We start from the raw sequence: 53,044 nt of genomic DNA, 5'->3' as shown, positions 1-53,044 counted from the left end.
CATTAGTTCTGACAACCAAATCCCCCTGCACGGTTTTTATCGTTGCCGATCTGTTTTCGACTAACTGACTTTTATTCCCCTGCGCATCTTTCTGTATCCACAGATTATCGTTGGCTTGCAGTAAGGCTTTATCACCGGTATTGCGCACGGTGTCACCAAATACCCGCATATTCCGACCGGCGGTTACACGGCCTTTATTCTCCAGGGTGGTGTTTGCCAGAGTAATATCCCGGCCCGCTTGCACGTTAATATTCGGCGCAATATACGTTTCTTTGCCCATAATATTTAAGTCGGTTTTAGCGTGGGTATTTCCTAATTCAATTTTGCCGTTGGCGTTTAAGGTGATATCACGCTGGTCGCTAACCACATCTTTCAGATTAACCCCAACGCCATCTTCAGTGGCGACCAGCCGGATTTTATTGGCATACATGCCGCCCAGTGCTTTGGTATCAATAGCTAATTGCGGTTTAGCACCTTCTCCGGCAATGGATTTAACTGTGCCGTCTTTTAAACTGATGCGGTTGGTGCCCTGCGTCAGAGAGAGATTATTGGCCTGAATTTTTCCATTTAACTCCGTGGCCCGGCTGATAATATCGACATAATCTGTCGCTTTACCCTCCAGCCCTTTGCCGCTAATGGTGATCTGGCCTTGTTTAACCTCCAGGGCTTCCAGCGCACCCTGTTTGTCAAACTGAGGTTTCCCGGTGGTCAGGGTTGCGCTGGCGGTATTGATAAAACCACAGCCATCACAGGTGATGCCATTGGGGTTGGCAATCATCACATTGGCTTTATTGCCCACAATTTCCAACTGACCTTGCAGCTCAGAGCGTCCGTTGCCGGTGACTTCATTAATAATCAGTTCTGCCGCTTTGCCTGTCAGGTTAGGGTTGGCGTTCAGTTGCCCGGCCAGTTGTGATGTAGCTGCCTGCGTGGCGTTATTGAGAACGGCACCCTGAGTGGCAACGTTAAACTCTTGATAGGTGTTATGGGATATTCCCGTGCTATTCGGTGTGGCGATATTCACCACCGGCACATTACCCTGATTTTGTACCTGTGTGCGGTGATTATCCGGCGTTATTCCGGCGGCGATAGCCGGATGCAGCGGCTGGAGGGCCGTCAGGTAAATTAAAAGATAACTCGTGGCCCTGACCAACGGGTTGCTGCGCTTATCCATCGTACTCTCTCTTTTCTTAAGTTAATCGGGCTTCGGTGATAAAACGGTAATCTTTCCATAGAAAATATTGATAATTTGATAGTGACATAATAAAACTATTCTAATGTGTAATTATTTGTTTGTCTGGATTGATAGTACGAAATGTGATCAATGTCTGGTTATTTAATCCTAACAATGGGGAATGAGGTATATTAAATGCCGGTAAGTGGTAATAAGGATGGGGATAATTTTATACACCAATAACAACCCTTTAAGTTTATTAATGGTGTTACGTCCCTAACCTGACAGGTGTGTAGCATTCTGCTTATGTCTTTGGGGATGTTTTTAAATGGGTTGGTCAACAACCCAAAAGTGCTAACTGAGTACCGACGAGATCCAGATCGCAGCCTGCTGAAATCCGCATTATCTGTAGTATCTTTATATTGATTTGATATTTACCTGTGTCAGTTTTCAAACGTGATCTGATTGTTTAGTGGTGTGTTTAAATAGAAAGTTTTTAACTTTTTAAAAAGAGATTTATTTTACATTTGGGATATTTTTTTATGATTATTTTCTTGGGGTTTTAAACTGTTATTAAAAGCCATTTTTTAATCTTTGGTGGCTATTAAATTTAATCACCATGGTATATGGTGTTTTACGTTAAATAAACGTTAATCATACTCGATTTTTATCTTTACTGACGCTGTTTTACCAGCAATCCTGAGTGGTTTTCACCTGATGGTATAAAGATACTCTTTTATTTTTTCTCGGATAATATCCTTTTTCTCTCTGATTTCTTTTCAACTCTCATAAACAGTTGGCTTTCATATAAAATTGCCAATTTCCCCTCAAATTGATATTTATCCACCAGCATTTTTAATCTTCCAATAAATAACTCACCGTGGGCAGCTAAAGCACGTTGCACTTGAGTCGATGAACGACTCATCCCGATAAATGCTTCGCCGGGAATAGGCATACTCCAGCGGGTATTGAGTGTAATATGGAGGGCATTTTCATGCAGGAATGCAGTATTCAATTCCTGTGCATAATCAAAATCCCGATAGTGACGGCTATAGTTAGGGCTTAATTCTTCCAGCAGATTTTCATACTCATTCAGAAATTCACTATGCCGGTAATCTCGGTTATTTTGCAGGATCGCTATGATGCCATTATCTGCCAGATTGTTTCTGACCAAATTTAATACCGTTGCCCGATCCATCCATTGAAAAGATTGTGCTGCCATGATCAGGTCAGGATTACCCACATTGGCGAGATGCTGTTCAGCACTGCCATGTAACCAACTGACTCATGGCAATTTCTGTTTACCGGTGTCGATCATATCCTGCGAAATATCAATGGCAGTGTAGTGGTGTTGCTGACCAAGTAGATTTGCCAGCCCTTCGAGAGCAATGCCGGTTCCAGCACCAATATCGATAACAGACAGTGCCCTGTCTTTAGGCAGCCAGTGGCAAATTTCACGGAAAAGTGCCTGCGGGTAACGAGGGCGGTAGCGATCATAACCTTTAGCCAAACCATCAAATTTTTCTTTATGCTGTGTCATATTATCCTCTGCTCTTTCTCTTTGGGTGATGGGTTTTCGGGCAATTGATTCAAAATGTAATTGAGTCGTCCACCTGCGCGGACAACCGCCAACATTTGTTCGGATGGTGGATAAAAATCCGCCCGAAAGCGGGAGCTACAACCATGGGTATATCTACTGCTAATAAAGTGCTCACACTGTGTTTAAGATGAATATTGGAAGTCGGAAGGCCGATATGTATCGCCTTAAATCCCAGAGAGAAAGTATATTTAATATCTTCCAGTATCTCCCGATTCCAGCCGATAATATTTACTTCATTCTTGCGTTCCAGCATCTCTTCTAATGCCAGAACTTCATCCCCTTTCATGGCTGGGATCCCGGCTTCTATCCACTCCACACCGGCGTCTACCAACGAATTAAAAATACTCACTTTTGTTTCTTTTGAAAATACAACGCCAAGAGCCTGCTCACCATCACGTAACGTTGTGTCTGCCAGATTAACGATATTGCACTTATTATGTGAATCTACCATATGTGATTAATTCCCTGTCTGAATGGGTGGTACAAAATGTGATCGATATCAATTTTTTAATCCTGATAATGGTGAATGAGATATATTAAATGCTTAAATGCACCTTTACTAATAAGCTTTGATAGCTCTGATGTGTGTTTTTGAGCTTTAATTGATTTGTTTTTAAGTAAAATATCCATATTAAAAGTATGAGATCTCGCCTTGCCAGACATGCGTTATCAATTTCTGCATAAATTATTCTAACGTTCATTTATTTTTTCTCCGTAAGTAGTAGGATTTGATTCTGGCAGAATCGTGGTGACTGTCGCTGGTTGGGATCTGCCTGTTGGTATTGTTAATTCTCAGTTTTAATCCTGGCATTAATCATGTTGGTTGAGCCAGAAACAAGGTTTAAATCTCTTGAGAAAGACGTTTCGGCGTTTTTTGGCACTTTTTTGTTTGGTTTTCTTGCGGTTGCTGATTATATTTCTTGTGTGGACAAATAATTTATAAAGTAATTAATTTATTGTTTTCCTTAGATTAGATGCTGGATCTGCCATAGTTAGAATTAATTTATGAGAATGTTCTGAAGGTGGGTATGTTGATATGGTAAAAAAAGCGATAAAGCCGCTGTGTATTTCGGTTATTTGCAGTACATTAATGGTAGCTGGCTATGCTTTAGCCAATCAGCAGAGTAGGCTGATGGAAAGTGATATGCAGACTGAAAAGGTATCTGAGACAGCAATACCTAAACAAGTACAGATTCAAACTTATGCGGTTGCACAAGAAGAGAATCGCAGAGTGCTTCAAAGCTGGTTACCGAAGCAAGTTAAGCCTATTTTCTTTGACCGATTGGTCAGTCTGTATTCATCTAATCAGATGCAACCTTTATGGCAGGACAAAACCGCTGTTCAGCGTTTTGAACAACAACTTTTAGAACTGGCATTGGCTGGATTTCAGCCGCAATTTGGTCAATGGCTGATCGAACTTAATGATCCTCAATTGAGCGATATGGGGCGTGATCTCATTTTATCTGATGCTATGCTAGGTTATTTGCAATTTGTCTCCGATGTCAGTCATCAGGGCGAAAACTGGCTCTATCGCACGACACCATATAAAGTTGTTTTACCTTCATCTGTGATCATAGACCGGTGGCAGCAAGCGATTACAGATCGCAATATGGCCGCTTATGTTGCAGCATGGGTGCCACAGCATCCTCAATATGAAAATATGCATAAGGAGATGATGAAGCTATTGGCTGATAGTCAACCGTGGCCACAGGTTTCTGACGAAAGTGCATTAAAACCGGGGCAGAGTCGCCCGGATATCACGGCCTTAAGAGAAATACTTATCCGTACCGGCATGCTGAATGATGTGACAACTAAATCGGGTAATATCTATGACTCTGAATTGGTTGCCGCGGTAAAAAATTTCCAGCAATGGCAGGGGCTGGCACCCGATGGCGTGATTGGTAAACGCACCAGAGATTGGCTGAATACGTCACCTCAAACCAGAGCTGGATTAATGGCGCTTAATATTCAGCGTTTGCGGATTGTCCCAGGGCATGTTTCTACCGGCATTATGGTCAATATTCCTGATTATTCGTTGCATTATTATCTTAATGATCAGGAAGTGCTGAACTCGAAGGTGATCGTTGGTCGTCCGAGCCGTAAAACGCCAATGATGAGTAATGTGCTGAATAATGTCGTGATTAATCCCCCCTGGAGTGTGCCAACTAGTCTGGCGAGAAAAGATATTGCGCCGCGGGCGGTTAATGATCCCGGATATTTCCAGCGTCGGGGGTATGTTATTTTTTCAAACTGGCGTGCTGATGCCAGTGTGATTGATCCTTACACTATTGATTGGAATGTGATTACGCCGGCTAATTTTCCTTATCGGGTATGGCAGGCTCCGGGGCCGGCTAACTCATTAGGCCACTATAAATTCAATATGCCAAATTCTGATGCCATCTATTTGCACGATACGCCGAACCATAGTCTGTTTAACAAAGATATCAGGGCGATCAGTTCTGGTTGTGTCAGGGTTAACAAAGCGTCAGAATTGGCAAGTATGTTATTGGGAGATGCTGGTTGGTCACAAAGCAAGGTGGATAATACGCTGAAACAGGGCAATACGGTTTATGTTAATATCCCACAGCGTGTTCCTGTTTATTTGTATTATTTGACTGCTTGGGTAGATGAGCAGGGTGTACCTCAGTATCGCACTGATATTTATGACTATGATAATAGTGCGAGACAAGGTTCCCAGTTTTTGTCAAAGTTGTTGTCTTTACAAAGCTAGATGCAACTAATTTTCATTATTAGCTGTCATAGTGACCAGCGACTTATTTTTTCATAATCTGGGTAGATGTTTCTTCATGGATATAATCGATCATAATCGCCGCAAGTGGCTTGGTGTGGGGGCTGCCGCTTTGGGTTTGAGTTTATTGCCGGGGCACGTTTTTGCGACTCTGGCCACTCCCCGCCCACGAATTTTACGTTTTGACAACTTACATACGGGCGAAACTATCAAAGCCGAATTCTTCGATGGTCATCGTTATAACAAAGATGAACTGGCTCGTCTGAATCATCTGTTTCGGGATTATCGTCAAAATAAAGTTAAAACGATCGATCCTCAATTATTTGATCAGATCTATTTGCTGCAAATGATGATGAGCATTAATAAGCCTGTACAACTCATTTCTGGTTACCGCTCACTGGTGACCAACAATCAGTTGCGCAAGAAAAGTAAAGGCGTGGCTAAACAGAGTTACCATATTCGCGGGCGAGCGATGGATTTCCATATTGAAGGTATTGATCTTAGATATATCTGTAAAGCCGCTCTGAAAATGAAAGCGGGCGGTGTGGGGTACTATCCACACAGTAATTTCGTTCATATTGATACAGGTCCCGTCAGGACGTGGTAATCTGGTGAGTAACTATTTTGTTTTGACTATGGAGTAAATGAAATAATGAAATACCAAATTATTCCTGTGACTGCTTTTATGCAAAATTGTACCCTTATTTGGAATGAAGAGAGTAAGGAAGCGGCAATTGTTGATCCAGGTGGTGAAGCGGCAAGGCTGATCGCTGAGATTGAAGGCCGTGGCCTGAAATTGACCCAGATTTTATTGACTCATGGTCATTTTGACCATGTTGGTGCAACGGCAGAAGTCGCTGAACATTTTAATGTGCCGGTTTACGGACCACAGCAGGAAGATGCTTTTTGGATCGAAGGCTTGCAGGCTCAGAGCCGGATGTTTGGCATTGAGGAATGTGCATCATTTGAACCTGACCGCTGGCTGAATGAAGGTGATGAGTTACATGTTGGCGGGGTCGATTTGTCTGTATTGCACTGTCCGGGTCATACACCAGGGCATGTTGTATTTGTTAATCATACAGATAAACTGATCTATATGGGGGACGTACTGTTTAAAGGGGGGGTTGGGCGCAGTGACTTTCCTCGTGGTAATCACCAGCAGTTAATTAATTCAATTAAAGATAAACTTCTGCCACTTGGTGATGATTATACATTTATTCCAGGGCACGGGCCAATGTCTACACTGGGTTATGAACGGCAGACTAATCCATTTTTACAGGATGAAGTTCCAAGTTGGTGATGTGGAATTGAATAAAAGCCGCTGAGATTGAGCGGCTTTTCATAGTAAGGTGAATGTTGATTCAGAGTACCGCAACAATGGCTTCACACAGTGGGGCCATATTTTCCAGCGTCAAGCCAGCGACGTTAATACGACCGGAACTGACAGCGTATATACCAAATTCTGTACGCAGGCGCTCAACTTGTTCTTTTGTCAGGCCACTGAATGAAAACATACCATTTTGGTTGATAATGAAGCTGAAATCTTGTTTTGCCCCTTTTTCTTGTAAGGTGTTCACAAGCAGTTGACGCATACGCTGAATACGTTCGCGCATGGTGGTCAGCTCTTGTTCCCAGGCGGCTTTTAGTTCTTCATTTGACAAAATAGTGGCGACAACAGATGCACCATGAGACGGTGGGTTGGAATAGTTAGCACGGATAATGGCTTTAGCCTGGCTGAACGCTTTTTCTGCTGTATCGCTGTCACCCGCAACGATAGTACAGGCGCCCACACGTTCATTGTACAAGCCAAAGTTTTTGGAATAAGAGCTGGCGACAATCAGTTCATTATGATTTTTCGCAAAAATGCGCAGGCCTTCCGCGTCTTCGTTCAGACCTTTGGCAAATCCTTGGTAAGCGAAATCAAAAATGGGCAGCCAGCCTTTTTCCGCAGACATTTCGGCCAGTTTGGCCCACTGGGCTGGGGTGGGATCGATACCCGTCGGGTTGTGGCAGCAGCCGTGGAACAGAACAACATCACCCGCCTGAGCGTCAGACAGGCTTGCCAGCATGTCTTCGAAATTCAGGGCGTGTTTTTCAGCGTCATAGTATTTATATTCACGAACTTCCAGGCCAGCGGCAGAAAAAACGTTTTTATGATTTGGCCAGGTTGGATTGCTAATCCAGACTTGTTTCGCGTTAGTCTGTTTGGCAATAAAATCCGCAGCAATACGTAAAGCACCTGTACCACCTGGGCTTTGCGCTGTACGGGCGCGTTTGTCTGTTACCACTGGGTGATCTTTACCAAACAGCAATTCTTGCGTCACAATGCCAAATTCAGCGAGGCCGCTAATCGGCAGGTAATTCTTTGTTGCTTCGTTTTCCAGCAGATATTGTTCCGCTTTCTTGACACTGGTGAGGACAGGGGTTTTTCCTGTTTCATCTTTATAGACACCGATGCCAAGGTTGATTTTATTTGTACGAGGATCAGAACGGAAAGTATCGGCTAAGCCAAGAATAGGGTCGGCAGGCGCTGCTGTGATTTTCTCAAACATGTTTGTGATTCCAAAGCTCAGGGTTAAGCCTAAAAAGGTAGTCAGGTTAACGCCGCAGAAACAGTTTGCCAACTATTTGTAGCAAAAAGAATATAATCTTGTGAAGCAGTTTGCGGAGTGAGAAAAAGTTTAGCTAATAGTGAGAAAAGAGAGAATAAAAAAGCAGCGCCGGAGCGCTGCTTTCGTTTAAAGATGATTAACTTATTCAGCTAAACATAGTTATCAATGGTAATTAGAACTGGTAAACCATACCTACGCCAACAACGTTGTCAGTGCTGATACCTGCTGCTTTGGTGAATTCATTGTCATCCAGCAGGTTGATTTTGTAATCAATATAGGTAGTCATGTTTTTGTTGAAGCTGTAGAAAGTACCAACAGAGATATATTTAACTAGATCGTGGCTGCCAGATTCTTTCTCTTCCCCTTTAATGTTACTGAGCAGGCTTTTACCTTTAGACTGTACGTATGCCAGAGATGGACGCAGGCCGAACTCGAACTGGTACTGAGCCGTTAATTCGATGTTTTGGGTTTTGTTGGCGATATTTTCCCAGTTTACACCATCAACTTTTCCACCGAAGCGAGTCATATTACGGGTTTCACCGTACATTGCTGCCAGGTAGATGTTGTTGGCATCGTATTTAGCACCGATGTTCCAAGCTTCAGCACGGTCGCCTAGAGCAGTAGAACCAACAGGTTTGTCTTTTTCACCGTCTTTTTCAACAACGCTGAAAGTCGTTTTTTGTGCAGAAGTACGGGCAGAGTTAGAGTATGCACCACCGACGCTGATACCGTAACCTACGTCATAAGTTGTAGCGAAGCCATAACCATCACCGTTGTCTTTACGTTTGTCACGGCTATTAGCGGTATTGTTGCTGTTCTCACCCTGATATTGCAGGGCAAAGCTCAGACCATCAACCAGACCGAAGAAATCGTTATTACGGTAAGTTAACAGACCAGTAGAACGGCCAGTCATGAAGTTGTCAGTCTGAGCCATGGAGTCACCACCGAATACTGGCAACACGTCGGTCCAGGAGTTGACGTCATAAACAACACCGTAGTTACGGCCGTAGTTCAGTGAACCGTAGTCGGAAAGTTTCAGGCCAGCGAAAGCCAGACGAGTTTTGGTTTCTTCGTCAACAGCTTCTGCACGGTTACCTTTGATGTTGTATTCCCAACGACCAAAACCGGTCAGTTGGTCATTGACTTGAGTTTCACCTTTGAAACCCAGACGGGCGAAAGTGTTATCACCATCTTCGCCGCTTTCGTTGTTAGCGAAGTGGTGACGCGCTTCAACTTTACCATACAGGTCCAGTTTGCTACCGTCTTTGTTATAAACTTCAGCTGCATTTGCTGCGCCAGCAGCCAACAGAGCTGGGATTACCACTGCAAGAACATTGTACTTCATCATTATTATTACCCTCATTGGTGTTATATCGGACACCTGCCACTGCCAAAAATAATTCTTTAAAAATCTACGGAACTATTTGTGAGAGTTTAGTGTCGTCTGTTTCTCTGTCAAGTGTTTCATTGGTTGTTATTTTTATCCACTCACAAAGTGCTATAAAAAAGAAAATTTAGTAAGAATTTGCAACAAAGTGTTTCAAAATGTAAATGAGAGATTGTTTTTTGAACTCTGGTCTGTCCAGTTGGTCAAAAAAGTGGAAATGAATCGCTGTCAGTGAAGAGGATAAATTATCTGTTGAGCTTAGTAAAAATAGTAAAATACAGTGTTCGTTTTATCATCAGATTTTTTATAGGTAACTTGTTGATGTTATTGTCTGTATGCCATGTACTATTTTTCAACAGATGACTGATGATTATTCTTCTTGAAAAAAAGAATAGCGCTCATTTAAGTGAGCGCTATCACATATTGATTGGATTCTTTGTATTTATTTCAGCTGAATTTAGAACTGATATACCAGACCTACACCAACCGCGTTATTGGTGTTAACGTCGAAATATCGGGTAAATATGTTGTCCTTTACCAAATTGATTTTGTAATCAACATAGGCAGACAAATTTTTGTTGAAGTTATAATAAGAACCAATGGAGATATATTTTACCCAGTCCTGTTTGGTGAAAAAGGTTGTCCCTTTGGATTGAACATATGCCAGAGATGGGCGCAGGCCAGAATCGAACTGATATTGAGCAGTTAATTCGAGATTTCGGGTTTTTGCCGAGACAACATCCTGGTAACCGAAGGACGTCATATTGTGGGTTTCACCGTACATCGCTGCCAGATATACGTTGTTTGCATCGTATTTAGCACCAATATTCCATGCTTCAGCTCTTTCACCGCGAGCGACAGAGGTAACGAGTCTTTCATGAATAATAGGACGGTCAGCGTTGGAGTAGGCACCCCCCACGCTGATACCGTACCCAATATCATAAGTAGCAGAGATGCCGAAACCATCACCATTACTGCCACCATTAGGTTTAATGATGTCGCCTCGCTGACGAAGTGAATTACGACCATTTTTGTTGTCGTCGTCGTTCTTACCTTGGTATTGCAGGGCAAAGTTCAGGCCATCAACCAGGCCGAAGAAATCAGTGTTACGGTAAGTCAGGACTCCCGTGGCACGACCTGTCATGTAGGTGTCAGCCTGAGACATGGAATCAGCACCGAATACTGGTAATACGTCGGTCCAGGCGTTAATGTCATAGAGAACACCGTAGTTACGGCCGTAGTCCAAAGAACCGTACTGAGAAAATTTCAGGCCAGCGAAACCCAGGCGGGTTTTATTGCCTTTAGCGCCGTCTGATTCAGCGTTGTTAGCCTGAATATCGTACTCCCAGCGCCCATAACCCGTCAGTTGGCTATTGATTTGGGTTTCACCTCTGAAACCCAGACGAACGTAGCTTGCATCACCATCTTCACTATAGATAGGATCTGTATCTGATTGTTGGGTAATCTTTGCGAATTGATGACGTGCATCAACCTTGCCATACAGATCGAGTTTGTTACCGTCTTTGTTATAAATCTCAGCGGCGTTTGCTGCCCCAGCGGCTAATAATGCTGGGATAACCACTGCAAAAATACTACCTTTCATTAATTGTTACCTTACATTGCTTCATTAATTACCATCATTGGTGTTATCCGGACTTTTGTTACTTACAGAAATAATTCCTTTAAGAAAATCTTTGAAACTATTTATGAGAGCACCGTATTGTCCGTGTCGGCGCACAGTCTTTCATTAGGTAGTGAGCTTGATCCACCATTAAATTGATACAAAGTGACGTTTTTTGTAACAAAGTTGAAGTAATGTGTGTGAAAATGTAAATACAAGAATATTTTTGATCGAAAATTGGATTAAAGAAATAAAAAAGCCAGCTTTCGCTGGCTTTATATACATAATGATTTTTTAATATTTACTTTATGGAATTATCAGAAATTGGCGCTTCTTGGAGTGCGAGGGAATGGGATAACATCACGCACATTTGTGACACCGGTCACATAAGCGACCAAACGCTCAAAGCCTAATCCGAACCCAGAGTGAGGAACAGTGCCATAGCGACGCAGATCACGGTACCACCAGTAATCTTCTTTATTAAGCCCCATCTCTTCCATACGCTTATCCAGCCTATCCAGACGCTCTTCACGTTGTGATCCGCCGATAATCTCACCGATGCCCGGCGCGAGAACATCCATTGCCGCAACGGTTTTACCGTCGTCGTTCATGCGCATATAGAAGGCTTTAATATCTTTTGGATAGTTTTTCACTACCACTGGCGCTTGAAAGTGTTTTTCTGCCAGATAACGCTCATGTTCTGATGAGAGATCAACACCCCAGAATACCGGGTTTTCAAATTCCTGGCCGCAATTTTGCAGAATTTCAACGGCATTGGTGTAATCAATTTGAGCAAAGTCAGAATGGATAAATTTCTCCAGACGGATGATAACGTCTTTATCTACACGTTCAGCAAAGAATTGCAGATCATCAGCGCGTTCTTCCAATGCGGCTTTGAAAACATATTTCAGCATATTTTCAGCCAGTGAGGCGGCATCGTCGAGATTAGCGAAGGCAATTTCCGGCTCAAGCATCCAGAATTCTGCCAGATGGCGGCTGGTGTTAGAGTTTTCAGCACGGAAAGTTGGGCCGAATGTGTAAACTTTGCTTAATGCACAGGCATAGGCTTCGCCGTTCAACTGGCCGGATACGGTCAGGAAAGCTTCACGGCCAAAGAAATCCTGGTTGAAATCCACTTCACCTTTATCAGTTAAAGGCAGATTTTGCAGATCCAGTGTGGAGACACGGAACATTTCACCGGCACCTTCTGTATCAGCCGCAGTGATAAGCGGGGTTGAAACCCAGAAGTAGCCGTTTTCATGGAAGAAACGGTGCAGCGCTTGCGCAAGGGTATGACGCATACGGGCAACCGCGCCAATCAGGTTGGTGCGTGGCCGCAGATGAGCCACTTCGCGCAGGTATTCAATGCTGTGGCGTTTGGCGGCCATCGGATAGGTGTCAGGATCTTCAACCAGACCGATCACCACCACTTTCGTCGCTTGCAGTTCAAAACTCTGTCCCTGGCCTGGTGAAGCAACAACTGTCCCTGTGACTTCGACAGAACAGCCGGTGGTTAAAGACAGAATTTCATTCTGATAATTGGGCAAATTATTATTAACGACGGCCTGTAATGGATTAAAGCAGGAACCGTCATAGACGGCGAGGAAAGAGATACCAGCTTTAGAATCTCTCCTTGTACGGATCCAGCCGCGAACGGTGATTTCACTATCAACCGCAACCCGGCCTTGCAGTACGTCGACTACAGGCGCTACGCTCATAAATTTCTCTCTTTTGTTATCAATTTAAGTTAGTGAAAATGAATACCCCTATGCAAGGGGCTGCTTGTTCTATGTTACTTGCCATATTCCAGGAAACAAGAGGAAATCACTAATTTGAATGGTGAATAAGAGGGAAACCGGTTTTTTCAGATATGCCACTGCTTTATTTACCAGCGGCACAGTTGTGTTTTATAAAAATGGTGTCAACAAGCTTGCTTGACGGATATATCAAAAGCGGCGCGTAGCTTGTTAACAAACTCATTATCTTCACAAATGGTTTTGCCGGGGCTGTCTGACAGTTTTGCTACCGGTTTGCCATTACATTCGACAAGTTTGATAACGATGTTCAGTGGCTTAACGCCTGGAATGTTGCAGGTCAGCCGTGTGCCGATGCCGAAAATCAGGTTTATTCTGTTGTGGAAATGGCGATAAAGCGCTAACGCTTTCTGGAAATCCAGGCTGTCAGAAAACACCAAAGTTTTCGTCATGGGATCGATGCCCAGTTTTTGATAATGGGCGATCGCTTTTTCACCCCATTCAACTGGATCGCCAGAATCATGGCGTAAACCTTGGTATCTGTTGGCAAACTGGGCATCAAAGTCCCGCAGAAAAGCATCCATTGTGATGCAGTCAGTCAGAGCGATACCTAATTGGTTGGGATATTCATTTAACCAACTTTGTAATGCTTCCCGCTGACTGCTTGCCAGTTCCGGGCTGATTTGCTGGTGAGCCTGAAACCACTCATGCGCCTGTGTACCAACAGGGGAGATCCCAAGCTGTTGTGCAAGTTGATAGTTGCTGGTGCCAATCAGGTAAGGAAAATTCTGTTGCAGTTCGCTGACAATGGCATGTTGAACACCGTGTGAGAAACGGCGGCGTGTGCCGAAATCCATCAGTTTGAAACCGGAGAGATCAATTCCTTCATCTTCTGCATCTTGATAGAACAGTTTAATTAATTTGCGAAGCTGCTTGACGGCATTTTCAGCTGCGTTATCCGGCGAGTGGTGATGGTGAACCAACTCACTGAGCAGCGCCAATAATGGCACTTCCCACATAATCACTTCATGCCATAATCCTGAAATACGGATAGCTAACTGACCACTACCGGTTACAGAAATATTGACTTGCTGTGGATTAAAACGAAAGGTTTTGAACCAATCCAGATAATCAGCCTTGAAAAAAGGCAGGCTGGAAAGATAATTAAACTCAGCATCAGTTAATGCCAGATCAGCCATCATATTAACCTGATGGCGTAATTTTTTGGCATATTCACCCAGCAGTTCATCACCGCGGCAGCGAAACTCTGCAACGACAGGCATGTGGCTGTAGTGGTGGTACACTGCTTGTTGCATATGAAGTTTATAAGCGTCAGTATCAAGCAGTGATTTAATAATCGGGGTAGCGTCTAGGGTCATAGCGCGTTATGCATCCTCACGGAGCCTATTCGTGTCAGCTAAATCGATAAAGTTGGAAGAGTATACCGGGATTATTTTGTTATTGAAGTCACATAACATCATATCGTTCACCAGATGATCGAAACTAAAAAGGTCTTTGGTTGAATGTTATCATGTTATTTGATCATTAAGTGATAACAAGCACCAAAGAGCAAACATATTCTTTACATAACATCATACTCGTTCTTAATGCATGTTTAATGCCAGAAGGTGCGTTATTTCACTCTTGAACTTTAACCTCTTTCTGTGGCAGCGTAAGATTTGGTATTGAATTAATTCCATAAGTATGAAACGACAAAAAGGTTTCTTATGACACAACAGCGACAAGCTAAATACCGCCGGGATTATCGCGCTCCGGGCTATACGATTTCTGATATTGAACTTGATTTTAATCTTGATGCTGATAGCACAGAAGTCACCGCAATTAGCCAGATAAAACGTCTGAGTCATGAAATAACGCCATTGGTGCTGAATGGTGAAGACTTGACGCTGAAAAGCCTTCATGTAGATGGTCAACCGTGGGAGCATTACCGTGAACAGGGTGATACTCTGGTCATTGAGCAGTTGCCGGCTCAGTTCACTTTGAAAATTGTTAATGATATCCACCCAGCGAAAAATACCGCTCTTGAAGGCTTGTATGTTTCTGGCGATGCACTTTGTACCCAGTGTGAAGCAGAAGGTTTCCGCCACATTACCTACTATCTTGATCGTCCTGATGTACTGGCTCGTTTTACCACCCGCATGACAGCCGATAAAGCCAAATATCCGTATCTGCTGTCAAATGGTAACCGGGTTGAACAAGGTGAAACCGATGATGGGCGTCATTGGGTGAAATGGCAGGATCCATTCCCAAAACCAAGTTATTTGTTCGCTCTGGTTGCGGGTGATTTTGATGTTTTGCGCGACTCTTTTACCACCCGTAGTGGCCGTAAAGTTGCACTGGAGCTGTTTGTCGACCGTGGCAATCTCGACCGGGCTGATTGGGCAATGGCTTCCCTGAAAAATGCGATGAAGTGGGATGAAACCCGTTTTGGCCTTGAGTATGACCTTGATATCTATATGATTGTCGCGGTGGATTTCTTCAATATGGGCGCAATGGAGAATAAAGGTCTGAACGTCTTTAACTCCAAATATGTGCTGGCAAAATCTGAAACGGCGACGGATAAAGATTACCTTGGTATAGAAGCCGTGATCGGCCATGAATATTTCCATAATTGGACCGGTAACCGTATCACTTGCCGCGATTGGTTTCAGCTTAGTCTGAAAGAGGGATTGACGGTATTCCGCGATCAGGAGTTTAGCTCTGATCTTGGTTCTCGTTCTGTTAATCGTATCAATAACGTGCGTGTTATGCGTGCGGCACAGTTTGCTGAAGATGCCAGCCCAATGGCGCATTCAATTCGTCCTGATAAAGTGATTGAGATGAATAACTTCTATACAGTAACTGTGTATGAGAAGGGCGCGGAAGTTATCCGCATGATTCACACCCTGCTGGGCGAAGAGCAATTCCAGGCAGGGATGCAGCTTTATGTTCATCGTCATGATGGCAGTGCTGCAACATGTGATGATTTTGTTCAGGCAATGGAAGATGCATCAAATGTCGATCTGTCTCTTTTCCGTCGTTGGTATAGCCAGTCTGGTACACCGGTGCTGGCCGTTCGTGATGAATATAATGCGGAAAAGCGGCAGTATAAGTTGCATGTCAGCCAGATGACACCTTCTACCGCCGATCAAAAAGAGAAACAACCTCTGCATATTCCACTGGATATTGAGCTCTATGACAGCAAAGGCCATGTGATCCCATTGCGTTATGATGGTCAGCCGGTTCACCATGTGCTGAATGTAACCAATGCAGAGCAGACGTTTATATTTGATGATGTGCCGTCATTGCCGGTTCCTTCTTTACTACGGGAATTCTCGGCGCCTGTGAAACTGGATTACCCATTCAGCGATCAGCAATTGGCATTTTTGATCAAGCATGCCCGTAATGCGTTTTCCCGCTGGGATGCGGCTCAGTCGCTGATGGCAAACCATATCAAACTGAATGTTATCCGTTACCAGCAGAAGCAGCCAATCGAACTGCCAATGCATGTGGTCGATGCTTTCCGTGCGGTGTTGTTGGATAGTGACATTGATCCGGCTCTGGCTGCTCATATTCTGGCTTTGCCGTCAGAAGGTGAGATGGCGGAATTATTTACGATTATCGATCCAAAGGCGATTCATGAAGTTCTGAATGCAAGCACCCGTACTTTGGCGCAGGAAATGGCGGATGAGTTTGCTGTGGTTTATCACTCTATCGATATAGGTGCATACCGCGTCGATCATCAGGATATTGCCAAACGTTCTCTGCGTAATATTTGTTTATATTATCTGGCCTTTGGCTCTCAAGAGCAGGCCGATAAGCTGTTATCAAATCAATATCATCAGTCTGACAATATGACGGATGCATTGGCGGCGTTATCTGGAGCGGTAATAGCGGAATTGCCTTGCTGTGATCAACTGATGGCGGAATTTGATGAACGGTGGCATCAGGATGGCTTGGTTATGGATAAATGGTTTAGCTTACAGGCAAGTAGTCCGGCGGCAGATGTTCTCGCTAATGTACGTAATCTTTTGAATCATCGTTCATTTAGCATAAGTAATCCCAATCGGGTGCGTGCTTTGGTTGGCGCATTTGTTAACAACCCGATGGCATTCCATGCTGAAGATGGCAGTGGTTATCAGTTCCTGTTGGAAATTTTGACTGATCTTAACAGCCGTAACCCACAGGTTGCTTCCCGTTTGATTGAACCGTTGATTCGTCTGAAACGTTATGACGAAAAACGCCAAAGCATGATGTGTAACGCGTTGGAGCAGTTGAAAGGATTGGAAAACCTGTCTGGTGATCTGTTTGAGAAAATCACTAAGGCGTTAGAAAGCTGATATACCTAATAGATTTCGAGTTGCAGCGCGGCGGCAAGTGAACGAATCCCCAGGAGCATAGATAACTATGTGACTGGGGTGAGTGAAAGCAGCCAACAAAGCAGTAACTTGAAAGATGAAGGGTATAGCCATTTATCGGGCTCATGGTTATTTAGCCCGATATTCTTTTTGTCCTATTTTCTTGGATAATAAATTTCTGCTTGCTATCCGTTTACATTCAGATCAAATCTTATTAAGATGCCCGGCGCTTAATTTACGGCAGTCACTCCCTGTTATCTTGATCTCAGGAGATCGCATGTATTACTCTCTCATCAGGAAGGCGTTATTCCAGCTTGATCCGGAACGGGCGCACGAGTTAACTTTCCGCCAGCTCAAGCGTATTACCGGTAGTCCCTTCGAATTTCTTATCCATCAGTCAGTTGCTACAAAACCCGTTACTTGTATGGGGCTGTCATTTAAAAATCCTCTTGGTTTGGCCGCAGGTCTTGATAAAGATGGCGATTGTATTGATGCATTTGGTGCAATGGGATTTGGTTCTATTGAAATTGGTACTGTAACCCCACGAGCTCAGGCAGGAAACGATAAACCCAGATTATTCCGTATTGTTGAAGCTGAAGGGCTAATTAACCGCATGGGTTTCAATAATCTTGGTGTTGATAACCTGGTGGAAAATGTCAAAAAGGCAAAATATGGCGGAGTTATTGGGATCAATATTGGTAAAAATAAAGATACGCCTGTAGAGCATGGAAAAGATGATTATTTAATCTGTATGGATAAAATTTATCCTCACGCCGGCTATATTGCGATTAATATTTCTTCACCAAACACGCCAGGCTTAAGAACACTGCAATATGGCGAAGCGCTGGATGATTTATTATCTGCGATTAAAGATAAGCAGGGTGAACTCCAGCAAAAATATCAAAAATATGTTCCTGTTGCGGTAAAAATCGCACCAGATCTTTCTGAAGAAGAGTTGATACAAATTGCAGATAGTTTAATTCGTCATAATATCGATGGTGCTATTGCGACGAATACAACATTAGACAGGAAATTAGTTGAGGGGCTTAATTATTGCCAACAAGCGGGTGGGTTAAGTGGTCGGCCGGTTCAGTTACGCAGTACAGACGTTATTCGCCGGCTCTCTCAAGAATTAAGCGGTGAAATTCCTATTATCGGTGTTGGGGGAATAGATTCACTGACCGCGGCCAGAGAAAAAATAGCCGCAGGGGCTTCTTTAATACAGATTTTCTCCGGATTTATCTATCATGGTCCAAAATTAGTCAAAGATATCGTCAATCACATCTAAATTTTCCTGTTAATTTATCATTGGGGGTTTATTTTTGCCCCCAACTCGTCTATATTCGCTCTGATCATCTAAATTTTTATCAGTCCTTCATATATCTAACTATATGGCAAGGCTTATTTCACTGAATAGCGGACAAGTTATTTACAATCTGTTTAGTGCATCTATTTAGCGATGTCAGTTTTTTTGCATAATAAGGATAACCCATGAAACTTAAACCTGATGACCAATGGCGCTGGTATTTTGATACTGACCATGACCGTGTAATGCTCGATCTGTCTAAGGGTATGGTTTTTCGTTCCTGTTTTCCTGCAAAGATGCTGACGCCTTATGCAATGGGAGAGACTTCATTTTCTGTAGAAGATGCGGCGCTTTATTATTGTTTTGAAGAACAGACACGTCGGATTAATATTTCAGATGAATTCAGGGCTGAATTAATTCTTAATGCGTTAGTTGCTTTTCGCTTTATAAAGCCGCAAATGCCAAGAAGCTGGTATTTTTCCCGGTTTGCCATGATAGAAAAACCTGTGCAAGGAGAATTAATTCAGGTACAGCTTCAGGATTGCGGAACAGAGGCTATATTTCTGGTGGCGGAAGCTGGAGATAGTGCGAGTCTTTGTTTGCTGGTTCAACCGAAATTAACGTTATCTGATCGCGTAATGAGCTTTTGCGATCCAATCAAAATTATGAATGATCGATTGATGCCATTTGTGGAACCTGTTCGTATGCCAATTTATGGTACTGCGGTTTGATTTGAGTTTAAGATCTATTTGCTCTGTGATTCCCGGAAGTAAAACCACTTTTTGTAATTCAACTACAAACCAGAATATATTACCGTAGAAACCTACCCATGATATGTAATAGTTACAGATCGCCCATTTCAATATTTTCCCTTGTTTCAGTACAATGATAATAGAGTGGAATAGAGGATATGGCCGGCTTGGGAAATAATGAGCGGATATCACGTTGTTCCGCTGTTTCCGGCAGATCAGATTCCATCAACTCCAGTTTGATAAAAAAGTAAACACGCCTGCCGGAGTGGTCGGCGTGTGATGTAGTGAGTTGGAAAGAGAGGCAAAGCATGAATGGCTTTACTGCTCAAGAATTAATTGTTCTACGTGCTTAGAAATCTCTGCCAGTGCATCGTGGCTTGCGTAATCTTCTTGGACGATTTGTGCACGTTGTTTAAATAAGTTTGTACTAAGAATGTTTTCCACTGTTTGTTTAAGCTGAGATTCAGTCGGTTGTGCTGTATCCAGATTAATACCACATCCAGCCCATACGACGCGAAACGCTGTTTCCTGCTTGCCTTCTCCTGTATCGGCAATGAGCACCGGTGTACCGTGGTTGAGGGCGTAATTAATGGTTCCGTAACCCCCGTTGGATATTAGCAATGAGGCTTTTGCTAGCCAGTGTTCAAATGAGATAAATTCTTCGATACGTGCGTTGTCAGGTATGTTCTCTTGCCGTATTTCTACCGATCTGCCACCGGTGGTTGCCAATACACGTACTGGTAATGTAGCCAGTGCACGCAATGTGGGGAAAATTAACTGGTTTAGATCGGTATTAGACATGGTACCTTGAGTGACGATAACCAATGGTCGTTGATCATCTTCTTCCCATAATTGAGGTGGTGGTGTTGTCGGTGCGGGGTTGGGGAGTGGGCCAATAAAATGGACTGTATCAGGCAATTCTCCTCGTGGGTATTCAAATGCCAGGGTTGAAAGTTGCAAAAAGCGATCAGAGCTCAAAATGACTTCATCGTTGAAAAATCGGGTTAACGTAGTACATCCTGACTGAGCTAATGCGTCATTGAAGCTATCTTGCACTTCGGTTATTAGTTGTCGGGTTTCCTCATCTACGAGTTGTTCATGTGTCAATTCTGATGGTAATAATGCGGGAGGGATACGTGGCCCCCAGAAAATTGAATCTTTTGAAGAGTAAGCCAGAGGTGTTATGCCAATTATGATCACTGGAAGGCGATGAGCTTTTTCTTTTTGCAGCAGGGGCAATATGCCGTAAAAGCAGTTCTCGGCTATAAGTAATTCTACTTGCTGTTCATGGATGATTTGTTGTAGTTGACGGTCGAGGAATGGGATTGGACTACAGAAGAAATCTTTAAACGCGAGTGCCATTTGCAGATTTCCTGGAGGAAGGTGTGCTCGGTCAGGAAAACGTTGCTTTAAGTGGCGGTAATCAAAGTCTATATGATCATCAAAAGGGATAAATTTTGCGTTTAAATCTTCTACCTGTTGGCGAAATAACGCGCCAGTGAATACAGTTACCTGATGTCCTTGTGTTATCAGTGATTGAGCTACCTTTAACATCGGATAGACATGCCCGGGTGTTGCAACCGCTGCAATGACAATACGTGCCATAACTTGCTCCTTCATACTGTTTTGATTTAATTACGCTAACTCCTGACTAAAGGGGGATCATTTCATGACTACTGTCATAAATTCATTGTAGTAATAATAATCCATTATAACAATAATCACATTGATTTATTTTTTCATGAAGTTATGAAATATGCCGATTCCCTCCCCCCTTTTAGTCTGTGTTAGCACCAAAATGGAGAGGAAAGATAAAGGTATCTAGGGCTTAGTTAGTGCGGGCTTTGTTCAAGAATTAATTGTTCTACATGACGGGAGATTGTTGCTAATGCATCATGGCTTGCGTAATCTTTTTGGACAATTTGCGCACGCTGTTTAAACAAGTCTGTACTCAGCATATTCTCCACTGTTTGTTTAAGTTGAGATTCAGTGGGGTGCGCTGTATCCAGATTAGTACCGCATCCAGCCCATACAACACGAAAAGCAGCTTCTTGCTTGCCTTCTCCTGCGTCGGCAATGAGCAACGGCGTACCGTGGCTGAGGGCGTAGTTAATTGTTCCGTAACCCCCGTTGGATATTAGCAGTGAGGCTTTCGGCAGCCAGTGCTCAAATGAGATAAACTCTTCGATGCGGGCGTTTTCAGGTATGTTCTCACGCAGTGTTTCTACCGATCTGCCACCGGTGGTTGCCAATACACGTACAGGTAATTTAGCCAGTGCATGCAATGTGGGGAAAATCAACTGATTTAGATCTGTATTGGAAATGGTGCCCTGAGTGACTATAACCAATGGACGTGGATCATCTTCTTCCCATAATTGAGGTGATTCTGTTGTCTGTGCAGGGTTGGGAAGCGGGCCAATAAAATGGACTGTGTCAGGCAATCCTTCGCGCGCGTATTCAAAAGCCGGGGTTGAAAGTTGCAAGAAGCGATCAGAGCCAAAAATGATTTCATCGTTGAAAGATCGGGTTAACGCAGGGCAGCCGGACTGAACTAATGCGGCATTGAAGCTATCCTGCACTTCGGTTATCAGTTGTCGGTTTTCTTCATCCACTAATTGTTCATGTGTCAATTCTGGTGGTAATACTGCGGGTGGGATACGTGGCCCCCAGAAAATTGAATCTTTCGAAGAGTAAGCCAAAGGCGTTATGCCAATTGTGATCACTGGAATACGATGGGCTTTTTCTTCTTGCAGCAGTGGCAATATGCCATAAAAGCAGTTCTCGGCTATAAGCAGATCCGCCTGTTGTTCACGGATAATCTGGCGTAATTGACGGTCGAGAAGTGGGATTGGAGCGGAGAAGAAATTCTTAAATGCCAGCGCCATTTGTACATTTCCTGGCGGAAGCTGTGCACGGTCGGGGAAATGTTGTTCTAAATGACGGTAATCAAAGTCTACCTGCTCATCAAAAGGGACGAATTGTGCGCTTAAAGCTTCTGTTTGTTGGCGAAATAATGCACCGGTGAATACGGTTACTTGATGTCCTTGTGCTATCAGTGATTGAGCGACCTTTAACATCGGATAGACATGTCCGGGTGTTGCGACTGCTGCAATGACAATACGTGCCATGACTTGCTCCTTCATACTGTTTTGATTGAGTTGCGTTAGCTCCTGTTAGAGTGTAATCATTTTATGACAGTAGTTATAAATTCATTATGGTAATAATTAATTCATTAAAGTAATAATCATCATTCTCGATTTTTTCAGGGAGTTATGCATGTAGTTCAGGATGTTTTATAGAGCCAGACCGCGTGCCGGCTTATGACACGACGGTTTGATTTGGGATTAAGATCTATTTTCCGCCGCTATTTTCAAGAATGAGATCATTTTTTGGAATACAACAGCAAGCTAGGATATAGCCATCATTTTTAATTGCTGTGGCTTTTAGTGGGGAAACATCTCCCTTTACTAAAGAAATTTTACAGCATCCACATAGGCCCGCCCGACATGAATAGGGTACTCTTATTCCTTGTTGTTCCAGTTGTTCTAAAATGATTTGTTGATTGTTACCTGTAAAAGTTTGTCCGTTATATTCAATAGTGACAGATTGTTCATTTGTTTTTGGCGCATCAATGTCTTCAGCTTTTTCTCCGCTGCCATACTTACGGGGATCTTTTTTCGCTAATATTGTGACATTGTCCCCAATCCGAATAATACCGCTAGAACGGGCAATTAAATTCTGACCAAAATCGACATCACCATTTTCTGCTGTACGGAATGATTGTAATGTCGCTAATGGTTCTCCGTTTGGATTTTTAATTCCTTTGTCAATGCTGACGGTTGTCAGAATGCAACGGCTGCACGGTTTGGGTAAATCAAAGATAACATCCCCAATTTGGATTGATTGCCAACTGTCTTCGGCAAATGCTGCTGCACCTGTAATAACGATATTTGGGCGAAATTGTTCTAATCTAATACTGGCTGGGCAACGTTGTTGTAATAAATGAAATGAAGCTTCATTAATAAGTAAAAATGGATAACCATCCGCAAATGATAATGGAATGTCAGGATGTTTTTTTACCCTTCGGGTTAATTCATGGCTTAACCAACGCAATTGTACCGGAATGTCGAAAAAACCGCTTAACCACTGATTAACTGTTTCTGGCGCAATTAGAGCGGTGAAATGATTACCCCATACTTCAGTGGGTTGCTGTTCAGACAGGAAATCACTGTAAAGTACCGAGGCGTTCTCTCCGTTAGGCGCACGCAGATAAATGCCATTATTTAACATCGCGGGGGTGAACAACAGCATCTGAGGATACTTACGTGCGGTAATAAAAGTCCCGTCTGTCATGGTGATCATAAAATTGCGGTCAAATATAAGGCCGCTTTCACTGACTAATGCATGGGAGAGTTGTAAACCACGCATAGACTTTACCGGGTGAGTGTACAGGCGAGACAGAGTTATCATCCATTAATCTCCATGAAACATTTTTTACACGCGCAACTTTATGACATGTCACCCGGATTAGCTATAATGCGTAACAATTTTCTTTTTGGTGATATGCAATATGAACTCTCTGTTTGCCAGCACGGCGCGCGGATTAGAAGAACTTTTAAAGAACGAACTGGAAATGCTGGGTGCGCAATCGTGCAAAATTGTGCAGGGCGGAGTTCATTTTCAAGGTGATGACAGAGTGATGTATAAAAGTCTGATGTGGAGCAGGCTGGCGTCACGTATTTTATTACCGCTAAACGAATTTAATGTTTACAGCGACTTAGATCTTTATCTTGGGGTTCAGTCTATTGATTGGAGCCAGGTTTTCTCTGTAGACAGCACTTTCTCTGTGCATTTCAGTGGCATAAATGAAGAGATACGGAATACTCAATATGGCGCGCTCAGAGTTAAAGACGCCATTGTTGATAGCTTTATCCGTAAGCTGGATCAGCGCCCAAATGTGGCAAAGCAGCAGCCGGATATCCGTATTAATGTTTTCCTGAGTAAAGAAAAAGCCAGTGTTGCGCTAGATTTGAGTGGTGAAGGTCTGCATATCCGTGGTTACCGCGATCTTGCTGGTCAGGCCCCACTGAAAGAAAATCTGGCAGCCGCGATTATTCTGCGTTCAGGTTGGCAGGTTGATACTCCGATGGTCGATCCCATGTGTGGTTCAGGCACATTATTGATTGAAGCGGCAATGATGGCGACTGATCGGGCACCGGGGCTGCATCGTGATCATTGGGGTTTTACCGCTTGGTTGAAACATGATGAAAAAATTTGGCGTGAAGTCACTGCGGAAGCACAGATCCGTTTCCGTAAAGGTCTTCAGGAGACAAATGCCCGTTTTGTTGGTTCTGATATTGATCGTAGAGTGCTGGATATGGCGCGGTCAAATGCCCGCAGAGCAGGTGTTGCACAGTTAATAACTTTCCAGCAAGGTGATACGAGCCGCTTGGAAAACCCGTTACCGGAAGGACCAGTGGGAACAGTGTTAAGTAATCCACCCTATGGTGAGCGCCTGGAAAGTGAGCCAGCATTGGTTGCATTGCACAGTTTATTTGGCCGGGTGATGAAAAGCCGCTTTCCTGGTTGGCGCCTCTCTCTATTCAGTGCGTCGCCTGAATTGTTGAGCTGCCTGCAATTGCGGGCTGAACGTGAATTTAAAGCCAAAAATGGCCCACTGGATTGCGTACAGAAAAACTATCAGCTGTCAGATAAACCTCACTCATTAGAGATGGATATGGCGGAAGATTATGCCAACCGTCTTCGCAAAAATGAAAAGAAATTCACTAAATGGGCGAAACAGCAAGGCATTGATTGTTATCGTCTGTATGATGCCGATTTACCGGAATATAACGTTGCTGTCGACCGTTACGCGGATAAAGTGGTGATCCAGGAGTATGCTCCACCGAAAAGTGTTGATGCCAATAAAGCACGTCAGCGTTTATTCGATGTTATCAGTGCAACAATGCAGGTTCTTGGGCTTTCATCAAATCAGTTAGTGCTTAAAACCCGTCAGCGCCAGAAGGGCAAAAGCCAGTATGAGAAAATAGCAGAGAAACAAGAATTCTTTCTGGTAAATGAGTATGGCGCAAAATTTTGGGTCAACCTGGCTGATTATTTGGACACGGGCCTGTTCCTTGATCATCGTATTGCCCGGAAAATGCTGGGTGAAATGAGTGAAGGAAAAGATTTTTTGAATCTGTTCGCTTATACCGGATCAGCAACGGTGCATACTGGGCTGGGAGGCGCGCGTTCAACGACGACAGTAGATATGTCCCGTACTTATCTTGAGTGGGCTGAACGGAACTTACAGGCCAATGGGTTGACCGGACGTCAACACCGGTTAATTCAGGCTGATTGTCTCGCTTGGTTGGCACAGACCCATGAACAATTTGATTTGATTTTTATCGATCCGCCAACTTTCTCCAACTCTAAACGGATGGAAGATACGTTTGATGTACAACGCGACCATATCATGTTGATGAAACAGCTTAAGCGCCTGTTGCGTCGTGGTGGAACTCTGATGTTCTCCAACAATAAACGCGGTTTTAAAATGGATTTTTCTGAGCTGGAAAAAATTGGCCTGGTGGCAGAAGAGATCACCAGCAAAACCCAGTCGCAGGATTTTGCCCGTAACCGTCAGATTCATAACTGCTGGCTATTACGTCATGCTGGTGAGGAAAAATAATTACTATGTCATTAATCAATTTATCCGGTGCATGGTTGTCGTTCAGTGATGCGCCGTTACTTGATAATGCAGAATTGCATATAGAAGAAAATGAAAGGGTTTGTCTGGTTGGCCGTAACGGCGCCGGAAAATCGACTTTGTTGCGAGTATTAGCAAAAGAACAACCGCTGGATGACGGTCAGGTTATTTATGAACAGGATCTGATCGTTTCCCGGTTACAACAGGACCCTCCCCGTGATGTGGAAGGGACTGTTTTTGATTTTGTTGCCGAAGGTGTTCAGGAACAGGCGGAATACATTAAATCTTTCCATCAGGTTTCCCGTTTGGTGGAACATGATCCAAGTGAGAAGAACCTCAACCGTTTGGCGGAATTGCAAGAAGTGCTGGATATCCGTGGATTATGGTCACTGGATAGTCGTATTAATGACGTGTTGAAACAGCTCTCTTTACCTGCTGAAGAGAAACTCTCCGCTCTTTCTGGTGGCTGGTTGCGTAAGGCGGCATTGGGAAGGGCGCTGGTCAGTTCACCAAAAGTCTTGTTTCTTGATGAGCCAACCAACCACCTGGATATTGATACCATTGAATGGCTGGAAAATTTCCTGAAAGATTTTCAAGGCAGTATTGTTTTTATCTCCCATGACCGTTCGTTTATTCGCAATATGGCAACCCGTATTGTTGATTTGGATCGCGGTAAATTGGTTTCATGGCCGGGTAATTACGACAATTTTCTTGAAGGCAAAGAAGAAGCGTTGCGTGTGGAAGAAATGCAGAACGCCGAATTTGATCGCAGATTGGCGCAGGAAGAAGTGTGGATTCGCCAGGGGATTAAAGCGCGCCGTACCCGCAATGAAGGGCGTGTCAGGGCGTTGAAAGCATTACGTGTTGAGCGTTCCCAACGTCGTGAGGTGATGGGAACAGCTAAAGTACAGATGGAAGAAGCAAGTCGTTCCGGTAAGATTGTATTTGAACTGGAAAATGTTAATTATCAGATTGATGACAGGAAACTGGTCAGTCATTTCAGTGCTCAGATTCAGCGTGGGGATAAAATTGCACTGGTGGGGCCAAATGGCTGTGGTAAAACAACTTTACTGAAATTGATGCAGGGCGATCTGCAACCCGATAGCGGCCGCGTTCATTGTGGTACTAAGCTGGAGATTGCTTATTTTGATCAGCATCGTGCAGCGCTTGATCCTGAAAAAACGGTGATGGACAACCTGGCTGAAGGTAAGCAGGAGGTGATGGTTAACGGCCGTTCTCGTCATATTCTGGGTTATTTGCAGGATTTTCTGTTTCACCCTAAACGGGCGATGACGCCGGTTAAAGCGCTTTCCGGTGGTGAGAGGAACCGCTTGTTACTGGCGCGTCTGTTCCTGAAACCCAGTAATCTGCTGGTGCTTGATGAACCAACCAACGATTTGGATGTGGAAACACTGGAATTGCTGGAAGAGCTGGTGGATAGTTATAAAGGTACAGTATTGCTGGTCAGCCATGATCGTCAGTTTGTTGATAACTCAGTGACTGAATGCTGGATTTTTGAAGGCAATGGCGTGATTAAAAACTATGTTGGTGGTTATTACGATGCTCAGCAACAGCGTGCGCAGACTGTATCACTGCGCCAGCAGAGTGAGAAAAAACTTCAGGCTGAAGTTAAAGCAGAGAAGGTTAAAGCGTCACCAAAACGTAATGGTAACAAAATGAGTCACCATTTGTTGCGTGAATTAGAGCAATTACCGTCATTGTTGGAGAAACTGGAAGAAGAGATTGGTCAATTACAATCTCAAGTGAGTGATACTGAGTTTTTTAATCAACCTCATGCAGTGACCAAAAAAATATTGACAAAATTGTCTGAAAGAGAGCAAGCATTAGAAGCTGCTTTTGATCGCTGGCAGGAATTGGAAACATTGAAAAACGGCTAATAATCATCATACTTAGCGGAATTATTCCGTAGGATCACTCTGAGTATGATTCTGCGGATATTCCCGGCTTCCTTACAGGAGAAAGACCTTGTGTTCCAATAACCATCATCATGACATGGTATTGTGCCCTCAATGTGATTTGCTGGTGGTATTGCCAGAATGGGTTCAGGGAACGAAGGCGATTTGTCCTCGTTGTAAAATAACGTTAGTCACATGGTGGAAGGAACCTAAACATCAACCAACGGGTTATGCAATCAGTGCATTATTTATGCTGTTGATTGCTTGCTTATTTCCGTTTGTTCGCATGAATGTGGCAGGAATTGGCAGCGAAATTACCTTATCTCAAATCCCACAGGTACTGTTCAACGAAGATTACGCCAGTATAGGAACATTTTTTCTGCTCTGTGTTCAGCTGGTGCCTGCATTTTGTATGGTGGCGGTTATCCTGTTGTGCCAGGGCGTTGTTATCTCTCAGAAGATGAGAGTTTGGTTGGCCCGGGTGCTATTTCAGATGAAAAACTGGTGTATGGTTGAAATCTTTCTGGCAGGGGTATTAGTCAGCTTCGTCAAATTAATGGCTTATGGTGATATTGGGTTAGGTGTAAGTTTTCTGCCATATTGCCTGTTTTGTCTTCTCCAGGTGAGGGCATTTCAGTGCCTGGATCGCCACTGGTTATGGAACCAGATTGTGCCCGCGTCTAAAGTAGATATACCGTTACAGGCTGGGAAATCGGGTTTGGTGCAGGGCGTCCGGTTATGTCAGTGTTGTACGGCTATTTTACCGGTGGACCAGCTGGTGTGTTCACGCTGTCATACCCGGGGACATGCCCGTCGCCGTAACAGTTTGCAATGGACAATGGCGCTGCTGGTTACGGCTTTAATGCTTTATATTCCCGCTAATGTCATGCCAATGATGGTGACAGAATCGCTCGGCAATCAGAGTGATTCCACGATTATTGCTGGGGTGATATTACTGTGGAGTGTCGGTTCATATCCGGTAGCTTTAATCATTTTTATCGCCAGTATTATGGTGCCATCATTGAAAATGCTGGCGATTGGCTGGTTGTGTTGGGATGCCAAAGGCCACGGTAAACGGGATTCTGCACAGATGCATTTTATTTATGAAATTGTGGAATTTGTTGGCCGCTGGTCAATGATTGATGTATTTGTTATTGCAATATTGTCATCACTGGTGCGTATGGGGAAATTGATGAGTGTCTACCCTGCTATGGGGGCGGTTATTTTTGCTTTAGTTGTGATCTTAACTATGTTTGCGGCAATTACATTTGATCCTCGTTTAATTTGGGATAGAGCCAACGTTAAACATTCGTTATAAGGCAATAAAGGAGTGTCAAAGTGACGGATAAAGTTGAAGACCAGAGTCAGGCCAGAATCGATAAAATTAAAAGTTGGTCGCCAGTCTGGATTGTGCCGATTGTGACGGTGCTTATTGGTGCCTGGATATTATTTTACCATTTCAGCCACCAAGGGCCGGAAGTGACGTTGATTACTTCCAACGCAGAAGGAATTGAAGCAGGTAAAACTAAAATTAAGAGCCGCAGTGTGGATGTTGGCGTGGTTGAGAGGGTCATGCTGAGTGATAATCTTAGTCAGGTTATTATCAAGGCCCGGCTGCATGATGGTATGGAAACCCTATTACACAGTGATAGTGCCTTTTGGGTGGTGAAACCGCAGATTGGCCGTGATGGCATATCTGGTCTTGGTACTCTTCTGTCCGGGGCTTTTATTGAACTGCAACCGGGAGCACTGGGTGATGAAGAAGATGAATTTAATTTGTTGGATTCACCGCCATTGGCTTCACCTGACGCAAAAGGTATCCGTGTAATACTGAACAGTGATAAAGCCGGTCAGCTCAATCCGGGCGATCCAGTGCTGTTTCGGGGCTATCGGGTTGGCTCTGTTGAAATCAGCGAGTTTGAACCAAAATCCCACCTGATGCGATACCAATTGTTTATTAATGCACCTTATGATGGATTGCTGACAACTAACGTCCGTTTTTGGAAAGAAAGTGGTATCACGGTTGATCTGTCTTCCCAAGGGGTGCGTGTTGACATGGCTTCGCTATCAACTCTGTTTGGTGGTGGTGTGAGCTTTGATGTACCTAAAGGTTGGGAACTGGGGGGGCCGGTTAAAGAAAAGACCACTTACAAACTCTTCGATAATAAAAAAAGCATTCAGGATTCTTTATATACCGAACATAAAGATTATCTGTTGCTCTTCTCTGATTCCGTTCGTGGTTTACAACCGGGGGCGCCAGTGGAGTTTCGCGGGATTCGTCTGGGGACGGTGGCAAAGGTACCGTTCTATTCGGAAGGGATGATACAGCGTATGGATAACGATTTTCGTATTCCGGTACTTATCTCTATTGAACCAGGACGCTTTGAGAAAGAGTTGGGAAAAGGGTTTGATGTTGAGAAAGAGCTGAATAGCATAACTAGACGTGGCCTGCGGGCTTCTCTCAAATCAGGTAACTTGTTGACTGGCGCTCTGTTTATTGATTTGGATTTTTATCCGAATGAAAAAGGGTGGGCCGGACCGTATGAGATCGCAGGTTATCCGTTATTACCGACAATCAGTGGCGGTCTTGCTCAGATTCAGCATAAAGTCATTTCAGCGCTGGACAAAATTAATAATATGCCGGTTGAACCGATGTTTAATCAGGCTATCCGTACTCTGGAAGAGAGCCAGAAGGCGATCAGAAAAGCGCAAAAGACCCTTGATGAATTGAATAAAGTGCTGGCAAATCCTGAAACGAAAGAGCTGCCGAAAGATATACAGAAGACATTGCAGGAGTTTAACCGCAGTATGCAAGGTTTCCAGCCTGGCTCACCGGCTTATAACAAGATGCTGGATAATATGCAGAGACTGGATCAAGTATTGAGTGAGCTGCGTCCCGTGCTGAAGACACTGAATAATAAGAGTAATGCGTTAGTTTTTGAGGCTAAACCAATTGAAGATCCAGAACCGAAGAAGGCTAAAAAATGATGAGAATATCGGCGTTAATCTTAGTGATTCTTATTTCTGCTTGTAGTAGTCAGCCGGAAAAAACGTATTACCAATTGCCGGTAGTAGAAGTAACGCCACAAAAGAGTGCTGCTGTACAGCATGATCGTCAGTTATGGGTACAACGGGTTATGTTATCCGATTATCTGTCATCCTCCGGTGTGGTATATCAAAGCAGTGATGTCAGTTATATAAGTGCAGTGAATCATTTATGGGCCAGTCCACTGGAACAGCAATTACAACAAGTGCTGGTAGCTGAATTAACCGTGGCGTTGCCTCGACGTTTGGTTTCTGCCCAACCATTGGTTAATAAGCCGGATTCTTTGAATGTGACAGTTACCCGTTTTCATGGTCGTTATGATGGTAAGGTGATTCTGCAAGGTTACTGGACATTAACCCATCAGGGGAGCGTTGTTAAACAGCCTTTTAATCTGGAGCTAAAACAGGAAGAAGATGGTTACGATGATTTAGTGCGCACATTAGCAAAAGGATGGAGCCAATTAGCGCAGGCTATTGCCAATCAACTCATTTCCCAATCTTAACCTCTGTCATTCTCCGGGTGTTAAAGCCTTTTTCGCCCGGAGAAGATAAATAATTATTATCAGCAAGATAAAAATTTCTCTTTATTATTAGCCTGTTATCGATTCTTTTGTACGGATATAACAAATATTACATTAATATGAACTTCTTGACTTGATTTTCAAAACTTATAGGGGTATTTCTAAATTGTGGTTGGATAAATGACGGCCACTGTTTTCTTTCTACTGATATAGCTTATGAGGTAAATAAGGCATGAAGAGACAGAAACGAGATCGTTTAGCGCGTGCGTTGTCGAAAGGGTATCAGGCTGGCATTTTAGGACGTCCAAGGGAGCATTGCCCCTATTGTTCATTAGATGCCCGTTCTCATTGGTTAGGAGGGTGGCGTCAGGCTATGGAAGACAGGGTAACAATGGCTTAGTCTGGCAAGCTAAGGCCACAAATTAAGTAATAGTGAGCAAAATCTCTACTTTTTATAAATGTATATTAACCTAAATTTGATCTGACAGTGACTGATTAATACAGATATCTGTCAGATTAAGTCTTGTTGATATTTTTTCTGCTTAGATTTCCCTTTGTGGTGATTAAAGTAAAAATGGTCATATCGCATAAAATAAGTTTATCCCGGCACTAATAATTCTATTTTAAGATATTGTACGATAAAGGTCTTAATGCACGGTGTGTAATAAATCGGTAAATATTAGTAATGTCAGGATTCCAATTTTTTCATGTTGTTGTGCTCCTTCGAGATTTTATTTGCGAATTCGATAAAATGTGAATCAATGGCCGCCAGGTGACATATCCTATTTAACCTGTTCAACATGGCTGATGTTACGGCCATTAAATAATCTACTTACTAATGCGAAGGATAAAGTAATTCAATAATTGCAGTAAGCTGGGTTTGATAAACATTTATGATGTAATTCAACCCAAAAGAGACGGCTATATTCCTCAATCCCAGCGATTGATATGGTTACAATTTCATGACTTGTATAGGCTGTTTGAAGCAATGATAATAACGTCGACCCACCATTAATAGTACATACCCACCTAAATCCTTGTGTGTGAGTAGGAGTCGCTATTTTTCCATAGCAATCTCCATTAGTGTTAGGTGCTTTTAGCATTTCGACGGTACCGTCAATCCTATCTAGTTTTTTTGCTATAGCAGTTGGTGTAAGAGTCAACGCTACGGTTATGAGCACTATCTTTCTGATGTTCATATCAATCACCCTTGGTTGTGTTTGTTAATAATAATCACTAATCATAAATTTTATTAATATTTTTACTTGTTATCAGTATGCTCTTGTGAGCTTATTTGATATGCCAAGTCAATTTGAGCATAGCACAATTTGCCAATTGCATACTAATCAGCCAAAGAGAATAAGTGCCCATGATGCAGATTGATCAGGTCTGGTTTTACGTCGAAATATGTGCAGGCAGGTCAAAATTCAGAGATTAACTTAATTTTTACGTTCTATTACCATTACTGGGTATCAAACCCCGGATTTTGAGGTGTCGCTGGAATGGTCTTTGCGGGAAGAATATGTTAGCAAAAACAGCCGTAAATCCTCGACAGGGTGGGGAGCGTCACTCCAGATATAGACACGGTGGGTGTTACTTGATAATAAAAAGGTGAAAAGCAATTAGCCAGTCACCTTTCTTTTTGATATTTCACTGATTAGTTTGTCAGAAAGTGCTGGTATCTTTAAACAGCCCCACTTTCAGATCTGTTGCAGTATAGATAATTTTGCCATCTACCAGTACTTCACCATCAGCCAGACCCATAATCAATTTACGGTTAATAACACGTTTGAAATTAATGCGGTAAGTGATTTTTTTCGCTGTTGGTAATACCTGACCAGTAAATTTAACTTCGCCAACACCAAGCGCGCGGCCTTTGCCTTCGCCACCTACCCAGCCAAGGAAGAATCCCACTAATTGCCACATTGCATCAAGGCCAAGACAGCCCGGCATTACCGGATCGTTAGTAAAATGGCAGCCGAAAAACCACAAATCAGGATTAATGTCCAGTTCAGCTTCTACATAGCCTTTACCGTGGGTGCCACCGTTTTCTGTCATCTCAATGATGCGGTCCATCATCAGCATATTGCCTGATGGTAATGGCGGCCCATTTTCTCCGAACAATTCACCTCGTCCAGATGCCATAAGATCTTCTTTTGTGTAGGATTTGCGTTTATCAACCATATTCTAAAATAGCCTTATATTTAATGTAGGGTAAATAATAGTGTACACTTGTACGCTGAACAACTCCGATCAGACATTCTGAATTAACCTAACCAGCGAAGAAACCACGGAAATTTAGGCCGTTCCTGATTATTCGCTTGGGTTATACGTTCTTGTATCATAGCTAACAAGTGTTCTTCTTGTTGATCATAATAAGGGACACCTGTTAATAAAGGTAGTGCTTCAGAAACATGCTCTACTGACCATAAATGAAATTTTTGTTCTTTTACCGCGTCTACAACCGCTTGATTAAGACATAAATGGCGGATATTCGCTGTTGGCAGGATAACGCCTTGCTGGCCGGTGAGTCCTCTGCGGTGGCATATTTCAAAAAAACCTTCTATTTTTTCGTTAATACCACCAATGGGTTGAACATAACCAAATTGATCCACCGCACCTGTGACTGCCAGTTGTTGATCGATGGGGTGCTGGGAAAGCGCACTTACCAGTGCACATAATTCAGCAAGTGAAGCGCTATCGCCATCAACTTCACCATAGGACTGTTCAAATACAATAGAGGCAGAGAAAGGTTGTGGTTGATCCAGCTTTAGCTCGGAAATCAGAAAGGCTTGCATAATCATCATACCTTTCGCATGGATATTACCGCCTAACTCGACTTTACGTTCAACATCAATAAATTCCCCATCTCCCATATGAGCCACACAAGTAATACGGGATGGCTCGCCGACGGGATCTGGGTGGCCGGGATATTCCAGTACAGATAATCCGTTAATCTGACCGATGACCATGCCTTGGGTGCGGATAAGAATCTGACCTTGATGAATATCGTCTAAGCCACGTTTGGGCAGATAGTTGTGGCGCCAGCGACGATTTTCTTCTGCTTGTTTAATTGATAGCGCTGTAATCTGATTTTCTTGCTGATAGAGTGACGCAGCGGTCAGTTGCCGTTGCAGCCAGAGAATATCCAAAGGCAAGCTGTGTTGATCTTCGGCATAGCGAATTGCTTGTTGGATAAAATCAGGCCAGGCATTACCGCTCAATGGTGGCAATTGCCACTGTTGAATAAGCCCATTGATATAACTGCACCACAGACTTAAATCTTGCTCATTATGCAGTGGCATATCCAGCTCAAATTCACCATATAGCGCATTTTTCACTAATTCAGGCTCTGTAACCTGAAACTCTTCGAGGCTCAGACGATCCCCAACCAGAATCAGACGCAGATTTAATGGCATGGAGGGGATTGGTAATGGCAAAGGTTTATTATTATCCTGAGATAACCATTCAAAACGTTGCTGAATAATCATCTGTTTCAGGCGAACCCACATTAATGGCTGAGATAACAGGGTACGTAATGGCAGGATAAGTACACCGCCATTTACCTGATGGACCAGACCGGGTTGCAGGTGAATTTCTCCGTGGTGAGAATGGACGCAGCCAAATAATTGCTCTGCTTCTATCCATTCACGATAGGCTACTCGCAACTCAGGTGTGAAATGGCCTTCTGCTGAGGGTTGCCAGCTGATTTTTTGTTGTTCTATCTGATAATTGCCACCAATTTGGGGAATGTCTTTAGGGAGTAATGGATGGATAGATTCAGCCAATGCTGACAAATAAGTATCACATTCTTCGGCTTTCAACAGCATAAAAGGCTGGCGGGAATCCATCCGGCAGAAAAGCTGCAAGCCACTATACAGCCGTAATTGAACGGCTTCCATACTGGCAGGCGTCTGTTGGGAAGCAGAATGAAAAAGCGCTTCATAGGGTGCGCAATTCGGCAGTAATGCCTGCCAGTCTAGTTTGTTATTGGTCAAAGTGATCGCTATATATGTGAAGTAGGAAAGCGTCGATTATACAAGATTAAGATATAAACCAACATGCTTGAATGTTTGCTATTTCGGACGCTTTATGTAAGGCATTATTTTGAGCAAAAAATAGGTATTAATCAGTTTGGTTATAAGCAATTTGTTAAAATAGTTGCTATGCTTATTTTTAAGTTACGCTGTCACCGGGAAAATAAGATGAAATATCAACAACTGGAAAATTTGGAATGTGGCTGGAAATGGGCTTATCTGATTAGAAAACATCAGGAAGGTGAGCCAATTACTAAATATATAGAAAACAGCGCAGCTCATGCAGCGGTTGATAAGCTGATCAAACTTGAGAGTGAGCCGGTAAGGGTACTTAAATGGATTGAGCAGCATATGAATCCTGATTTATTCAACCGAATGAAGCAAACTATCCGAGCCCGGCGTAAACGGCATTTTAATGCGGAACATCAGCATACCCGCAAGAAATCTATCGATTTAGATTTTCTTGTATGGCATCGTTTATCTGCACTTTCTCAGAGACGGGGTAATACGTTGTCCGAAACTATCATACAATTAATTGAAGATGCTGAACGTAAAGAAAAATACGCCACCCAAATGTCCAGTTTGAAGCATGACTTGGAAGTTATTCTGGGTAAGAACGAGTAGCCTCAGTTGTTGTGGGTTGGTATTGTAACGAGATTCTTAACAAAACTGTGGAATTTTCCCGCCTAAATTCTCATTGAGAGCGAAACGAACTTTTAGGATTGGGGGAGACAGCTAAAAGAAAACCCCATCTGAAAATGGGGCTTTCTGCGCTTTTAATGACTAATGTAATCAATAAAGGCGATTAATGAGCAGCTTTTTGCGCTTGAGTAACAACTTCTTTAATCCCCTGGATTTCGATCTCTACACGACGATCTGGAGCCAGGCAGTTGATTAAATTCGGTTTTTTGATTTTGTCGCAAGTAGAACCGGTTACTGGATTTGCTTTACCACGGCCTTCTGCGCTGATGCTACCGGTAGGAACGCCTTTAGCTACCAGATAGTCAACTACGCTTTGAGCGCGTTTTTGAGACAATGGCTGGTTGTGTTCGTTTTTACCGATACGGTCAGTGTAACCCAGAACCAGCACTTTACCCTGAGTTGGGTCAATGTTTGCCAATTCAGTATACAGTTTATCCAGAGTATGCTTGCCTTCTGCTTTCAGCTCAGCGCTGGCGAATGCGAACAGAACATCAGAACGCAGAGTAAAACGTTTGTTCTCAACAACTGGCGCTGGCGTTGGAGCGATAACTGGAGCTGGAGCAACAACTGGAGCGGCTGCTTCATCTTGGCCGAAGCGATAAGAAACACCTACGCTCAGCAAGCCGTTATCAGGACGCGCACCGACTGAACCTGCATCACCGATATTGTTAACCCATTGGTAGTCCAGACGAGTCGCCCAGTCTTTGGTCACCGCATACTCGACACCAATAGCTGCCAGTGGCGAAACGCCTGTATCATGATTTCTCAGATGAGTATTGGTGGCACCGTAATTCGCTTTGGAATCTGCACGCCAAACCATACCACCCAGACGAGTATAGACGTCCAGATCATCCATAATTGGATAACTCAATTTAGTCGCCAGTTGGAAACCATGAGCTTTGAAGGCGCCATTGTTTACGTTACCTTTGTAAGGCATACGGCCTAACCAGTCATAACCTATTTCAAAACCAAGATATGGGTTAGCTTGGTAGCCTAAGAAAGCACCAGCACCCAGTTGGCTTTTGTGAGTAGGGCCATTACCGATTTCATTGGTATAACCGTTACCGTAGAAGTTTACGTCATGGTATTGGGACCAACCCAATTTACCACCGGTATACCACGTGTTGTCTTTTGGAGCTGCTTGCGTTGCAGTTGTGAAAGTGGCCACTGCCACTGCTACCGCGATAGCTGTCTTTTTCATTTTAACGCCTCGTTATTATCATCACCCAATAGGCAATTGGCTTCGGGAGCCTTTTTACTTACTGCCTATCCCATTAGGTTATTTCCTTTGCCATTCTTTAGTAATAACAGTGAACACTGAGCAGGGCTCAAATTCTTCATGTACCGTTACTGCATGTACGTTTTAAATTTTGTACGCTATCGGTGTTCACTATTTGTCCATAAGAATAGCCTGCACTAAATTATATCTACTGAGATAGGCTATTAGCCATATTGATTAAAAAACTCAGTTAGGAATACTGCACTTCTATCAAATCAATGGACCAAACAGTACATAAGGAACCAAGGGCAGTAACCTTTAATGGTGTAAAGTCTACAACGAAGTTAAAAAGTTACAAGTGGCCCTTGATTAATAGAGCAAAAAATTTAAAAGATAATGTATGATTTTAAAAAAAACTTTACTATTCTTTACAACTAATCCTATCTTAATTAATTGATTTTAGTTGTGATTAGTGATTCTAAGCCTGAATTGGTTATTTTGTGTCATGAATATTGAAATAATTCCTAATTTTGGTCAATGATAGTAAATAGAATGAATTTTTAGTAAATTTGATTGCGATTCAGTGCCATTGGCTCCTTTATTTACATCTTGTGGGCGCATAATAAAGGCCAATGCATTACCTTTTTGTGCCGCAGACTGTAATCTTACTGTATCTCTTGCTAATAACGTTGGCAACCAGCCAAGCACCACGCTGTAATTACCACTTGCTAACGCTCTTTCCATTGCGTCTACTGTTGTAATAGAGTTGATGCGATTTAATTGCACAATTTTATCTAAGGGTAATCCAGAGCGAATTAGCCATTGGCGGCTCAGTTTTTGATGTGGACTAACCCATAGCAACCAGCGGGCTTCATTTCCTGACTGGCGTAACAAAGGTAGCAATATATGATTAATGACAGCTTGGTTATCACTATAAATCAATTCACTCACGATACCACCACGTCCGGCTGAATTATCTTGCGCAGGTGAAGAGAGTGATAGTCGCTTTTCTGTTAGCTGATGTTTAGGAAGGTAAACCCAAGATGATTGAATGCCCATAATGAACCCCGCCACAAGTAACTGTATTAATATACAGTATCTTCATGTCAGGCTAAGATCAAGTCTATTTTTTCAAAGAGCTTCGCAAATATTTACGATAAATGGCTTGAAACTCATTTAACCATTGGCAGGGAAAATTGAATTGCGTATGTTTTCAATTGTTTGTTCCTGTTATTTATTTTTCTAATAGCTGGGACAAATCTATGGACAAAAGATTTATTTGCACAAAACTCATGGAGTGATCTGTATGTTGTTGTCTGAGGTGCGTTTTACTCAACTCAAAAATGGTTTTTTTTCATTTGGAAGATTGACAAGGAAGCCACAGTTCGGCGGTTACAGCCTGCTGGCTGACGGGATTATGTTTGCTATTATTGCTGATGGAGAATTATATTTACGGGGAAATGGCCATGCTGAAGTATTATTTAAAGCCAGAGGGATGAAAAACTATATTTACTCGAAAAAGGGAGTGCCGGTAATTTTGCGTTATTACCAGGTTGTTGAATCACTTTGGCAAGATCAAGAATTATTATCTCAATATGCGTATTTGGCTTATCACTACTCGTTAATTGAAATGACGGGTAAAAAGAAGATGCCAACACGCTTGAAAGATTTGCCTAATCTTGGAATGTCTCTTGAGCGTCAGTTATGGAAGGTAGGAATATGTAAAGTTGAAGATTTACGGCTGTTAGGCGCGAAAGCCAGTTATTTAAAACTACATCAGTATAAAAGAAAATCTAATGTTAATTTATTACTTGCTCTGGCTGGTGCAATTGAAGGATGCCATTCAGCCGTTTTGCCGGTACAGATTCGTAATGACTTATTACGCTGGCATAAGGAATTGGCTTGTTAGATCTTTATCGTGAACAGCTAAATAAAAGGGGCAGTCAACTGCCCCAGTATATCAACCTGGCTATTATTGATTAATTTTTTTAATCAGAGAGACAATTTCAGGCAACAATCCTATTAATAAACTTGTTTGTTGCAATACCAGCTGTTCTTTACTGTCTCTTTCTGCCGGGGTTTGCTCAATTCTTGTCGCTATGTTGACAGATATTTGCTCAATTCTATCATCATCTATTAATCCCGGTTTTAATGCTGCATCGACATAACAAATAGCATCATTAAGAATATCCAGAATAACTTTGTTATCCAATTTATCCCGATGCGCTCCCAGTGCAGAGATATAACTTAACATGGTGTGATTCAGGCACAGTAACCGGAACGCTTCTTCTTGGGAGGTCTGGTAACTTTTCGGTTCGGCAGACATGTTTGAAATAACTGATGCCAGCTCTGCGTCACTATTGTGAGCATCACGGCGGGCAATTCGGTAGTTCAGGCCATTATCTTTTCCCTGACAATATTGAACTAAAATCGCATCGAGGTAGCGGCAATGGGTGTTCATGGTCCGGCTTATCACTTGTGGTAGCTGGCGAAATTTCCAGTCTGGCCAAATGAAATTGACTGCTAACCAGGCGATACCACAGCCAATTAATGTGTCAACGATCCTTGGTAGTGCGACTTCAAAACCTTCACCCAGCAAATTGAAGCATAGTAATACCAGTAGTGTGATAAACAAGGTCGCGTGTGCATATTGAATATTACGGAAAGCGAAGAATAGTACCCCAGAGATAACAATCAGTACCAATTGTCCCTCAATAGATGGCACAAAGTAGAGGATTGGCAAGCCGATTAATATTCCGGCAACGGTGCCTATTATTCTCAGTGCCAAACGGCGGCGGGTAGCGCTGTAGTTGGGTTGGCACACGAACAGGCTGGTGAGTAAAATCCAGTACCCGCGTTGTAGATCTAACAATTGGATCATGGCGTAGCCACTGCACAACAGAACAGACATACGGATCGCATGGCGGAATAAAGCTGCTTGTGGCGTCAGATGACGGCTGATCCTTAGACGGATATCGCGCCAGCCAGTTAAACGCTCATCAGATAGTTGGGTCTCATCTTTTCTTTCTTTGGAAAGATTGTATTGCCCAGAACTGATGCTTGATAGTTGCGCATCAATTGCCCGCAGGTTTTTCAGCAGGTTATATAATGCAGTAATTTTGAGATTATGTTTCTGTTGTTCATTGAGTTGTTGCAGGGAACTTTCCAAATAATTAAATGCTCGTTCAACGCGTGGGTTGTGCTGATATTGCTTGTGCCAAAGTATCGACTGAGCAACTTGTTCACAAGCACGGGCTTGCATGGCGAGAAGACGTTGAAACCGGAACAGAACATCGCTATAGCGGAAAATACTCCGCAGGTTTTGGTATTGCACATGAGATGAACTTGCCCGTTCATGAATATCTTGTGCGATAAAGTAATAATGCAGAGTTTGGCGAGTTCCACGCTGGCCGCGATCGCCTTTCAGACGGGTTAGCAAGGAGGCTTTGGCTTGATTCAGTGTGTTCACTAAATCACCGTTTGCCATTGCCACATTAACGACAGCTTGCTGGTATTCTTCTTCTATATCAGGATCAAACAGATTAGCTTTGGCATCAAGGTAAGCTGAAAGTTGCTGATAACAACGCGCCAGATTGTCCTGTAACGGCCGGATAGGGAACAGTAAATGGCCGGTGAGGGTGAGCAGGTTATACCAGATTGCCCCTGTCAACAGTAATAGCGGTTGCTGATACCATAGTGGGAAAATAGACGCGCCCAGCATGGTATAAATTGCAATCAGCAACGCGCCAAATGCAATAGTTGCATAACGCTGTCCAAGGGCGCCCAGTAAGATAAAGCTACAGGTGGATAACGCCAGCCCGATGGTGAAAAGCCAAGGATAAGGGAACAGTAATTCAATGGAGGCTGAAGCGATAAAGAAAGAAATCAGCGTGATCACCAGATTGCGTAAACGGCCAATCAGACGATCATCAAGATCAGCCAGTGCTGCGGCAACAACGCCCAAGGTCAATGGTATGGTTATTTTAGGTTCTTTATCCAGAAACCAAGGCGCTAATGTTGTTCCAGTCAGGGCTATCAGGATGCGGATATAATAGAGAAGATGACTGTTATAAAGAAAACGGCGCGGACCGGGGGAAACAGTTAGCACAAAATACCTCTGAGGTAATGATAACGGTCATAAATAACCATTATGATAAAAGGTTTATTAGTGATAAAAAACCCTTATAAGACATAGTTCAACTATTTTTCAGGTATGGCGCTACGATAATGGAACTTAAAGCAACACGAATTGGTCAACGCCTTGCTCAACATCCTTATAACCGGGTGCGTTTGCTGAATGCGGGTATCGAAGTCAGTGGTGAGAAGCATCAATACCTTATCCCATTTAACCAGCTAATTGATATTCAGTGCAAACGGGGCATTGTCTGGGGTGAGCTGGAGTTTGAACTGCCCGGTGGACAAGCTATTCGCCTTCATGGCACTGAATGGCAGCAAACCCAGCGTTTTTACCATTATCTGCTTGATGAATGGCAGAAATGGAGCCAGGAAATGAGTGATGTCAGTGCTGATGTACTGGCGGCTCAGGTTAATGAAATCAATAAAATTGAGCAGCAGGATCACTGGTTTAAAAAAGCGGATTTATTTCAGTTACAGCAGCGGATTCAGGCAGCATTTCAGGCTTTACCGTTGCCATTACCGCGTCTGGAGCAATTTGATAATTGCCGGGACGGGTATCGAATTTGTTTGCGCTGGCTTGAGAATGGTGAAAAGTCTGTTGAAAAGATAAATCTGCAATGGACAGAACGTATGTTGGAACAACACCGTGACTTTTTTCAGCGGGTAGAAACATCTCCTTTAAATCTTTTTCAGAGCCTGGCGGTTGTTAATGGTGAAAGTTCAGTGCTGGTTCTTGCTGGTGCGGGTAGTGGAAAAACATCTGTGCTGGTGGCGAGAGCGGGGTGGCTATTGCTTCGTCAACAGGCAATTTCTGAACAGATATTACTGTTAGCGTTTGGTAATCAGGCAGCCGATGAAATGAACGAACGGATTCAGATTCGTCTTGGTGTGAAAGATATCAAAGCGAAAACGTTTCATGCACTGGCGCTGTATATCATTCAACAAGGAAGTAATAAAGCGCCTAAAATCAGCACACTAGAAACTGACGAGCAAAAAAGAAGAGATTTTCTGATTAAACACTGGCAGCAGCAATGTAGTGAGAAAAAAGCACAAGTTAAAGGGTGGCGGGAATGGCTGACTGAGGGGCTGAAATGGCAAGTGCCGGAAGGTGAGTTTTGGCGTGATGAACAGCTTGCTAACCGTTTGTCAGGCAGGCTTGAGCGCTGGCTGAGTTTAATGCGTATGCACGGTGGCAGTCAGAAGGCGATGACAGAGTTGGCTCAGGAAGAGTATCTGGATCAGTTTCAAAAGTGTATTCGCTTGATGGGGCCTTTATTAAAAGCGTGGAAATCTGAATTGAAAACAGAAGGCGCTGTTGATTACTCAGGGTTGATTCATCAGGCCGTGAATATTTTGGAGAAAGGACGGTTTATCAGCCCGTGGAAACATATTCTGGTCGATGAATTTCAGGATATTTCACCATTAAGAGTTAAATTGCTCGCTGCATTGCGGGCGCAAAACAGCCAAAGTTGCTTGTTTGCCGTAGGGGACGACTGGCAGGCAATTTATCGTTTCAATGGTGCTGAGTTAGTGTTGACTACTGCATTTGCTGATTATTTTGGCAAAGGTACTGAATGTGTACTGGATACCTCTTATCGGTTTAATGATCGGATTGGTGAGATTGCTAACGCATTTGTGCAACAAAACCCAAATCAATTGAGGAAGCACCTAAACAGTTTGACTAAAGGTAACAAAAAGTCTGTTGTCATCCTGCCGGAAGATCAGCTTGAACCTTTGTTAAATAAAATGAGTGGCTATGTCACCGAGCAGGAAACAATTTTATTGCTGGCACGTTATCACCACTTGCAACCTGAATTACTAAGAAAAGCAACGACTCGCTGGCCTAAACTTAAAATAGAGTTCATGACGATTCATGCTTCGAAAGGGCAACAAGCGGATTATGTGATTATTCTTGGATTGCATCAGGGGAAAGATGGTTTTCCTGCACTGGCAAGGGAATCGGTGATGGAACTGGTTTTATTGCCACAACCGGAGGAATTTCCTGATGCGGAAGAACGCCGTCTTTTATATGTTGCATTAACCCGGGCGAAGAAGCAGGTCTGGTTGATGCAGGACAAGAAAAATCCATCTGTGTTTGTGCATCAACTGGAGCGGTTAAATGTACTTGTTCAGCGTAAGCCTTAAAATATCGTTTTGGCTGAATAAATAAACAAAGTGAAAATACTGGATTTTGTTAAGGAGTAATAAATGAGTGACCAGCAAATTGCGGACATACTGAGACGAGTGAAAACTATTGCGTTGGTAGGGGCCAGTGAGAAAATTGATCGTCCGAGTTATAAAGTTATGGCTTATTTATTGGAACAAGGCTATCAGGTTATTCCTGTCAATTTGAAACTTGCCGGGCAAACATTGCTTGGGCAACACGTTTATGGGCAATTAGCCGATATTCCTCAGCCTGTTGATATGGTAGATGTATTCCGCAACGCTGAAGCTGCCTATGGAATCGCTCAAGAAGCTATAGATATCAAAGCAAAAGTGCTCTGGTTGCAACTTGGTGTTATTAACGAACAAGCAAAAAGGTTGGCGGAGGAAGCAGGTCTGGAAGTTGTTATGGATCACTGTCCGAAAATTGAAATCCCAAGATTAGGTGCACTGCCGGATAGGCAGCTTAGAAATTTCACTCATTGACGAACAACCGAACAGAGGGTGTACTGCCGTACAGGCAGTTTAAAAACAGAATAACTGCCTTTCGAGGAATATAATATGGGTTAATTGCGCAGTCGTGGGGCTAATAACTGATTACGGATGGATTCTGCTAACTCATCCAAGGAAGGTTGTTCTGGATGGTCATCGGATGCTTCATAGGATAATTGCGCTTCGGCTAAATAAGTATGTACAGGCTGGCCGTCGTCATCTTCCATCACAACATGATACCAGGGAGCAGAACGCAAGGCTGCATTGGATGCAATGTCATCTTCTTGGGGTTGTTCCAGAGAATATTCCACATCAATATCTACGATAACGCCCAAATAACCCAGAAGCTTGTGACGTACTTGTTGGCCGAGACCGAATTTGCTGGCAATAATCATAGCCACCTCCAAAAAAACCTTGCATTGATACGAATATGAGGGCAGTAAGGTGAATTACAAGAGCATACCCGGTAGTTGAAGTCATTTTCTTGCTTTAATAATTGCGAGAGCGACTTCACCTAATTTCAGGTTAGCTGTAGTAAATATAAAACACAACCGAGAATGGTGTGCTTAACTATATATGTGAGCGATACCGCAAGGTGACTGGGTAGATAGGGGGGCATTATGATGAAATATGGGTTAACCATTTATGTTTATGGCAGGGTCCAAGGGGTTGGATTTCGTTATCAAACTTTTCGTTGGGCGAAATCCAATAAGCTGACTGGTTACGTCTGTAATTTGCATGATGGTAGTGTCAAAATTGTCGCTTATGGTGAAAGTGAGCAACTGGATAAATTAACCCATTGGTTGGAGCAGGGTGGGCCACCGGGGGCGCGGATCGATAGTTTTTCGTCTCAGTCCTGTGCCGTGGAGGATGTGGCAGACTTTAGCGTCCGCCACTGAGTCAGATTGTTATTAGATACATTTTACCGGTTTTGGTAGCCCGGCAATTTTAGTTGCCTGCTTTGCTGGCCCTTTGGGAAACAAGCGGTAAAGATAGCGGCTGTTACCTTTTTCTTCTCCATACTTTTGTGCGATTGCTTTTACCAGCATACGGATAGCCGGGGATGTATTAAATTTTTCATAAAATCCCCGGACAAAACGAATGACTTCCCAATGTTGCTCACTCAAATCAATATCTTCTTGTTCGGCGAGTAATGAAGCCATTGCTTCCTGCCAATCACTGCTGTTTTTCAGATAACCTTGTGCATCGGTTTCGATCTCACGACCTTCGAATACCAACATAATCGTTTAACCATCAAGAAAAGATGGTAGTAATTTAGCAAAAATCACTGTTATACCCAAGGATGGTCTGTATATATGCGGAGAAAATAAGCCAATAACAGTGAAAAAGAGTAAATTTACGGCAATTGAACAAGAGGGGGCTTTACATCTTTATCAGTGCTGTTTATAGTGCACGCCATTGCGGAGGGGTGGCCGAGCGGCTTAAGGCAGCGGTCTTGAAAACCGCCGATGGGAAACCATCCGAGAGTTCGAATCTCTCCTCCTCCGCCAATTACACTTCTATTAACACTTCTTAAAGTCTACTTTCATCAACAAAATCAAAGAGTTTGAAAAAATAAGCGTCCTAAAGATCCTTGACGTCTCCTAAAATCGATAGGAATTTGTGTATCGTTTTTCCTATACACATTGGCGAGATGATGAACTAGCAGGCATGGTTATCGAAAAAGCCAAACTGGAAGAAAAGTCTTACACGTTGTCTGATGGAAATAGGACTCCCTATTAGTGGAGCCGAACGGCTCTAAAGGTTGGAGGGGATGGCTCATTACGCACCATGGCAATCCCTTTTCTATCTGAATTTACTTTTTTTCAAGGCGCACAAAAAGCTTATCTGAGAAGCTGGGTATAATCTGATCGGGTTCGATATGGTAAATCGGATATACATCTACGATGCTGGCATAAGCCAATGCAGCTATCCTTGCTGATGCGTAATAGAATCTAGTTATATTGATATCCGTTAGTTCTGTTCCTTTTTCGGATATTTTTTTGAACTATTTCCTTAGCAGCTTCAATTCAGAATTGAAGCTGCCTGGTTGTTTCCGTGGCTTCTGTATCTGCTTTTTGAGTGCATATATCTATCTCTTTTGAATAGAAATTATATACACACTTAAAATTGTTATCTGTGTTTGTATCTTCTTTAAGGCATTTCTTAACTGAATTTCTTTTAACAATTTTCGATATGATAAAATAGAATTCCTCACCTTTTAATGTCTTTTTTAGGGCAGAAAATGAAGGTCTTACCTATTAATCCCAATCAGGATCAGATGTTAACACAATAAATTCAATTTCTGTGGGTTCGTTATTGCTGAGATTGATAGCTTCAACTTTATAATAGTAAATAAGGTCAGGAGGTGCTGGAAGCGTTCTGGTTTCTCCGGGCGGGATATCTATAGAAATATATTGATTATAATTCCCAGATGGAGGTGCCCAGTAATTTACAAGCCTAACTGGTGCTGGGCCATTGTTTTTTATAATTGCATCATTGTGTATAAAAGGGATTAATATATTGCCTTTATTATAAATTTAAAAGGTCTGATTAGGGTTTATATATATTATTGCCATTTTATTGTTTCCTTATTGTTACGGTTACTTAACTACCTATATAGCAGGTAATTTATCGGTGAGATTTAAATAAGTTTTCATAATTATGCTACACATAACCATCTTCAACTCATTGTTATATATGGAATTATAAATGACATAAGATGTAGCACTATTTTGAAATCTTATTTAACTTAACACTTATATCAAACAGTTAAATATTGAATTTTATCAGTAATGTAAAAGGAATAAGGTAAACATAAATGTGGTAAGCAGAATTTCTGCAATATAATTACATTCAGTAAATTCTCATTATGTTGTGGTAAAGCGGTTAAATCCAATATCAGCTAAAATTTTATCCTAATTGGAATAATTGTTGCACGTTATTTTTATAAACGAACAGCGAAGAGAACCCGGAGCGTACACGTAGTACGTAAGGAGTGATTCGTTTCGTTCATCCACCACTCTGTACTCAAGTGCATTCAAAAACTATCGATTTTGTCGGAGTACTGCTTGGGTTCGCTCTTTTTTATAGAAAAGAATGGCAAATAAAATAGCTCTAATTGGGATAGGAAATTAAGATGGATATATTAAATGATATTTATAATTAGGAGATAAATTTGGTCATGAAAAGATTAGATAATTGAATATGGAAAATGTGGGATAGTAAAAAGCGTAATGAATTATTTAAAGGGATTCGAGTTTTATTTGTAGAGCAATAATATTACATTTATTACTTTAATCCAGAGTCATTTAATTCTATTTTTATATAGTAATTATACAAGAAGAGAGTGAAATATGGTGTATTCAGTTAAAGGTGTTCAATATCACACATTGGTAAATACACTTAAAAATATTAGGTCAGCATCATACACTGAACCTTAAGAATTAAACCTCTCGCAAATACCCTCCAACCCATTATCTTTATTGGATTTTCTTTGGGGCAACTTCAACGCATTTTTGGAAAGATATTTCAGGGCCCAATCCAGATGGTGTTCTATTTCCGACCCGGCATGATGAATAATCGCGCCCAATATCGGCAACAACCCGACATCAACATTTTTGGCTGCCTTGAGAAAGGAAACTGAAGGCAAAAACCGCCTCGCCAGACTGCGCCGGACTATCAACGCCAGCAGACTTGCCCAGATGAGCCCTTCCGCTATCGCTTTCTGGCCGGTCGCAAAACCTGTCCTTTAGTTCCCTGAACAGCAGTTCGACCTGCCAGCGACAGCGATAGACTGCCATGATGTCATTCTGCGGTAAAGTGGGATTGCGGCAGATGGGTGAGCCAAAAACAAAAGCGTTTTTCCTGCGCAAACCAACGCCGGATGACCCGAAATTCGAATCGGCCACACCGACAGGTGAAATCCAGCACTTCAGCACGGTTGTTTTTGCGGCTAATCTCCCGGAGTTTTTTGCCCGCCAGTGTCGGTAATTGTCGCCCCTGTCCAGTTTCCTTTGCTCAGCGCGGCTATTAGACGGAGAACCAGAGACTGTGGCCCAATATTTCTGAGTTGTTCCATAAAGTCACATCTGCGGGCGGTTTTTTCAAGAAAAGCGTTACTAAAGAATGGCATTAACTGAAATTTTGTGGAGATAATTGTCATCGGCTTTATTCTCTGCTCTCGGTATTTTGATTTTGTTTGGCGACAATTATCAGCTCATAAATAAAGCCTTTTTTCTATCTAAAATAACCGGTTGGCGCTAAAGATCCTGTTTATGATTGGCCCCTAAATATGGGGATTTTTAAATTCTCTTTTGTTTTTCTTAATTCTGATGATTGCAAAGTCTACATAGTAGTCTATTTATTCTAAAGTCTACCCAGATTTGTATTTTTTGTTATAAAGAATAGTGTTTTCTCAGAACCCTTTTTTTGCGGTTAATCATAACATATTGATTTTATAGATAAATTAAGTATCTCTCATAAAAAGGGCTTTTTCACTTTATAACAGTTATGTTCTTTGACAATCAGTAGGTTAGAGTTAATATGTAACAGTGCACTGCCGTACAGGCAGCTTAGAAAAGATGGTTCAAATGAAGAAAATATACGCAAGTGTGCACTGCCGTACAGGCAGCTTAGAAAGTCTGATGATATTGAGACCTGGCAAACGCTAAGTGCACTGCCTACAGGCAGTTATAGGAAATTTGGAGTTATCTCTGTTCATGAAAAACGTTATGTAATGGTTTGGCAAAGAATTGTAAATTTTTTTGATTTACATTTGCGATATTTTACCTTGTGCAAAATTCATGCATAATATTTACCATAAATGAAATTAATTATTTAGGTAATGCTTATTATGGATAACAACTTCTCTCCAAGTGACCTCAAAACGATTTTGCATTCCAAACGCTCGAATATTTATTACCTGCAATATTGTCGGGTATTAGTGAATGGTGGCCGTGTTGAATATGTCACTGATGAGGGAAAACAATCATTGTATTGGAATATTCCAATTGCCAATACCACGGTAATTATGTTGGGAACGGGGACTTCTATTACTCAGGCGGCAATGCGTGAATTCGCCAGAGCGGGTGTTTTAGTCGGTTTTTGTGGTGGTGGAGGAACGCCGTTGTTCGCAGCTAATGATGTTGAGGTTGATGTATCCTGGCTTACGCCACAAAGTGAATATCGCCCTACTGAGTATTTACAAGATTGGGTGAGTTTCTGGTTTGATGATGAAAAACGATTAGCCGCAGCGATTGCTTTTCAGAAAGTTCGCATTGCACAAATCCGTGAACATTGGTTGAGTAGTCGAATGCTTCGGGACAGCTCTTTTATACTTAATCGTGAGGGTTTATTGTCATTACTCACCCGTTATGAGCAGAACCTTGAAAATTGCCGCAATAATCAGGAATTAATGGCGCAAGAAGCGGTAATGACTAAAGCATTATATAAGCTGGCAGCCAATGCAGTGAGTTATGGCGATTTTATCCGGGCAAAACGCGGTGGTGGTGTAGATTTAGCAAACCGTTTTCTCGATCACGGTAATTATCTGGCTTACGGATTAGCGGCTGTTGCAACTTGGGTAATTGGTTTACCGCATGGTTTGGCTGTATTACATGGAAAAACTCGCCGCGGAGGTTTGGTTTTTGATGTGGCTGATCTGATTAAAGATGCGTTGGTATTACCGCAAGCATTTATCGCTGCAATGGCTGGAGAAGATGAACAGGAGTTTCGCCAACGTTGCATCGGTGGATTTCAAAAATCTGATGCATTGGACACTATGATTGATGCGCTGCAAACAACCGCTCAACAACTGAGCCAGGTGTCGCGATGAATATTCTTTTAGTATCCCAATGCAATAAACGAGCGTTAACTGAAACTCGCCGAATATTGGATCAATTTGCTGAACGAAAAGGTGATCGAACCTGGCAGACGGCGATTACATTAGAAGGTTTAAACACTTTACGTAAGTTACTGCGTAAAACAGCGCGCCGTAATACCGCAGTTGCCTGTCATTGGATAAAGAGCGGAAACCAAACTGAATTGTTATGGATCGTCGGGAATTTACGACGCTTTAACCAGCGAGGAATTGTACCTACCAATACGACACAACGTGATGTGCTGAAAAGTCGGGATGAAAATCATTGGCACAGCGTTGAGGCCATCAGCTTATTGGCTGCTATCGCTGGGTTATTCCATGATTTTGGTAAAGCTAATGCGTTGTTCCAGCAAGGTTTACGGGGAGATGGGCGGTTTCAACCGTACCGGCATGAATGGGTATCTTTGCGGCTGTTTCAGGCATTTGTTGCGGAACAAAATGATAAGGAATGGCTGACTTCGTTAAGTCAGATTGATTCTGGTGATGAAGAGAAGATTCTTTCCCGTTTGATTAAGGATGGTATTGATCCCTATGTGAATCCTTTTATTAACTTACCGCCATTAGCTACCACTGTCGCCTGGTTGATCCTCTCGCACCATCGTCTTCCTGTTTATCCTGCCTATCACAGTAATTACTCAAATGAACCGCAACTGAAATATATTGATAATTGGTTAGCTAAGCAGCTAGGGCCATCATGGAACTCAGTTAATATCGATAATAAAAGCTGGAGTGATCAGGAACGACACGATATCTGGACATTCCCAAATGGTACGCCTATCCGTAGTCAGATTTGGTGCCAGAAAGCACAGAAGTTTGCGAAAAGAGCGCTGCAATCAACATCATTATCGCAATATGGCGATCTGAACCAGCGTTTCACCAGCCATATATCCCGATTGGTTTTAATGCTGGCCGATCATCATTATTCATCATTGCCTGCAACCCTTGGCTGGCAGGATATCGACTATAATGTCTTTGCCAATACCGATAGAACCACCGGGAAGTGTAAGCAGCGGTTAGATGAACACAATATTGGTGTTGGGCAGAATGCTTTGCTACTGGGGAGAAGTTTGCCCCAGATTCGTAAAACGCTACCTGCGATTACCCGGCATAAAGGATTTAAACAACGCAGTAAAGATGAAAAATACCGCTGGCAGGATCAGGCGTTCGACGCTGCGTGTGCTTTACGTGAGCGTTCAATAGAACAAGGCTTTTTTGGTATTAACATGGCCTCTACTGGTTGCGGTAAAACTTTTGCTAATGCACGCATCATGTACGGATTATCTGATGAAAAACAGGGATGTCGTTTTTCTATCGCTTTAGGATTGCGAACGTTAACCCTGCAAACTGGTGATGCATTACGTAAAAGATTGCATTTGGAAGAAGATGATTTGGCGGTACTGATTGGTTCGCAGGCAGTGAAAGAGTTACATCAACTTCGTCATAAGAAACTTGAACCTGATACCAGTAGTGTATCCGCTGAGGCGTTATTTGCAGAGCATCAGTATGTCAGTTATGACGGTAGCTTGGATGATGGCCGACTAAGCCACTGGCTGCGTAAAGATAACAAACTTAATAAGTTACTTAGTGCACCTGTTCTGGTGGCAACCATCGACCATTTAATTCCGGCTACTGAAGGAATTCGTGGTGGGAAGCAAATTGCACCCATGCTGAGATTACTCACTTCTGATCTGGTGTTGGATGAGCCGGATGATTTTGATATTAACGATTTACCGGCTTTATGCAGGTTAGTGAACTGGGCCGGGTTGCTTGGTTCGCGGGTATTGCTTTCATCCGCCACATTGCCGCCGGCGTTAATTCAGGCGTTGTTCAATGCTTATCGGGCTGGACGGCAGGATTACCAGCTAGCATGTGGTCAGCCGGGTGCTCCGGTAAATATCTGCTGTGTCTGGTTTGATGAATATGAAACAGCACAACAGGATGTGACTAATGCACAAGAGTTTAAAGATCAGCATGATGCCTTTGTCGTTAAGCGCATTGTTCGTTTGGAAAAAAAGGTGCCATTGCGTAAAGCTGAATTAGTGCCGATAACGGTTGAGAAGCATAAAGATGAGGTGGCGATCCAAGCCATGGCAAAGGTGATGCATCACTCCATGTTGAGATTGCGTGAGGAACATCATCAAATCCACTCATCGGGCAAAACTGTTTCTATTGGTTTAATCCGTATGGCAAATATCGATCCATTGGTTGCTGTAGCACAGCGGTTATTGCAGATACCATCCCCTAAAAATGTACGCATTCATTATTGTGTTTATCACAGTCAGCATTCTATGGCGATACGCTCCCATATTGAACACCGGCTGGATTCCACGCTGACACGTTACGATGAAGAAGCGCTGTGGCAAGTGGCAGAAATCCGTAAGGCATTAGAAGAGACACCGGAAAAGCATCATATTTTTGTGGTGGTGGCCACCTCTGTTGCAGAGGTTGGTCGGGACCACGATTATGATTGGAGTATTGCTGAACCCAGTTCAATGCGTTCGCTGATACAGCTTGCCGGACGTATTCAACGCCACCGGCAAGAAGAGCCAAAGATACCCAATCTGCATATTCTGGTGAAAAACTATAAGGCACTTAAAGCGACTCATTTAGAACATCCGGTTTATTGTCGTCCAGGATTTGAGTCGAAAGATTACCTCCTTGCCAGTCATGATTTAGGCGAGTTATTAGAACATGACCAATATGAGCTAATCAGTGCATTACCAAGAATAAAGAAACGCGATAATGCTGGAGAGTGTTCACCTTTTAAAAATTTGGTTGATCTTGAACATCAACGTTTGTGGGAAGAGCTTCAAGGTAATCCTAATGATGAATATCGTTATTGTGCTGCTTTCTGGTGGCGTGAACAGGCTTCATGGTGTGCGGAATTACAGCGTCATAAGCCGTTTCGTCAG

Annotated in this window: 40 protein-coding genes, 1 tRNA gene and 1 pseudogene (1 of these 42 running past the window's edge); 20 read left to right on the top strand and 22 right to left on the bottom strand. The window is 42.8% G+C overall.

The window, feature by feature from the left end; genetic code table 11:
* The 4 genes from ACGF63_RS01225 to ACGF63_RS01210 form a co-directional block, all read right to left on the bottom strand.
* Positions 1-1,174 (bottom strand): filamentous hemagglutinin N-terminal domain-containing protein (locus ACGF63_RS01225; protein ID WP_387628294.1); only part of this gene is annotated, 1,174 nt, incomplete at its 3' end.
* Between the two features lie 736 nt (positions 1,175-1,910).
* On the bottom strand, positions 1,911-2,396 hold the full coding sequence (locus ACGF63_RS01220) for a hypothetical protein (RefSeq protein ID WP_387628292.1): 486 nt from the start codon (positions 2,394-2,396) through the stop codon (positions 1,911-1,913).
* 63 nt (positions 2,397-2,459) lie between these two features.
* Positions 2,460-2,714, bottom strand: coding sequence for a class I SAM-dependent methyltransferase (locus ACGF63_RS01215; protein WP_387628290.1), 255 nt, complete (start codon positions 2,712-2,714; stop codon positions 2,460-2,462).
* A gap of 49 nt (positions 2,715-2,763) precedes the next feature.
* The gene (locus ACGF63_RS01210) at positions 2,764-3,225 is read right to left on the bottom strand and encodes a hypothetical protein (protein WP_132354314.1); all 462 of its coding nucleotides are present in this window, start codon (positions 3,223-3,225) and stop codon (positions 2,764-2,766) included.
* Between the two features lie 585 nt (positions 3,226-3,810).
* On the opposite strand from ACGF63_RS01210, the gene ldtD reads away from it, so the two are divergent.
* The 3 genes from ldtD to ACGF63_RS01195 all read left to right on the top strand — a co-directional run bounded on the left by ldtD (position 3,811) and on the right by ACGF63_RS01195 (position 6,823).
* Positions 3,811-5,505 (top strand): L,D-transpeptidase, encoded by a 1,695-nt coding sequence (gene ldtD, locus ACGF63_RS01205; protein ID WP_387628287.1) that lies wholly within the window; start codon positions 3,811-3,813, stop codon positions 5,503-5,505.
* Between the two features lie 76 nt (positions 5,506-5,581).
* Positions 5,582-6,130, top strand: coding sequence for a YcbK family protein (locus tag ACGF63_RS01200; protein ID WP_036848813.1), 549 nt, complete (start codon positions 5,582-5,584; stop codon positions 6,128-6,130).
* A gap of 45 nt (positions 6,131-6,175) precedes the next feature.
* Positions 6,176-6,823, top strand: a complete 648-nt coding sequence (locus ACGF63_RS01195) for an MBL fold metallo-hydrolase (RefSeq protein ID WP_387628284.1) — start codon at positions 6,176-6,178, stop codon at positions 6,821-6,823.
* A 61-nt stretch (positions 6,824-6,884) separates the two neighbouring features.
* Here the strand turns inward: ACGF63_RS01195 and ACGF63_RS01190 are convergent, their stop codons facing one another.
* From ACGF63_RS01190 to pncB, 5 genes are all read right to left on the bottom strand, one after another.
* On the bottom strand, positions 6,885-8,075 hold the full coding sequence (locus ACGF63_RS01190; protein ID WP_152962930.1) for an amino acid aminotransferase: 1,191 nt from the start codon (positions 8,073-8,075) through the stop codon (positions 6,885-6,887).
* Between the two features lie 232 nt (positions 8,076-8,307).
* Complete coding sequence (gene ompC, locus ACGF63_RS01185) at positions 8,308-9,483, bottom strand: porin OmpC (protein ID WP_387628281.1); 1,176 nt, start codon at positions 9,481-9,483, stop codon at positions 8,308-8,310.
* A 496-nt stretch (positions 9,484-9,979) separates the two neighbouring features.
* Positions 9,980-11,125 (bottom strand): porin, encoded by a 1,146-nt coding sequence (locus ACGF63_RS01180; RefSeq protein WP_387628279.1) that lies wholly within the window; start codon positions 11,123-11,125, stop codon positions 9,980-9,982.
* A gap of 335 nt (positions 11,126-11,460) precedes the next feature.
* A complete protein-coding gene (gene asnS / locus ACGF63_RS01175) occupies positions 11,461-12,861 on the bottom strand; it encodes an asparagine--tRNA ligase (RefSeq protein ID WP_387628276.1) in 1,401 nt (466 codons plus the stop codon).
* 203 nt (positions 12,862-13,064) lie between these two features.
* Positions 13,065-14,276 (bottom strand): nicotinate phosphoribosyltransferase, encoded by a 1,212-nt coding sequence (pncB, locus tag ACGF63_RS01170; RefSeq protein ID WP_036848831.1) that lies wholly within the window; start codon positions 14,274-14,276, stop codon positions 13,065-13,067.
* Between the two features lie 348 nt (positions 14,277-14,624).
* On the opposite strand from pncB, the gene pepN reads away from it, so the two are divergent.
* The 3 genes from pepN (at position 14,625) to ACGF63_RS01155 (ending at position 19,292) form a co-directional block, all read left to right on the top strand.
* Positions 14,625-17,237, top strand: a complete 2,613-nt coding sequence (gene pepN / locus ACGF63_RS01165; RefSeq protein ID WP_387628273.1) for an aminopeptidase N — start codon at positions 14,625-14,627, stop codon at positions 17,235-17,237.
* A gap of 295 nt (positions 17,238-17,532) precedes the next feature.
* Positions 17,533-18,543 (top strand): quinone-dependent dihydroorotate dehydrogenase, encoded by a 1,011-nt coding sequence (gene pyrD / locus ACGF63_RS01160; RefSeq protein WP_387628270.1) that lies wholly within the window; start codon positions 17,533-17,535, stop codon positions 18,541-18,543.
* A gap of 203 nt (positions 18,544-18,746) precedes the next feature.
* Positions 18,747-19,292 carry a cell division protein ZapC gene (locus ACGF63_RS01155; protein WP_132354304.1) on the top strand — a complete coding sequence of 182 codons (546 nt, stop codon included), beginning with the start codon at positions 18,747-18,749 and terminating at the stop codon, positions 19,290-19,292.
* Positions 19,293-19,404: 112 nt separating this feature from the next.
* On the opposite strand, the gene ACGF63_RS01150 is transcribed toward ACGF63_RS01155, so the two are convergent.
* From ACGF63_RS01150 to ACGF63_RS01135, 4 genes are all read right to left on the bottom strand, one after another.
* Positions 19,405-19,623 (bottom strand): hypothetical protein, encoded by a 219-nt coding sequence (locus tag ACGF63_RS01150; protein ID WP_132354303.1) that lies wholly within the window; start codon positions 19,621-19,623, stop codon positions 19,405-19,407.
* Between the two features lie 8 nt (positions 19,624-19,631).
* Positions 19,632-20,918, bottom strand: coding sequence for a glycosyltransferase (locus tag ACGF63_RS01145; RefSeq protein WP_387628266.1), 1,287 nt, complete (start codon positions 20,916-20,918; stop codon positions 19,632-19,634).
* Between the two features lie 227 nt (positions 20,919-21,145).
* Positions 21,146-22,441, bottom strand: a complete 1,296-nt coding sequence (locus ACGF63_RS01140; protein WP_132354301.1) for a glycosyltransferase — start codon at positions 22,439-22,441, stop codon at positions 21,146-21,148.
* 223 nt (positions 22,442-22,664) lie between these two features.
* Positions 22,665-23,783: a YcbX family protein gene (locus tag ACGF63_RS01135; RefSeq protein WP_387628263.1), complete on the bottom strand. Its 1,119-nt coding sequence runs from the start codon at positions 23,781-23,783 to the stop codon at positions 22,665-22,667.
* A gap of 100 nt (positions 23,784-23,883) precedes the next feature.
* Here ACGF63_RS01135 and rlmKL point away from each other — a divergent pair, with 100 nt between their 5' ends.
* The 6 genes from rlmKL (at position 23,884) to rmf (ending at position 31,901) form a co-directional block, all read left to right on the top strand.
* Positions 23,884-26,001 carry a bifunctional 23S rRNA (guanine(2069)-N(7))-methyltransferase RlmK/23S rRNA (guanine(2445)-N(2))-methyltransferase RlmL gene (gene rlmKL / locus ACGF63_RS01130; protein WP_387628259.1) on the top strand — a complete coding sequence of 706 codons (2,118 nt, stop codon included), beginning with the start codon at positions 23,884-23,886 and terminating at the stop codon, positions 25,999-26,001.
* Positions 26,002-26,006: 5 nt separating this feature from the next.
* Entirely contained in the window at positions 26,007-27,917 is a 1,911-nt protein-coding gene (locus tag ACGF63_RS01125; protein WP_152962940.1) for an ABC transporter ATP-binding protein, read from the top strand.
* A gap of 88 nt (positions 27,918-28,005) precedes the next feature.
* On the top strand, positions 28,006-29,253 hold the full coding sequence (gene pqiA, locus ACGF63_RS01120) for a membrane integrity-associated transporter subunit PqiA (protein ID WP_152962941.1): 1,248 nt from the start codon (positions 28,006-28,008) through the stop codon (positions 29,251-29,253).
* Between the two features lie 20 nt (positions 29,254-29,273).
* Complete coding sequence (gene pqiB / locus ACGF63_RS01115) at positions 29,274-30,923, top strand: intermembrane transport protein PqiB (protein WP_162524153.1); 1,650 nt, start codon at positions 29,274-29,276, stop codon at positions 30,921-30,923.
* On the top strand, positions 30,920-31,483 hold the full coding sequence (gene pqiC, locus ACGF63_RS01110) for a membrane integrity-associated transporter subunit PqiC (protein WP_023044627.1): 564 nt from the start codon (positions 30,920-30,922) through the stop codon (positions 31,481-31,483). Before pqiB ends, pqiC begins: the two co-directional genes overlap by 4 nt.
* Positions 31,484-31,733: 250 nt before the next feature.
* Positions 31,734-31,901, top strand: a complete 168-nt coding sequence (gene rmf, locus ACGF63_RS01105; RefSeq protein ID WP_021324913.1) for a ribosome modulation factor — start codon at positions 31,734-31,736, stop codon at positions 31,899-31,901.
* Between the two features lie 1,265 nt (positions 31,902-33,166).
* Here rmf and fabA read toward each other — a convergent pair.
* Together fabA and ACGF63_RS01095 are read right to left on the bottom strand one after the other, a co-directional pair.
* The gene (fabA, locus tag ACGF63_RS01100) at positions 33,167-33,685 is read right to left on the bottom strand and encodes a bifunctional 3-hydroxydecanoyl-ACP dehydratase/trans-2-decenoyl-ACP isomerase (RefSeq protein ID WP_021324911.1); all 519 of its coding nucleotides are present in this window, start codon (positions 33,683-33,685) and stop codon (positions 33,167-33,169) included.
* Positions 33,686-33,768: 83 nt separating this feature from the next.
* Positions 33,769-35,499, bottom strand: coding sequence for a Lon protease family protein (locus ACGF63_RS01095; protein WP_152962942.1), 1,731 nt, complete (start codon positions 35,497-35,499; stop codon positions 33,769-33,771).
* A gap of 207 nt (positions 35,500-35,706) precedes the next feature.
* Between ACGF63_RS01095 and matP the strand changes: the two genes are divergently transcribed.
* A complete protein-coding gene (gene matP, locus ACGF63_RS01090) occupies positions 35,707-36,162 on the top strand; it encodes a macrodomain Ter protein MatP (protein ID WP_152962943.1) in 456 nt (151 codons plus the stop codon).
* 181 nt (positions 36,163-36,343) lie between these two features.
* On the opposite strand, the gene ompA is transcribed toward matP, so the two are convergent.
* Positions 36,344-37,441 carry a porin OmpA gene (gene ompA / locus ACGF63_RS01085; RefSeq protein ID WP_387628251.1) on the bottom strand — a complete coding sequence of 366 codons (1,098 nt, stop codon included), beginning with the start codon at positions 37,439-37,441 and terminating at the stop codon, positions 36,344-36,346.
* Between the two features lie 552 nt (positions 37,442-37,993).
* A complete protein-coding gene (gene sulA, locus ACGF63_RS01080) occupies positions 37,994-38,518 on the bottom strand; it encodes an SOS-induced cell division inhibitor SulA (RefSeq protein WP_036848867.1) in 525 nt (174 codons plus the stop codon).
* Positions 38,519-38,765: 247 nt separating this feature from the next.
* Between sulA and ACGF63_RS01075 the strand changes: the two genes are divergently transcribed.
* Positions 38,766-39,368, top strand: coding sequence for a TfoX/Sxy family DNA transformation protein (locus ACGF63_RS01075; protein ID WP_152962944.1), 603 nt, complete (start codon positions 38,766-38,768; stop codon positions 39,366-39,368).
* A gap of 63 nt (positions 39,369-39,431) precedes the next feature.
* On the opposite strand, the gene yccS is transcribed toward ACGF63_RS01075, so the two are convergent.
* On the bottom strand, positions 39,432-41,567 hold the full coding sequence (gene yccS / locus ACGF63_RS01070) for a YccS family putative transporter (RefSeq protein WP_387628246.1): 2,136 nt from the start codon (positions 41,565-41,567) through the stop codon (positions 39,432-39,434).
* A gap of 119 nt (positions 41,568-41,686) precedes the next feature.
* On the opposite strand from yccS, the gene helD reads away from it, so the two are divergent.
* Both helD and ACGF63_RS01060 read left to right on the top strand, forming a co-directional pair.
* The gene (helD, locus tag ACGF63_RS01065; RefSeq protein ID WP_387628244.1) at positions 41,687-43,741 is read left to right on the top strand and encodes a DNA helicase IV; all 2,055 of its coding nucleotides are present in this window, start codon (positions 41,687-41,689) and stop codon (positions 43,739-43,741) included.
* Between the two features lie 63 nt (positions 43,742-43,804).
* Entirely contained in the window at positions 43,805-44,245 is a 441-nt protein-coding gene (locus tag ACGF63_RS01060; RefSeq protein ID WP_152962946.1) for a CoA-binding protein, read from the top strand.
* Between the two features lie 80 nt (positions 44,246-44,325).
* Here the strand turns inward: ACGF63_RS01060 and hspQ are convergent, their stop codons facing one another.
* Positions 44,326-44,646, bottom strand: a complete 321-nt coding sequence (gene hspQ, locus ACGF63_RS01055; RefSeq protein ID WP_021326539.1) for a heat shock protein HspQ — start codon at positions 44,644-44,646, stop codon at positions 44,326-44,328.
* A 225-nt stretch (positions 44,647-44,871) separates the two neighbouring features.
* Here hspQ and yccX point away from each other — a divergent pair, with 225 nt between their 5' ends.
* Positions 44,872-45,150 carry an acylphosphatase gene (gene yccX, locus ACGF63_RS01050; RefSeq protein WP_152962947.1) on the top strand — a complete coding sequence of 93 codons (279 nt, stop codon included), beginning with the start codon at positions 44,872-44,874 and terminating at the stop codon, positions 45,148-45,150.
* Between the two features lie 12 nt (positions 45,151-45,162).
* Here the strand turns inward: yccX and tusE are convergent, their stop codons facing one another.
* Complete coding sequence (gene tusE / locus ACGF63_RS01045; RefSeq protein WP_036848885.1) at positions 45,163-45,492, bottom strand: sulfurtransferase TusE; 330 nt, start codon at positions 45,490-45,492, stop codon at positions 45,163-45,165.
* A 182-nt stretch (positions 45,493-45,674) separates the two neighbouring features.
* Between tusE and ACGF63_RS01040 the strand changes: the two genes are divergently transcribed.
* Positions 45,675-45,762: transfer RNA gene (locus ACGF63_RS01040), tRNA-Ser, on the top strand.
* Between the two features lie 1,928 nt (positions 45,763-47,690).
* Here ACGF63_RS01040 and ACGF63_RS01035 read toward each other — a convergent pair.
* Both ACGF63_RS01035 and ACGF63_RS01030 read right to left on the bottom strand, forming a co-directional pair.
* Positions 47,691-48,259 (bottom strand): annotated as a pseudogene (locus ACGF63_RS01035) (transposase); the annotation flags it as partial.
* Positions 48,207-48,416 (bottom strand): hypothetical protein, encoded by a 210-nt coding sequence (locus ACGF63_RS01030; RefSeq protein ID WP_387628239.1) that lies wholly within the window; start codon positions 48,414-48,416, stop codon positions 48,207-48,209. The gene ACGF63_RS01030 and the pseudogene ACGF63_RS01035, both read right to left, overlap by 53 nt.
* Before the next feature lie 690 nt (positions 48,417-49,106).
* Between ACGF63_RS01030 and cas1f the strand changes: the two genes are divergently transcribed.
* Both cas1f and cas3f read left to right on the top strand, forming a co-directional pair.
* Entirely contained in the window at positions 49,107-50,087 is a 981-nt protein-coding gene (cas1f, locus tag ACGF63_RS01025) for a type I-F CRISPR-associated endonuclease Cas1f (RefSeq protein ID WP_132354265.1), read from the top strand.
* Positions 50,084-53,044, top strand: partial view of a type I-F CRISPR-associated helicase Cas3f gene (gene cas3f / locus ACGF63_RS01020; RefSeq protein ID WP_387628236.1) — the 5' portion only. The gene runs 318 nt beyond the window's last position; the window shows 2,961 of its 3,279 coding nt (coding positions 1-2,961); its start codon is at positions 50,084-50,086; its stop codon lies off the right edge, out of view. The genes cas1f and cas3f overlap by 4 nt, the downstream gene beginning before the upstream one ends.

It is taken from the genome of Photorhabdus sp. RM322S (assembly GCF_042879395.1).
In the GTDB taxonomy this organism is placed as follows: Bacteria; Pseudomonadota; Gammaproteobacteria; order Enterobacterales; family Enterobacteriaceae; genus Photorhabdus; species Photorhabdus khanii.
The sequence above is the reverse complement of the archived record's forward strand: the minus strand, read 5'-3'. Positions and strand labels throughout refer to the sequence as shown.

Bases quoted from the DNA above. Each gene is read 5' to 3' on its own strand.
- ACGF63_RS01150 (WP_132354303.1), bottom strand. From the start codon at position 19,623: ATGCTTTGCCTCTCTTTCCAACTCACTACATCACACGCCGACCACTCC.
- matP (WP_152962943.1), top strand. From the start codon at position 35,707: ATGAAATATCAACAACTGGAAAATTTGGAATGTGGCTGGAAATGGGCT.
- ACGF63_RS01140 (WP_132354301.1), bottom strand. From the start codon at position 22,441: ATGGCACGTATTGTCATTGCAGCAGTCGCAACACCCGGACATGTCTAT.
- ACGF63_RS01030 (WP_387628239.1), bottom strand. From the start codon at position 48,416: ATGACAATTATCTCCACAAAATTTCAGTTAATGCCATTCTTTAGTAAC.
- cas1f (WP_132354265.1), top strand. From the start codon at position 49,107: ATGGATAACAACTTCTCTCCAAGTGACCTCAAAACGATTTTGCATTCC.
- ACGF63_RS01145 (WP_387628266.1), bottom strand. From the start codon at position 20,918: ATGGCACGTATTGTCATTGCAGCGGTTGCAACACCCGGGCATGTCTAT.
- hspQ (WP_021326539.1), bottom strand. From the start codon at position 44,646: ATGATTATTGCCAGCAAATTCGGTCTCGGCCAACAAGTACGTCACAAG.
- ldtD (WP_387628287.1), top strand. From the start codon at position 3,811: ATGGTAAAAAAAGCGATAAAGCCGCTGTGTATTTCGGTTATTTGCAGT.
- ompC (WP_387628281.1), bottom strand. From the start codon at position 9,483: ATGATGAAGTACAATGTTCTTGCAGTGGTAATCCCAGCTCTGTTGGCT.
- ACGF63_RS01155 (WP_132354304.1), top strand. From the start codon at position 18,747: ATGAAACTTAAACCTGATGACCAATGGCGCTGGTATTTTGATACTGAC.
- tusE (WP_036848885.1), bottom strand. From the start codon at position 45,492: ATGTTGGTATTCGAAGGTCGTGAGATCGAAACCGATGCACAAGGTTAT.
- ACGF63_RS01125 (WP_152962940.1), top strand. From the start codon at position 26,007: ATGTCATTAATCAATTTATCCGGTGCATGGTTGTCGTTCAGTGATGCG.
- pqiC (WP_023044627.1), top strand. From the start codon at position 30,920: ATGATGAGAATATCGGCGTTAATCTTAGTGATTCTTATTTCTGCTTGT.
- ompA (WP_387628251.1), bottom strand. From the start codon at position 37,441: ATGAAAAAGACAGCTATCGCGGTAGCAGTGGCAGTGGCCACTTTCACA.
- ACGF63_RS01215 (WP_387628290.1), bottom strand. From the start codon at position 2,714: ATGACACAGCATAAAGAAAAATTTGATGGTTTGGCTAAAGGTTATGAT.
- pepN (WP_387628273.1), top strand. From the start codon at position 14,625: ATGACACAACAGCGACAAGCTAAATACCGCCGGGATTATCGCGCTCCG.
- helD (WP_387628244.1), top strand. From the start codon at position 41,687: ATGGAACTTAAAGCAACACGAATTGGTCAACGCCTTGCTCAACATCCT.
- ACGF63_RS01195 (WP_387628284.1), top strand. From the start codon at position 6,176: ATGAAATACCAAATTATTCCTGTGACTGCTTTTATGCAAAATTGTACC.
- pyrD (WP_387628270.1), top strand. From the start codon at position 17,533: ATGTATTACTCTCTCATCAGGAAGGCGTTATTCCAGCTTGATCCGGAA.
- ACGF63_RS01060 (WP_152962946.1), top strand. From the start codon at position 43,805: ATGAGTGACCAGCAAATTGCGGACATACTGAGACGAGTGAAAACTATT.
- asnS (WP_387628276.1), bottom strand. From the start codon at position 12,861: ATGAGCGTAGCGCCTGTAGTCGACGTACTGCAAGGCCGGGTTGCGGTT.
- rmf (WP_021324913.1), top strand. From the start codon at position 31,734: ATGAAGAGACAGAAACGAGATCGTTTAGCGCGTGCGTTGTCGAAAGGG.
- pncB (WP_036848831.1), bottom strand. From the start codon at position 14,276: ATGACCCTAGACGCTACCCCGATTATTAAATCACTGCTTGATACTGAC.
- rlmKL (WP_387628259.1), top strand. From the start codon at position 23,884: ATGAACTCTCTGTTTGCCAGCACGGCGCGCGGATTAGAAGAACTTTTA.
- ACGF63_RS01220 (WP_387628292.1), bottom strand. From the start codon at position 2,396: ATGGCAGCACAATCTTTTCAATGGATGGATCGGGCAACGGTATTAAAT.
- fabA (WP_021324911.1), bottom strand. From the start codon at position 33,685: ATGGTTGATAAACGCAAATCCTACACAAAAGAAGATCTTATGGCATCT.
- ACGF63_RS01190 (WP_152962930.1), bottom strand. From the start codon at position 8,075: ATGTTTGAGAAAATCACAGCAGCGCCTGCCGACCCTATTCTTGGCTTA.
- ACGF63_RS01180 (WP_387628279.1), bottom strand. From the start codon at position 11,125: ATGAAAGGTAGTATTTTTGCAGTGGTTATCCCAGCATTATTAGCCGCT.
- ACGF63_RS01200 (WP_036848813.1), top strand. From the start codon at position 5,582: ATGGATATAATCGATCATAATCGCCGCAAGTGGCTTGGTGTGGGGGCT.
- ACGF63_RS01135 (WP_387628263.1), bottom strand. From the start codon at position 23,783: ATGATAACTCTGTCTCGCCTGTACACTCACCCGGTAAAGTCTATGCGT.
- ACGF63_RS01075 (WP_152962944.1), top strand. From the start codon at position 38,766: ATGTTGTTGTCTGAGGTGCGTTTTACTCAACTCAAAAATGGTTTTTTT.
- ACGF63_RS01210 (WP_132354314.1), bottom strand. From the start codon at position 3,225: ATGGTAGATTCACATAATAAGTGCAATATCGTTAATCTGGCAGACACA.
- sulA (WP_036848867.1), bottom strand. From the start codon at position 38,518: ATGGGCATTCAATCATCTTGGGTTTACCTTCCTAAACATCAGCTAACA.
- yccX (WP_152962947.1), top strand. From the start codon at position 44,872: ATGATGAAATATGGGTTAACCATTTATGTTTATGGCAGGGTCCAAGGG.